The sequence below is a fragment of the Ruminobacter amylophilus genome (assembly GCF_900115655.1).
Taxonomy (GTDB): Bacteria; Pseudomonadota; Gammaproteobacteria; order Enterobacterales; family Succinivibrionaceae; genus Ruminobacter; species Ruminobacter amylophilus.
On sequence record NZ_FOXF01000015.1, the window covers coordinates 1 to 48107 of the forward strand.

Consider the following 48107-nt stretch of genomic DNA (forward strand, 5'->3'; position numbering starts at 1 on the left):
ACCAGCGGTAACGATGTTATCGAAGAATTCATGGGCTTTATCGAGCCTGAAGACGTTGATCTGATGCAGGACCTTCTGGACGGTAAATCAATAACCGCAGAAGTAAGAGCGGCGCTGTGCTACGGTGATTTGCAGAACCATGACATAAATGATTTCTGGACTCTGCTGCTTTATACCGGGTATTTAACTTTTGAACCCCAGTCCCATAATCCTGAAAGTGATGAGTACAGTGTTTATATTCCTAATGAAGAAATCAGAAAATGCTTTAAATCCAGAATTCTGAATTATTTTAAGAACAATTCAGTTATGAAATCCAGTACCGCTGAACTGGTAAAAGGTTTGTTTGAAGGTGATGCCGAAAAAGTTCAGGACAACCTTAACACGCTCCTTGGCAAATACGTTTCAATCAGAGATTTTGCAGCCAACGCTCCGAAGGAAAACTATTACCACGGTTTCATGAACGGATTACTGGTGAACGGCACATCTCTCATTGAAGAGCAGAAATCAAATTTTGAATCAGGAAACGGATACATAGATTTGATAATCAAATCTATCAGAAGCAGAGGAATTATCGTCATTCTGGAATTAAAACAGACTTCAGACGAAAACGAAGACAAAGTGCTTATTGCTCAGGATGCCGTTGAACAGATAATTCAAAAGAAATATGCCGATCCGTACATTAAACGCAACGACATCAAAGCTGTTCTTACCTATGGCATATGCTTCTGTAAAAAGGAATGTGTCGTTGTTGGAAGAAAGCTGAAATAAAATGTTCAAGCATGGCAACCGAGTCAAAGAATACTTGATCGGTAGAACCTGACTAAGTTACCGATCAAGTTAAGTCTTAATCTTTCTTGTAGTAGAGGGATGTATAGCCTGCCGCTTCCAGAATTAGCCCGTCAGCCCATGGTGGTGTGCGTCCCATCAGTTCACATACAGCATCGAGGCTCATTCGCGGATTGGCTTCAATAACCAGCTCATCGTGAATATGCATCACGATGCTGCAATGACGTAAGGTCTTCATGGCATAGCAGAGAATGTCTCTTGCGATTGCCTGTACGATGTTTTCAACAAACTTTGGCCCATAGCTTTCAATACGCTCCCATTTCTTGGTGGCACCAATGCCTTCATAGGTAACACTCTCGCCCCCGAACTGGTTCATGCCGATGCGGGGTTTTACGTAGGCGAGCTTTCGTAAGACAATATGAAACGACCTCCACGAAATATTGTCTTACGTTAATGGGGCTTATGAAAAGTTTCTATGGTAGCTGGATTCGCCTACCGTGTGAAAAAATAACCGGCGGGAACATTCAGTACTCACCGTTCATGCCCTGCCGTACCGGATAAATTTTTCACGGTAAGTTAATTAGTGTTCTTGGATGCGTAAAAATCTCCTATAATTGCACCGGGAAATTTTTGTGTTTTAGTAATGAATCAGCTTTTTTATAAGAAGACCTTCTGTTCAGAAAAATAAATCTGGTCTGAAACGCATCATCTGATTCAGCTTTTAACTGACTGCAGACATCAGAAACGCCGATGCGGAAAAAAGAGGTCTTAATAAAAACTGATATTGAATTTAGGATATCCGATGTTGAAACAGAAAGCGCCACCTCACGATCAGAGCTTCGATAACAGGGCTGAATTTTTTAAAAAGCAGATATACGGAACCAGCAAGGGTAAAATCCGCGGTGCCGTGGTCTGGCGTGACCTGGAGGAAATTCTTGCCCGTCCAGAGATGTCCCGTCATCTGAGAATTCTCGATGCCGGAGGCGGTTTCGGGTATATCGCCATGAAGCTCGCCGCCTTAGGCCATGACGTGACTCTGGTTGACATATCTCAGGATATGCTTGATCTCGGTAAAAGAGAACTGGAGGAGCATCCCGTTTCCGGAAGCATAACCTTCATCAGAGGCGAGGTTCAGAAGCTTAATGAAATCCTTCCCGATCAGAAATTCGATCTGGTGATATGTCATGCCGTGCTTGAATGGCTGGTGGATCCGAAACCGGTGATAGGAATCCTTAAATCCATGCTGGCCCCGGACGGCATGCTTTCCCTGATGTTCTACAATCGTACCGCGCTGCTGTTCCAGAGCCTTGTGGTGGGGAACTTCGACTACATAAGGCAGGGGCTTGTCAAAAAGCGCCGTCAGAAGCTTACGCCGATAACTCCCCTGTATATCAGCGAAGTCAGACGCTGGCTTGCCGAAAACGGCTTTACCGTTTCCGGAATGAGCGGGGTACGCATCATTCATGACTACATGAGAGACAAGACCGAGCAGGTAAGCAAGTTTGATGATCTGCTTTCCTTCGAGCTTGAATACAGCAGAAGCGAGGACTTTGCCCATCTGGGAAGATATATCCATATCTGGACCGAGCCGCTTGCAGAATCCGAAGTCGGAATTTCGGAAAACGGAAAAGAAGAAAACTGAAAGTCTTCATCCTGCTGCCGTAAAAATCCGGAGCCGTGACACGTTCCGGAGTCTCTGAGACCTTGTGACCGAAAGAAAAAGCTCACGTCTTCTGAATCATATCCGGCGTTTCCGGCATGTCAGAGACGTGAGCCCGCGTAATTTCAGAAACTCTGAAAATCATCAGTTGTTCTTAATCCATTCCCTGAAGGCTTTCCGGGTATCAGGATCGGCACTGCTGTAAATTGACTTGAGACCTTCAAGCATCTGGGTGTTTACGTTTGCTGATGATTTTCCGGAAGTGACTTCTGCAGCCTTTGCAGCTGAGGCACCGGCGTTTCCGGCGGCTGAAGCCGTCTTTTCAGAAACGGCAACCACGTTTTCAGAGCTTACCACCACTTCGGTAGGGCAGTCGGTAAAGGAGTCCCTGCACTTGGTGAGTTCCTGAACGGTGTCCTTCTTCTGTTCCCTGTTTTCCTCGGAAACATAGAGCAGATCAAGACTCTTGAGTTCTCCTATGAAATCACGGTCGAGCTGGAAGCCCTTGTCAGACTTTAAAATAATGTATGATGCTTCATCTTCGGTTGCTCTGGCACCGTTTCTTGTAATGGTGATGACCTGTCTGTCCGCATAATCAACGGCTTCATCATAGCCGCTGATGCGAGGGTAGGTGAATGTGAAGGCGTCATCCTTCTTTACGTCCGGCAGGTTGATTACCACCGGGTTCACGGCTGAAGCAATCAGCTTGTCATGGCCCTTCTTGAAGGAGCCTTTGAACATTACCACAATCTGGTGTCTGCCTTCTGACAGTTCCAGTTCCCTGGTGTCGGTGAAGAATCCGCTGGTTTTGGCACCGTCGGCAATAATAACGTTGTAGTTCTTCGGTGTTTTGAAGGTGGCAGCCTCAGTACCGACTGCCGCGGTAAGTGTTCCTGCCGCCAGAATTGCTGATAATATGAAATGCTTCTTCATTAACTGTTCCTTTTGTTAGTCTTGTGTTACCGGAGAATTCCGAATGCCGCCCGTCAGACACAGAACCGGGGGAGAGAATTTTCCGAAAGTATTTATTCTGAAAGTTTCTGCATTATAACCCGAGGTTTGAATTTTGGCCAATGCTAAAATTCCCTGTATGTTAGTATGATATAACGGAAATTATTTTATGTAAATTCCTATATGTTTATATGATTTTTTCAATGAAGTATATAAGAAACCCTGATAAACAGGCTGTTTAACAGCCGAAAATAATTTTTTTAAAATTTTTGATTGACATCAAAAAACCTATAGGATATAGTATGTTCTGTAAAACATACAAAACATATCACTTTGGTATGAAATCATGTTTGAGCTTGGAAGCTGTACAGATTTGCTATATCATTCGTAGGTTTTCGGTTTGGACTGATAAATATAATTAGAATTTTTAAAACAACTTTATGAAGGAACAGATATTATGACTACTATCAGAATAAAATTACTCACAGCATCAGTTGCAGTATTGGCATTCGGTTCAGCAAACGCTGCCTCAATTTACAAGACAGATGATTCTTCATTAATTCTCGGCGGCCGTGTTCAGGCAAACTATAACAGCGTTGAAGCCACCGCCAGTCACGACAAGGCTGCAGTGGAAACCAGCGCACGTTTACGTGTTGACGCCAATACCAAAATCGCTGACGGCGTTAAGGCTTTAGGCTTCGCTGAATGGCAGGTCGGTGCTGAAACCTCACAGAACGGCAAGTGGAACACCCGTTTCGCATACGCAGGTTTCAAGACTGACAACTACGGTACCTTAACCTTCGGTCAGGATCATACCGGTATCTACTATGTAATCGACAGAACCGACGTGTTCTCTGAATACGGTTCCCGCGGTAACACCTACTGGGAATTCGGCGGCCGTCAGGAAGGTCAGATCAAGTACAACTATACCAACAAGGGTTTTGTATTCAACGCAACCTATCAGTCAGCAGGTCTCAATGCCGTTAACAACGGTGCGGCCACTTCCGTAGGTTACACTTTCGATTTCTCCCTGCCTCTCGTTGCAACCGTAGGTTATGACTACTACGATATCCGCAACTCTACCGATGACAGAAATTCCGTTGCTGCCGGTTTATCTCTCGGTACTGAAGGTGACGGTTTCTACTCAGGTTTAATCTACCAGTTCACCGACTACGATGAATCAAAGAACAAGAACGGCTGGGAAGCTTTAGCATCTTACGGCTGGGAAAACGGCTGGGTTCTCTACCTGGGTTACCAGAACTTAAGACAGGGCAGTGCAATCCTCAGGAGCAACTTCATCGGCGAACTTCAGTACAACTTCAACTCTAACTTCCGTGTATTCCTCGATTCAGAACTCGGTGTTACCGATATCGATACCGTTGATGCATACGGCAGAAAGATTCAGTCTACCGGTAAGAGAAGTGACGACAAGGTTGCAATCGCAGCTCAGTACAACTTCTAATGCCTCATGCTGAAGTTATTTTCATATTGATTACTTAACATTATATTCTTTTGGTCGGTAAGTACGTTTGATTCAGGACTGCACTTACGGTCGGTTGCTACTGAAAATCTTACTGACCTTTTTTTCTGACTCACAGATGACGCCGTCCGTGGGTTTTCTTTTTGTCTCTCTGCCGTTACGGAATTGTTTTGTTTCCTTCTATTTCTTGTTTATGGTTCCGTATATGCGCAGGGAGACAATCCTTATCCGTTCTTATGCATTGTTTTGGTGCTTCAGACTGCCGGTCTGTTCAGTCCGGTTTTTACCTTCCCGGTAATTCCGGAAGAACCGTGACGGAAGAAAATATGTTTTCCGGAAAGAAAGACAGGTTCGCCGGGTTCTTTTCAGATGCCGGTTTCCTTTATCCGTAAAATATGAAGATACCGTTGTTTCCGCAGGTGCCGCCTGTAGAAAATGATATTTTTTTTCATTTGGGAATTTGAAGTTTTACGGGAACAGGGGGGCTGAAAATTCGCGAAAGTGTTTAAAATATGGTACTTATGGCCTGGAACATGCATCAGTCATAATTGAGAATACCTGATGGTATTCAGAGTGTAGTTACGGTATTTATGCAAAAATTGTTAGCAAAGTCTAACAAAAAATGTATAATTGTGACGTTCTTAAAAAAATAAAAGATAAAAGCCTCCGGGCTAGAATAAAATATGAAGGAATATAACATGTTAAAGAAATCATTACTGGCTCTCGCCGCAAGTCTTGTTTCAGTTTCTGCCGCAAATGCCGCAACCGTATATAACAATGAAGGCACCAGCCTCAGTCTCGGCGGCCGTTTACAGGGTAACGTAAACAGTGTTTTCGCTGACAAGTATTTTGATGAAACCGAAAGCCACAAGGTTAAGCTCCAGGGAACAGCCCGTCTCAATGTTGATGCCAAGACCAGAATCTACGACGGCGTTAATGCCGTTGCTTTCGGTGAATGGGAAGTTGCTTCAGAATCTTCTGAAAACGGCAAGTTTGATACCCGTTATGCAACCGTAGGTATTGAAACCGATCATTTCGGTTCTGTGAAGTTCGGTCAGACTGAAAGTGCCATCTACAACACTCTTTCCGTAACCGATATGTTTGAAGATGTTGGCTTCGCCGCCAACACCTTCGGTGATTACGCAGACGGCGGCCGTCAGGAAGGTCAGATCATTTATGCAATCGACGGTCTGAACGGCTTTAACTTCGCTACCTCTTTCCAGAGTGCAGGTCTCGACGGTGTTGAATCAGGTGCAGCGGTTTCTTTAGGCTATACTTTCAACGAAGAAGTTTTCCCTGTATATCTGTCAGCAGGTTACGATACCTATGATCTGGACTACGTTCACGGTATCGACCAGAACCCTGCAGAAGATGAAGCTTCTTTAACAAAGTACTTAAGCAAGGACTCTTTTGCATTCGGTCTTTCACTCGGTGATCTTGATGACGGTTTCTACGGTGCTGCCGCTTACCAGCTTTCCAAGTACGCAAGGCATGACAACTACAGACTCAGCAACACCAACAGCTATGAAGTTGTTGCAGGCTACGGTATTTCAGGCTGGCAGTTCCTCCTGGGATATGAAAACCGTCAGATTGGCGGCATGACCGTTGTTAACGATATTAATGCTGAAATCAAGTACAACTTCAACGAACAGTTCCTTGTTTACTCAGATGCATCATTCGCCACTTCAAAGCATACTGATAACAAGACCCTTCCTGAAAAGACCAGATTCAAGGACAACAACCACAACTGGTTCACCGCTGGTGTTCAGTACAACTTCTAATAATGTCTGAAGCTCTTTCCGGTTAGGAAAGTACAGACTGGCATAAACCGGATTCCCGCACGGGAGTCCGGTTTTTTTGTGAGTCCGGCAAGGCAACGTTTTCATCCGCAGAAAGAGAAAATACGCTGCCAATAAAATCGGAATTTTAGGTGTATTTGTGATAATATTGCTCAACACAATATTTTAACGGAGTGTTTATATGAGATTACCACTGGTTACGGCAGTGACTTTGGGACTGCTGTCAGGATCTGCCCAGGCCGTGAATGTATACAGCGACAACGGTACCGATCTGAGTATTTTCGGGCGTTTTGAAGGTGGTTTCTACAACAGAGCCGCAAATGAAACCAGAGACCACAATCAGAAGTCCGGTGCTTCCGTGGAAGGAGAGGCGAGAATCGGTGTTTCCGCTTCCACCACCCTGGTAACCAATATTAAAGGCATTGCCTTCGGTGAGTGGGAGGTCGCTTCCGAATCTTCCGAAAACGGTCATTTCAATACCCGTTATGCCTACACCGGTTTTGATCTGTGTCAGTACGGCACTCTTGTTTTCGGGCAGGGTGATACCGCAAAATACATTACCGTGGGCATGACCGATGTCTTTGAGCATTACGGCAACACTTCCAACAGCTACTGGGAACTCGGCGGTCGTCAGGAAGGGCAGATTATGTATGTAAACGCCGTAGGCGGTTACACTTTAGGTTTCAGCTATCAGACTCCGAGATCCGGAATGGCTGAACATCTCAATCATGATACCCGTGTTAAGCAGGATCTTGACGTGAACGCCGGTTATGCCGTGGCCCTGGCCTACAACTGGCAGGACGGTCCGGCTGAAAGTCTGGCTTTCTCTCTTGCCTATGACTGGTATGACTTCCATCAGAGTCCGGCAGGGGACAGACACAGCTTCAGTTCAGGCATAAGCTACGGTCATCTGAATGACGGTCTGTACACTGCATTCGTTTACAGCCGTGACAAGTATCAGAGAGAAGATCATCATATGTCAGGCTATGAGGGCGTGCTGGGCTATACCATGGAAAACGGTCTGGGCTTTACCGCGGGCTACGGCTACTACGGTTATGAAAACAACCGGAGAGAGGTTTCTGAAATCACCGGTCAGGTGGCCTATCATTTCACCCCGGCTTTCATGGCCTATGCCGAAGGCAGATTCGGACTCGGCAGAGTGGATTATCCCGCAGAGGAAAACCATCAGCACGAGGCCTACATGATCAACTTACAGTATAACTTCTAGTTGGCGGACTGCAGCATACTCCCGGTCTGCAGTTTATTTTAGAGATATTAAGACAAGTATAAGAAGGCATTGAAACGGTTCAGCCGGATGAAAAAACGGATATATCCAGTTACCGGAAATAGAGAGCCGAATGCAGGAGATAGAGCAATGTACATTCCTGATTTAACCAATCTCAGTTTACCAGAAATTCCTCAGCCTTTAAGCAGCAGGGAAATCGAAGAATATACCGACAGAATTGCAGCCAGGCTTAAGGAAAAGGATGCGGTGGTAATAGCTCACTACTATACCGGTAACGAGATTCAGCAGCTTGCCGAAAAGACCGGCGGTTTTATCGGTGACTCGCTGGAAATGGCTAAATGGGGACGTAACAACCCTGCAAGAACCATTATCGTGGCAGGTGTGCGTTTCATGGGTGAAACCGCCAAGATTCTGTCACCTGAAAAGACCATCCTCATGCCTGAGTTAAAGGCTGAATGTTCACTTGATCTGGGCTGTCCGGCAGATGAATTCGGAAAGTTCTGCGACGAGCATCCTGATCACTGCGTGGTTGTTTATGCCAATACCTCCGCTGCCGTAAAAGCCAGAGCCGACTATGTCGTTACCAGCTCCATTGCCCTGGAAATGATTGAATATCTTAAACTCTGCGACAAGAAGATTATCTGGGCTCCGGATCGTCATCTGGGTTCATACATCTGCAATCAGACCGGTGCTGAAATGCTGAGATGGCAGGCACACTGCATAGTGCATGATGATTTCAAGGCTGCCGCACTGAAGGCTCTCATGGCTGAACATCCTGATGCCAGGGTTCTGGTTCATCCTGAATCTCCCGCCGACGTTACCGCACTGGCGGACTTTGCTGGTTCAACCTCTCAGATCCTTAACAAGGTTAAGGAAATGGATGCGAAGGAATTCATCATTGCCACCGATATCGGTATTTTCTACAAGATTTCACAGGCTTGTCCTGACAAGGTGCTTATCCCTGCTCCTAACGGCGGTGCCGGCGCCACCTGTCAGAGCTGTGCCCACTGTCCATGGATGAGACAGAATACTCTTCCTCTCATTGAAAAGCTTCTGGACAATCCTGAAGGACATGAAATTCATGTCGATGAGGATATCAGACAGAAGGCACTGATTTCCCTTAACAGACTGCTGGACTTCTCTGCACGACTCAAGGAGGCGGGAAGCGTTCAGGCTTTATACGAATCAGGCGTACGCATCTGATCAGGTGACTGATTTCAGTCTTCATGCAGTCCTCTGTTTCGCCTCGGCATGACGGCGGTGCGGAGGATTTGCCGTTTGATGATTATGGAAAAAGGAAGGTCAGTCGGATTCCTGAGTGGTATTTAATATCTCGAAATCACTCCGGTTTCTTGGTCCCGGAATAGAGCCGGTACCGGGCCTTCCGGTGTATTCCTCCAGATTTTTTTCCGGATTGTCTTTGTTTTCGGCGAGCCGGTAGCCTTTTATGTCATTCTGTGCCTCAGTTTCTTCAACGACGGACAGATAGGCTCCTCCCACAAACAGTCCCGGCCTGAGAGCCTGATTAACGTAGTGGTTTTTCCCTTCAATGCATTGAATCTCCAGATCATTCTCACTGAATTCAGATTCGGTTTTCAGAATATGCATTCCGGGTTCAACAAGTCTGTAGAAAAATACTCCGCGTGCTGTTTCTCCTATGAACTGGCCGTCTACGTACAGACTTTTTTTAAGTGCAGATCCCATGATGTTTCTGGTGCGGTATATGTATAATCCGGACCAGCCTGACGGCGGCGGATTGAATTCCTTTGCGTAAGTGTCGGCCTGACGGCCCTGAACGGCTACTTTCGCGCAGCCGGCGCAGAAATTAATCAAAAGCAGACCTGCCAGTAAAATCAGTATTTTTATCATTGCGGTATCTCTCTGTATGTATGACATTACACATTTGATATTTCCGGCTGAAAAAGGAAGTATCTTTGAAGCGGTTAAAGATGTGGCGGCATAAACAGCCGTATCTGCAGCGGACGTGTTGTCAGGTCGATAATTTACAGATACATCTTCAAATTACAAGCGTAACACCGTTCAGGCTGTCAGACCGTATGTTTTTTGGTAATTATGAGATACATCAAAATATGTGAATATTCAGATGTTAACTGATGATTCGGCAGGTATCCGAAGCAGATGTCAGGCAACTGTATTATGTACTTAAAGATCATGGTATAATCTGCAGTCGATGATTATTCCCGTCACTTTATGTGGCGGGGTTGTTTTTTTATTTTGTTACTGGAGAACTGTCAGATACCTTTTTAATGAACGGTTATTTGCATTTAAAGTAGTCAAATCTTAAAAAAATATCTGAGTTTAGCTTTTATGAATGGTTTAATTCTACTGGTTATTGCTCTGCTGTATTTCGCTTTCGGGTACAGAATCTACGGAAGATTCATAGCCAGACTGTTTAAAGTCGATAACAGTATCGCAACTCCTGCCGTTGTAAACAATGACGGCGTGGATTATGTTCCAACTCATCCTGCAGTCCTGTTCGGACATCATTTCGCCTCCATTGCCGGTGCAGGTCCCATAATCGGACCTATCGTGGCATGCCGCTTCGGATGGATTCCGGCGCTGATGTGGATTTTCATTGGCTGCGTATTCATCGGCGCGGTGCATGATTTCGCGGCACTGTTCCTTTCCGTACGCAATAACGGACGTTCAATAGGTTACATTATTGAAAAGATAATGAGTATCTGGGGACGTCAGCTGTTTCTGTTCTTCTGCTGGGCATGTCTCATCCTGGTAGTGGCAGTGTTCGGCATGCTGGTAGCCAATACCTTTGTGGCAAGTCCTGCCGTGGCCACCGCCTCAATCATCTTCATTGTCATGGCGCCTGTTTTCGGCTTCTGCACCTCACGCGGAATGTCCCTGAGACTTGCCACCGTCATCTTTGTTCCGCTGGTATTCGCCTCTGTTTATCTGGCATACAGATGTCAGCTGGATTTAACCGTGCTGTTCGGTCTTGACAGGGAACAGGTTCGAAACGTATGGCTGGCATTTCTCGGTATTTATGCTCTGGTTGCTTCAGTATGTCCGGTACAGTGGCTTCTGCAGCCCAGAGATTACCTCAGCTCATACCTCCTTTATGCCATGATTATTTTCGGGGTTCTGGGTATCGTGGTTTACAATCCGTCAATCGAACTGACCGGCTTTGTTGATTATTCCGTCAAGGTAGGTTCCGGAGAAAGCAGTCTGTTCCCTGAGCTGTTCATTCTGATTGCCTGCGGTGCATGTTCCGGCTTCCATTCACTGGTATCTTCCGGTACCACCTCAAAGCAGATCCGTGCCGAAAAGGATATTCAGTTAATCGGTTACGGCGGAATGATTGTGGAAGGTGTTCTCGGCGTAATGAGTATAATTGCCGTTATCTGGCTGTCTGATGCGAACTTTGCTGAAGCCGCAAAGAATCCGGTTACAGCCTTCAGTTCAGGCATAGGTACCTTCGTGGGTGCTTTGGGTCTGCCTGTGGAAATCTGTACCGTATTCATCAGTCTGTCAATTTCCGCATTCATGCTGACATCACTTGATACCGCAACCAGACTCGGCCGTTTCGTATGGCAGGAACTTTTCTCTCCTTCATACGTTAAGGAACACAGGGATTCCGACAGGATTGAGTACGTCAGGGCTCCATGTGAATCTCCTGTGACAGACAGAGGTCTCAGAAAGTTGTTCGGTATGCTTAAGGCTACTTCATCAAATGCTTTTGTGGCTTCACTGCTGGTGCTTGTTCTGGCAGGCTTCATGGTATTTTCCGGAAGTGCCACCGCCATCTGGCCGGTATTCGGTGCATCCAACCAGCTGCTGGCTTCACTGACTCTTCTGGCCGTAACCATTTATCTGTTCGCCAAAAAGGCTAATTACATCATCGCCCTTATTCCTACAGTGCTGATGATTGTAATGAGTATCTGGGGTCTTGTGGAAATCGCCGTGAAGAATATCAGTACCAATACCGTTCTTACGGTTTCTTCAATCTTCCTGATTTTCATGGCGGCTCTGCTGGTTATTCTGTCTCTTACCATTGTTTACAGAACCGTTAAGCACAGAATCTGAAGCGGGGGAGTTTCCGTTACGGGAAAACATGGAAGACGGTGCGGATGATTTTTTCCCGCTGACTGTTCCATGATTTTCAGTACCTGAAAGGATCGGCTCTGAAAGGAGCCGATCCTTTTTTATGCTTCTGTAAGATAATTTCCGTTTTTATTCCCAGAAAGGAAACATGTTTCCGGGATCTCTTGATTTTTCTCGCAGATGTCAAATGACGCGGTTTATAATTACAGTAGCAGCATATATCATGGTATGTATGTTTGTATTGCCGCCGGCAGGGCCGTCATGATGAGTCACTTAAGAGAGACCGAATGAAGGAAAACGGCGGATTATGCTTTTGTTTTCCGGAAGAATTCATCATGCTGATAGAAGTAACATGTCCTAAGTGTCAGACAAAGAAAGATAATACCGTTGAGATATTCGGAGATAAAAATCCCTTGGGGAATCCCGTGGTTACCTGCAGCAAATGCGGTAACGTGTTTGCCGCTGATGGGGTTCGCGAGGCCGTGAACGGCGGGGTAAGGGAATACGACCGCATCAGACGCAAGACCGGATTAACCATCTGGGGCGTCGGTTTTACACTGGTGTTCATGTTCCTTATGGTCGTGTACATTGTGGTGAGATTTCACTCCTGTGACTTCAGAATTCTGGTGGCAATAGCGATTGTTGTGCCGGGGGGCGCGTATCTTGCGGGATGCCTCAGAAGGTACAGAAATTACTACGCGCTTCCCGGAAAAATGATTCTGGCGGAATCCGGCAGAAGAATGCACAACGTGGCGCATCTCAAGATTCTTGATAAATCCGGAGTGTTTATTCCCGAATACTACCGGGACATTCTGAACAGATGGAGTTCCTGTCTTTTCAGACAGGGACAGAGACCTGAAAAAGCGGGGGGCCGGGATTCCGCGGAAGCAGAGTCTGCTGAAAAGGAATCTCAGAACCCTAAAGTCATTGACAGATGTCATGAAGGAGTCTGCTGGTACTGCGGTAATGAAATCAATCCGGACAGAGAAATGCACATAGGACCCGCCATCCGTGAATGTCCGCAGTGTCATAAATACAATTATGATGAAAATGCCGTTGAACTGGCGTATAGAACAACCGGGAATCCGAAGGAAAAGTATGAACAGGTAATGACTGTCTTTAAAAACAGAGTCCGGCCGGTTGATGATACGGTGATGGGACTGGCGTTCATTACCGTACTCGACGCGGCAATGCTAATCCTGTTTGTGTGGGCGGACATCGGATTTTTCGCCGATGCAATAGGCTGGTTCTTTGCTGTGATGACCGTACCGCTTATCGCTACACTGGTTTACAAGATAAGGGAATCAAACGAAATGCATGCTGAGTATCCGCGGTTCAATACCTTCAGTAAGCTGATGGAGGCTTCCGAAAACAGACTGAGTAATCCGGAATATGTCAGACATCTTGATGAATTATCCGTGAATAAAGATGATGACATGCTGAATTCTCTTGAAGAGAGACTGAAACAGTACCTTTAGAAACAGGAAAAAACACCGGAAAAACCGACAGAGTGATTTTTACCACAAAAAACCTTGATAAATTAATGACCTAATGGTAAACTTCGCTCGCATAAATCGGTTGACCGGTTTTTTTTATGGATTGACGACGGTCGCATTGTCAGTCCGATTGTTTAAATTTACTATATAGAGAGAATTCAAAATGGCTTATAAGTTTGATGCCCAGATTCGTAACGACTTCGGGAAAGGTGCGAGCCGCCGCCTTCGTCGTAACAACCTTCTTCCAGTAATCGTATATGGTGGTGACAAGGAACCAGTTGCTTTATCTTTAGATAACGCAAAGCTCTTCACTGCTCAGCAGAACAAGTCTTTCTATGAAGACAGCATCGTTTTAGCTGTAGCCGGCGGTGAAGAAATCGCTGTTAAGCCTGTAGCTATTCAGCGTCACCCAGTAAACGGTACTTTAATTCACATCGATTTTATGCGTGTGTAATTCAGTTTACGACATAATCTGAAAAACAGCGTCCTGAAAGTAAATTATGTTTATTTCAGGGCGCTTTTTTATATGATTTGCTTGAGAATTTATTGAACGGAACAGCCTCTCGGCATGTAAACGTTAAGGTTGGGTAATTATGGAAGTTGAAATCGGAAAAATGAATGAACTCGCTCTGGTCAGAGTGGATGACAAGGGTGGCTTTTTGGATGCCGGAAAATACGGCGAGGTCTTTCTTCCCCTGTCTCAGCTTCCTGAAAATCCGACACCTGGGCTGCTGGTTGAGGTGTTCTGTTACATGGATGACGGCAGACTGACCGTCACCGCCCACCGTCCAAGGGTTCTGCTCGGAGAAGCAGGCAGACTGACTGTGAAGGACGTTACTCCGGGTGCCGCTTATCTTGACTGGGGCATCCGCAAGGATCTGATGATTCCGTTCAGGGAACAGCTCCGCCGTTTGAAGCCGGGAGATGAATGTCTGGTTTACGTGGCAAAGGACAGGGACGGACGCCTCTTCGGAACCCAGAAGTTTGACCGTTTCGTAAGTGATACCCTCCCGAGAGGCTGCAGTCTCAAGTCAGGAGACAGAGTCGATCTTACCGTAATCAGCCATACTCCGCTGGGCTACAAGATGCTGGTCAACAATCTGTTCTACGGTCTTCTTGCCGAAAAGGACGCTCTGGGTGTGGACCTTGTCAAAGGCAGGAGAATGAAGGGATACATTCATTCCATCCGTCGTGACTACAGGGTTAATCTCTCTCTTTCCGGAAGCGGAATGACCGGGGTTGCCAGCAGTACAGATTTTCTGCTGCGCGAGCTGGCTCTTGCGGACGGCTTCCTGCCGTTCGGGGACTTTTCAAGTCCGGAGGAAATCGAACAGCGTTTCCATATGAGCAAGGGCAAGTTCAAGAAGGTTATCGGCGGTCTCTACAGAATGCACCGCATCGAGCTTCTTGAAAACGGCATCAGAATCGTTGAAAGAGCCGAAGGTGCCGACGTGGGCGCCGAAGCAGACGAAGAATAATCACGTGCGTTATTCCGGCATGACGGGGATCTGAAATCATGCCGTAACATGTATGCATCCGTGCCTGAATCTGCAGTTGTTATTCCCGCAGGTTCCGCTGATGCGGATGCCTTTGAGGCCGAGACATGATTTCGGCAGGCAGGTTTGTATGATTAAGGAATATCTTAATAAAAGATTCTTTTCATTTCTGACATTAATATTCTGTTCCGGTTCTTCTCTGGCCATGACCTTGCCGATAATGAGCCTCTACCTGATGAACGAGGTTCATGCCGACGGCAGTCAGCTCGGTAACTTCTTCATCATCTCCGCCGTAAGCGGAATCATCGTAACCCAGATAATAGCGAAATTTTCGGATTCAAAGCTGTCCCGCCGCGATCTGATGATATTGGGCTATTCCGCAGGCGCTCTCACGACACTGACCTATATATTCTTTCCCGATTACGGCATTATCGTGACCGCGGGCGTGGCTTTTTCAAGCATTTCCATGGTGGCTACGCCGCAGGTGTTTGCACTGGCCCGCGAGTATGCGCTGCTTAAATACGGTGATGCGCTGATGTTTACCTCATATCTGCGTGCCGTGTTCTCTCTGTCATGGGTCATGACACCTCCGATAGCCTACGTTCTTTTCGTGGACTACGGCAGTCGGTTCACCTTTATGGTGGCAACCATGATTTTCCTGACCGGAGCGCTGGTGGCGTTCTTCATGATGCCGAAGGCTCTGTTCAAATCCGGTTCCGAGCATGATTTTGAAGATACGCCGTCTTCATCCATCGGTGATCTCATGGATACCGAAAATTCGAATGAAACCGGAAGGAACTCTCAGTCTGAGGCTCATGCGGAAGACGTGAAAGGTGACTCTTCCAGCGGCTTTAAAAATCTGCTGAAGTCGGGCAATGTCATGAGCATTGTCTTTCTGTTTCTGGCATTCATGCTGCTCTGGTGCTGCAATTCAGCCTATCTTATCAGCATGCCGGTTTTTGTTACCAGGGAGGCTTCCGTTGCCGGAACGCTGATTGACACGAACAGACTTCCGGGCGTCATGATGGGACTTGCTGCTCTCCTGGAAATTCCGGTAATGATTTACTGCGGCGGACTTGCCCGTAAAATCGGCCTGAAAACCCTGATTATCCTCTGCGGATGCTTCGGCTGTCTGTTCTATGTAAGTCTCTCCTTCGGACCTATAAGCTCCGTCTCTCTTCTTTTCATGCAGATTTTCAATGCCATCTTCATAGGTATACTCGCCAGCCTCGGCATGGTATACATGCAGGAACTGCTGCCGAAATTCCCCGGACAGGCCACGACGCTCTACAACAACAGCGTTCACACCGGAGGCATTATTTCCGGATATCTGGTGTCAAGAGCCATGTCGGCCGGGGGAACGGTGCTGGTTTTTGAGACGGGAATTGTTTTTACCGCCATAGCCGTGGTTCTGCTTTTTGCGGTTTCGGGTGTCGGAATCAGCAGAAAGGACTGATGTCCCGGATGATGTTCCGAAGCCTGACTGATAATTAATGAAAGGAAGGAATCTCTGGTTAAAAATCGCTCGTAAAATAGACAATATTTGTCAGAAAGATAAAAAATAATTCATAAATCTTGACAAAATACGTTTTATATCTGTAATTTACCAAATATTTTTGAGGCCCCGTACCTTATTATTGTGAAAAAACGCCGTTCCGGCGTCTTACCGGTACCCGGGGACTCACATGATGCGGGGAACAAGCCCCGTCTTGAAAAAGGAATATTCCTGTTATGTACGATTTCTGGTTAGAACTGTTACTTTTCGCCTCCAAGGTGGTTATTATTCTGGTTGTGCTGGCTGTCCTGGCTGTTGTCTGCGGTGCCGTCATCAAGTCTGTGGTGTCCGCGGTATCCGCCAAAAACAAAAAGAAGGATGATGACATCATCTTCACCATCGAGAACTACGGTGATCGTTTAAGCGAGGAAAAGGAAACGCTGGAAAAGAGCATGCTCAAGGCTCTTGATGACGATACCTATGAGGTTTTCAACAAAATCAAGGAAAAGGGCGACGAATTAAAGGAAGGCGAAGACAAGGACGCCAACAAGAAGCTTGTACAGCAGGGTTTTGAAGCCCTTATAAACTTCAGAAAGAAGGAACACGAGGCTGCCGAAGCGAAGGACAGCGCCTCTGAGGCCGGAAAGGCCGATAAAGCCGAAAAGCCGGCTGAAGCAAAGGCGGAAGCAAAAGCTGAAGACGCTGAGAAAGCCGCGAAGGCAGACAGTGATGAAACCGAAGAGGAAGTAATCGAATCAGTAAATCTCAAGGAATCCAACGGTTTCACTCTTTCAGTAAATTCGGACATGACCGTGTCCGTAACCGGCAGACTGATGTTCGTGATTGATTTCGACGGTTCAACCGACTGCAACGAGGTTGAATATCTGAGAAGAGCCGTAAACCTTCTTGCCGATGAACTGGCTGAAGGCGATGAAGTGGTAATCAGACTCACTTCACCCGGCGGTACCGTAAACGGCTACGGCCTTGCCGCTTCCCAGCTCGAACGTCTCAGGAGAACCGGAGCCAGACTTACGGTTGCGGTTGACGAGGTGGCGGCCAGCGGCGGTTATCTCATGGCCTGCGTGGCGGACAATCTCATCGCGGCTCCGTTCTCATACATCGGTTCAATCGGCGTGGTGATGGAACTTCCTAACTTCAACAGACTGATGAAGAAGTATGATGTGGATTATGAACAGATTACCGCCGGCGAATACAAGAGAACCCTCTCCGCCTTCGGTGAAAACACTGAGGAAGCCAGGGAAAAGTGCCGTGACGAGCTGCGTCAGATTCACCGTATTTTCAAGGCTCACGTTGCCCGTTTCAGAAAGAACGTGGATATTGAAAAGCTGGCCACCGGTGAAGTATGGCTCGCTTCCGAAGCGCTTGAACTCGGTCTTGTTGACAGCCTGATGACCTCAGACGAATACATTATCAGGAACATGGATAACTTCGCTGCGGTATTCAATGTCAGCTACACTGAAAAGAAAAAGAATTCATTCGTAAGCCGTTTCGTTTCGAAGGCTGCAGTGGCAGGTGTAATCACGGATGTGATACACCGTCTAGGTTTTAAGGGATACAGATAGACATTGTTTTCTGTATCATATACATTTATATTTGAATAACGGAATTCCGGCTCCCGCCTCCCGGCGCGGGCCCTGAAAAACATTGAGGTATATTGCGGTATGGGTAAGTCATTGGTTATAGTGGAATCCCCGGCAAAGGCGCATACTATAAACAAATATTTAGGCAGTAATTATGTGGTTAAGTCCAGCGTGGGTCACATCAGGGATCTCCCGTCAGGACAGGCAAAGGCCAAAGGAACATCGGCAGAGCCCGTTAAAAGAGCGCGTACCGCATCCGAAAAAGACGCCAAACTGTTTAACCGCATGGGTATCAACCCTGAGAAGAAGGGCTGGGCTCCACAGTATGAGATTCTTCCCGGCAAGGAAAAGGTAGTAGCCGAACTGGTGGCTGAAGCCAAGAAGAGTGACTACGTATATCTCGCAACCGATTTGGACCGCGAAGGGGAAGCAATCGCCTGGCATCTGCAGGAAGTAATCGGTTTACCGAAAGAAAAGTTCAAGCGCGTGGTTTTCAACGAAATCACCAAAAACGCCATTACCGAAGCATTCAAGCATCCTTCTGAAGTTGACCTGAACATGGTCAACGCCCAGCAGACCAGAAGATTTCTGGACCGTGTGGTGGGCTTCATGGTTTCACCTCTTCTCTGGGAGAAGGTGGGGCGCGGTCTGAGTGCCGGACGCGTGCAGTCAGTCGCCGTACGTCTCGTGGTGGAGAAGGAAGAGAAGATCCGTTCATTCATTCCTGAAGAATACTGGAATATCGACGCACTGCTCGGCAGAAACGGCGAGGAAGTGAAATTCGCGCTGACTCATTACAGGGACAAGCCTTTCCATTCAGGTTCACAGGAAGAAACCGACAGATATCTTGAAGAGCTCAGACAGCAGATCTTCAGGGTGACAAAGAATGAGGAAAAGGAAGTTCACACCGCTCCGTATCCTCCTCTCAATACGTCTTCAATGCAGCAGGCCTCATCAAACAAGCTGGGATTCGGCGTAAAGAAGACCATGATGCTGGCACAGGCTCTCTATGAAGCGGGTTTCATCACCTACATGAGAACCGACTCCCTGAATCTCAGCAGGGAAGCTCTGGCCGACATCAGAAAATACATTTCCGCAACCTACGGTGACGAATATGTTCCGGAGAAGGAACGTCACTACAGTTCATCAGACAATGCACAGAACGCGCACGAAGCCATCAGACCGACTGATATCACCCGTGAAAGCGCGGTTATCTCCAAGGCTCTCGGCAAGGATGCGGCCGAACTGTACACTCTGATCCGCAACAGTACTCTGGCCTGTCAGATGAGCAGCGCCGTACTCCTTAACCGTGAAATTCAGGCTGACGCCGGTAATTTCAGATTCAAGGTTTCAGGCAAGACCATCAAGTTCGACGGCTGGATGAAGATTGACCGCAGCCGCAAGGATGTTCTGCTCCCTGACATGAGCGTCGGTGATCAGCTTGACGTCAGCGACATTCTGGCGGATCGTCACTTTACCCGTCCTGAGGCAAGATATACCGAAGCGACTCTGGTTAAGGAACTGGAAAAGAGAGGTATCGGCAGACCGTCAACCTATGCAACCATTATTTCCACCATTCAGGAAAGAGGCTACGTTAAAATCGAACAGCGCCGCTTCTTTGCGGAAAAGATGGGCGAAATCGTTACAGACCGTCTCAAGAGCAGCTTTAATGATCTGATGGACTATGATTTCACCCGTGAAATGGAAAACAAGCTGGATGACATAGCTGAAAACCATCTTGACTGGCTGACCTGTCTGAACGACTTCTACAAGGGCTTCAAGGAAGAGCTGGATACCGCCCGCAAGTCTGAGGATGAAGGCGGCATGCACAGCAACATATCGGTGGTAACCTCCATCGCCTGTCCTGAATGTCACAGCAGCATGGTTATCAAGAATGCCACTACCGGCGTGTTCCTGGCCTGTTCAAATTACTCCGGCAAGTCAAAGAAGTCTGAAAACTCCTGCCGCAAGACCATCAATCTGGTTGCAGAGGATCAGCTGCCTATGTTCGTGAACGAGGATTCTGAAAGTGAATTCCTGAGAACCAAGCGCCGCTGTCCTATCTGTAATTCGGTAATGATCGGCTACGTGATAGATGAACACCGCAAGATTCATATCTGCTCGGCAAATCCTAACTGTCCGGGTTATGAAATAGAAGAGGGCAATTTCAAGCTCAAGGGAGCTGAAGGTCCTACCATTACCTGTGACCGCTGCGGTCAGCCGATGGAACTCAAGAACGGCCGTTTCGGAAGTTACATGGCTTGTACCAGCAAGGAATGCGGCAACACCCGCAAGATTTTAAAGAACGGTGAAATAGCACCTCCACGCGAAGATCCTGTTGATTTTGAGGATCTTATCTGCAAGGACGGCAAGTCTCACTTTGTGCTGCGTGACGGTGCGTCAGGCATCTTCCTGGCTTCAAACGCCTTCCCTAAGGTGCGTGAAACCAGAGCTCCAAAGGTAAGTGAACTCGTGGCTCATCAGGACAGCCTTCCTGAAAAGTTCAGATACTTTGTAACCGCTCCGGTTGCTGACGGTGACGGCAATCCTACCGTAATCCGTTTCTCACGCAAGACCAAGAAGCAGTACGTGATGGCTGAAAACGCCGAGGGCAAGTCAACAGGATTTACAGCCTTCTATAACGAGGAGAGCAGGACCTGGGAGGTTGCCTCGGTGGAAAAGGCTTCAAAAACAGCCAAAGCGACTAAAACCGCAAAGACGTCAAAGACCTCCAGGGCAAAGTAAAGGTCTCTGACACGGAGTCTGTAAGAAAACCGGTGCATCATGCGGATGCATCGGTTTTTTTGTGCGGATCCCGGACGGTTCATACTGCAGCGTAAAACAAAAAACACGCTATCAGCGAGGAAGTGCGGAAAAAGCTTCACCGTAATCACGGCAGTTTTCTGAGGTAAATTATTAACCTGTGTCAAAAGATTGCAAACAAACAGGCCTTTATTCGTGTTTTTCTGTTGCCTAAAGCCTGTCTGTTAACTAAAATTTCTGAAAAGTTCAGGAGAGTGGCTTCCGGATATTTCAGAAGATTATGGACAAAATCAATTTACCTGATTACTGCAAAACCGTAGAGGAACTCGCTCATGCGGGAATAGTTTTTCAGAAACCTGTTGTGGACACGTGCTGCAGAAGGGCGCTGGGAAAGACTTTTTTCATTTTTTCGGGAGTTACTCTGTTCTGTCTGGCCGTAGTATACGTGAATAAGGCCTTTATTCATTTCATCAGTACCGGAGCCGCCTGCATGCTGCTGATTATAGCCGCCGTATGCGCCTGTTACGTTGTCTATCTGCTTATATGCTATCTGTTCTGCACGTTTATGCGCGGTTATCTTAAAAGACGCGTATGCCCCGTCATGCTTGAACCTGTTGGGGTGGCGGTGGAGATTTACGGCGGACAAGCCGTAATGCAGCACGGAAAGCTGAAATGCCGCAGTTACATCATTTACCGCGAAGCCGGAGTCAGAAATACCGTGAACTACTATGCGTCTGCCCCGTATTACGGAATTCCGGAGAACAGACCGACGGGGACCGCCTTCCTCTTCAGGCATCCTGACAACAGAAAATTCTATACCGTGGACAACGACATGGAACAGAACGTCATCAGAGTAAAACGTACCGTCAGTGCCTGATAAAACAGTTTCCGTAAGCGGCATGAAAATCCTGATGTCTGCAGATACCGTCCTTTAAAAAAGTATTTTTTCTGAGGAATGCGGAAGATTATTACAGAAAATTTATTAATTTTTAGTCTCAAAACGAAAATTTTTTCAAAAAAACGTTTTTCAGTTAAAGAGAGTATTGTATATTTTTTGAACAATATGGTATAATTTTGCCACTTTAGCACGGATGACTGACAAAAAATAATCAAAATTAAGACATTAATCTTTCTAAAAACCAAAAAATAAATTATGATAGACATCATGAAAATGATTTCAGATTTGTGAGGTGCTATCGATATTTTATTCATTTATCTGAAATGATAAGTTTTTTCTGTTATCTTTAGAGATATACAAGAGATGGGTAATGATGCACTGATAATAAACAACTACAAAGAATCATTACATTTGTTTGACAGTTACCATAACTAAGCCTATTGGGAGTAAGCAGGTTTAGGTTAAACAATTAGAGAATGTGCTATGAAAGGAATAATTAGAATCGGCAGTGATCATGAAGAAAATGATCGCAATCTTCTGGAATTAAGTCTCCATAACGCTCTGGATTTTGAGACCGTATCTGAAAGACAGATGGAAGCTTTCCTGGTAATGATGGCTCAGATCAATGCAACCACATTAAAGAGCATGCAGTTTGCCAATGACTGCCCGTATGATTTGAACGAGGCCGAAAACTCATAGTAGGCGTCGCTGATTCGAACCCGGTTGCCTGGTGACATGTGACCCGATTCGTTCCGTCATGTAAATATCAGCCGGAGGGAGCCGGCTTTTATTTTTTTATCTCTGATTTTGCGGTAATCCACATGATTATGACGTGCATACAGTGAGTAAGCGTAAATACAGATTAAATGTCCTGTTACTGTAATGGTGACAGGACATTTTTACAGAATGGTGAATAAAAGGAAAATCCGAACATTGCTGCTGTCACTGCATCATAGAGTTTCCTGGTTTTTATTTCGTGTCAACGCAAAGACCATATTGGTGACTGTTTCGACGTTTACAACTTTCAAAAAGCAAGTGAAGGTCAAAAATAGCGGATCTGCATAATGCACTCGCTCTGAAATTACGTTAATATCTCTCAAAGACATACTCAGGCTGAATTGCATGCTTTCAGCTGTTTTGTTTTTGTTGAGGCGCATCTGGACATGAAAGTTTTTCAAATAGTCGGAGTTCGAAAATCCGGAAAAACCACTACAGTTGAATGTCTGATAAAAAAGCTGAAACAGAGAGGTTTCAGTGTTGGAACGGTTAAGTGTATTAACTGTCCCGTTTTTACGATTGACGCGGACAGACATTCAAATACGGCGCGTCATGCCAGAGCAGGGGCGGACGTGGTGGTAGCCTACGGCAGAAGAGAGGTGGATTTCATTTACCCTGCGCCGCAGGATATAAGCAGAACACTGTTAATTCTCAACGAGGCGTCCCTGGACTACTGCATTGTCGAGGGCGGTTATGAATTCGATCTTCCGCGCATCATATGCTTGAGAAATGAGGCTGAATTCCAGGATCGGTATACGGAAAAAACCTTTGCCGTAGCAGGGGTCATTGCCGGCTCCCTGAAAGGAAATTTGGGACTACCGGTATTTAATGCTCTGTCAGATGACGGGCTGGAGGCTCTTGCCAATCTGACGGAAATTTCCGTACCTGAATTAACACTTCCGGTACCAAAGCTTCAGCGACCAGAGTCATGCAGAAATTTCTGCAGGGATTGTTTGGAACACAATAAGATTAAATAAACGATAACAGGACGATAATGAACAGTAAATCCGGATTTGTCCGCAATATATGCATAAGCCCCAAAAGAGGCACTGCAAAAAAAGAAGTTCCCGAGGCTGTGCTTCTTGTTGACTGGGGAATTGATAATGATGCCCATGCCGGGCACTGGCACCGTCAGGTAAGTCTGCTTCCTCAGGATAAAATAAACATTTTCAATCAGAAGGGGGCCGGGGTTTCACCCGGAGACTTCGGGGAAAACCTAATTGTGGAAGGTCTCGATTTCGGCGGTATTTTCAAGGGGGACAGACTGTCAGTCGGCGAGTGCGTTCTGGAAATAACCCAGATTGGCAAAGAGTGTCATTCCCACTGTGCTATATTCCGAAAAATGGGGGAATGCATCATGCCAGGGAACGGAATTTTTGCGAAAGTTATAAAAGGTGGAACGCTAAGAAAGGGGGATATTGTTACGGTTATGGAAAATACTGAAAAAACAAAACTTACGGCAGCGGTAATAACCTTAAGCGACAAGGGAGCCATGGGGCTCCGTGAGGATGATAGCGGAAAGCGCGTACAGGAACGTCTGATGTTGGCAGGCTATAGGGTGACCGATTATGTCCTTCTTCCGGACAATGAGGAAAAACTCAGAAACGAATTAATCCGTCTGGCGGATGAAAAATCCGTAAATCTTATTATTACCACCGGAGGTACCGGATTTTCCCAAAGGGACGTGACTCCGGAGGCTACCATGTCCGTTGCTACCCGCAATGCTCCGGGAATTGCCGAGGCCATACGTGCCGAATCACTTAAGGTGACCGGGCGTGCCATGCTGTCGAGAGGCGTTTCGGTCATCAGAAACAGAACCCTTATAGTTAATATTCCCGGAAGCAGGAAGGCCGTGGATGAATGTCTTGATGCATGTCTGCCACAGCTTGAGCACGGTTTAAATATTCTACTTGGCAGGGACGGCGAATGCGGCAGTGTGTAATTTTGGGGATAATGAGTGTGATTAACAAAGGAAAATTTGGAAAAATTGCAGGATTTGTCGCTTCACTGGGATTGGTTGCTCTTATGTCCGCGGGGTGTGAAAGCGACGATGCTGATGGTGAAAAAGGTGATTCCCAAACGGCCGAGCGGACGAGAATTACTTTTTTTGCGGCTGCCTCAATGACGGAAACTCTTACGGCCATTGCGCAAAGGTATGAGGCGGAACATCCCGATACGGAAATCGTGTTCAGTTTCGATTCTTCCGGTACACTTAAAACTCTGATTATTGAGGGGGCCTACTGCGACATCTTCATGTCCGCTTCCCCGAGACAGATGAACCAGCTGGATTCGGGAAATGGAGAAAATGAAGGTTATCTTATGAGCGGGACCAGAACCGATCTGCTTGAGAACCAGGTCGTTCTTGTCGTGCCTGATGGTAATCCTAAGGGCATAAAGGGATTCGATGATCTGATAAAGAGACTCGGAGATGGCGGAATTCTTCTTGCGGTTGGCAATTCCGACGTTCCCGTTGGGCAGTATTCTGCAAAACTCTTCTCGGCTTACGGGCTGAATCCTGATGAACTTTACGGCAGCGGAACACTGACCATCGGAAACAATGTTAAGGAGATTACTTCTCAGGTTAAGGAGAGCGTGGCCGATGCCGGGATTATTTACGCAACTGATGCAAAATCCGCAGGACTTACTGTCGTTGACACTGCTCCGGAGAAAGCTGTAGGCAGGGTTATTTATCCTGTTGCCGTATTAAAAGGTTCAAAACATGCCGGGAAGGCCGAAGACATCATTGAATATCTGAAGAACGATGAGTCACGAAAGATTTTTGAAAGCGTGGGTTTTAAGAGTTTGATCCTTCAGCCGGCAGATGAGTCAAAGATCTTTACTGATTGAGGTTCGGAGTTTTTGGGCATGGATTTGTATCCCTTATACAATTCAGTGAGAATAGCCTTGATTTCCACGGCGGTCATCTTTCTGGCGGGAACTGCAGCTGCTTATTACATATCCAAACTTCCGAGAACACTGAAGGGAATTCTGGATGTCATTCTGACGGTTCCGCTGGTTCTGCCTCCCACTGTCATCGGTTATCTGCTGTTGCGCGTTTTGGGACCGAACAGACTGCTTGGAGGTTTTTTCATGGAGTATTTTGACCTCCGTCTTACCATGAACTGGTGGTCAACAGTGTTTGCCACCACAGTGGTCTGTTTCCCTCTGATGTACCGTACGTGCAGAGGGATTTTCGAGTCCTTTGACGAAAATATCATTCTTGCCGCCAAAACCCTGGGGCTCAGTAACATATTTATTTTCTGGCGTCTGATTCTTCCCGTGTGCAAATCCGGAATCATTGCCGGTCTGGTACTGTCCTTCACCAGGGCTCTGGGCGAATACGGAGCTACCAGCATGGTGTCCGGATACATTCCGAAGGAAACAGCCACTATTTCAACCACGGTGTATCAGCTGTGGCGTACGGAGAACGATGCGCTGGCGGTAAGATGGGTCGTCATCAATCTGCTGATTTCGTTTATGGTGCTGATGTTCATGAACATGTTTGAAAATCGCAGGAAGAAATTTTAATGTCCCTGATCGTAGATATTGAAAAAAAACTGGATAATTTCACCCTGAAGGTTTCATTTACCGCGGGGGACGGCATCACTGCGGTTCTGGGGGCTTCGGGATGCGGCAAATCCGTGACTCTTAAGTGCATAGCAGGTGTGGCAACACCGGACCGTGGCAGAATAGTGCTTAACGACAGGGTGCTTTTTGACTCAGAAAAGGGTATTAATCTTTCGCCGCAAAAACGCAACGTGGGGTATCTTTTTCAGAATTACGCTCTTTTCCCAAACATGACCGTTTTAGGCAATATTCTCTGTTCCGTAAGAAATGCGACTTCCTCTGCGGAAAAGAAAAAAAAGGCAGAGGACGTGATAACCCGTCTACATCTTGATGACGTGAAGCACTGTCCGGTAACGGCAATATCAGGGGGGCAGATGCAGCGTACGGCTCTTGCCAGAATTCTTGTGAACGATGCCGAAATAATCATGCTGGACGAACCTTTTTCTGCTCTGGACGAACATCTCCGCTTTGCCGTGGAAAATGAACTGGCCGGGGTCATGAAGTGTATCGGTAAAACCGTGTTGCTGGTCTCCCATAACAGAGATGAGGTCTACCGGCTGAGCTCTCGGGTGGCGGTGATGCATGATGGTGTAATCGAATATTCAGGGAGCAGGGAAGATGTTTTTAAAAATCCGCGTACCTTGAGCGGTGCCAGACTTACCGGAGTCAAAAACATAGCTCCTGCGGTCAAGGATGAAAATGGGGAAATACACGTCCCGGGATGGGGAATGAACTTCAGGGATTGGACAGCCTCTGATGCCGGGGAAATTACCGCTGCAGGTCTGCGAATGAATGAGCTCAAAACCGTGAAGGTCGAAGGAAGTTCCGGAAGATTTTATGATTTTGTCATCATGAGTGTGACAGAGAATCTGTTTAATTATGTTGTTGAGCTGCGCCGTAAGGATACGGCTGACGCTCTTATCCTGTACTGGCAGGTGTCTGTAGATGTCTGGCATTGGAACGGACAGCGTGAAATCAGTCTGTTTGTTGCCGATGACTCCCTTATGCCGCTACGGGGAAAATGTGAGTGGAGTTAAATGTCAGTGTTTAAAAAATTATCTTTCAGGGAAACAAGGGACAGGCTTCTGTCTGTTATCGGAACCATCGGTACGGAAAACGTGGAACTGTCTGAACTGTGCGGCAGGGTCATAGCAGGGAATATCACGGCTGCCATGATGATTCCTCATTATGACAGATCTCCATTTGACGGTTATGCCTTAAGGAGTGAGGATGTTGCCGGGGCATCAGAGGATAATCCGGTTACCCTTAAGATCATTTATGAAATTAAGGCCGGAGATACTGCGGGCCGTCCTGTAAAAAACGGCGAGGCCGTTAAAATCCTTACCGGAGCTCCGGTTCCTGATGGAGCGGACTGTGTGCAGAAATACGAGGACACGGTTTTTGATGAAGACAGTGTGACACTGAGTGCACCTCTTAAGTTTAATCAGAACGTGGTCAGGGCGGGAGAGGACGTGAAGTCAGGAATGCTTCTGGCGGAAAATGGAACCGTTGCTGATGCGGCGGTTATGGGAATGCTGGCATCTCAGGGGATTGGTGTTGTCCCTGTTTTCCGCAGGCCTCGCGTTGCCGTGATAAGCACTGGCAGTGAGCTTGTCGAGGTCGGGGAACAGCTTACGGGAAGCCGTATATACAATACCAACCGCTATATGCTTGAGGCAGAACTCAGAAGGTGTGGATGCATTCCGTTTTATGCCGGTCTTGCGGGTGACGATCCCGGTGTGATTGCAAAGCTTGTTTCCGAAAGCCTCGACACTCATGATGCCGTGGTGATTACCGGAGGTGTTTCTGCCGGTGATTATGATTTTGTGCCGGAAGCCATGGAAATGACAGGGGTGGAAATTCTGTGTCAGGGAGTAAAAATGAAACCTGGAATGGCATCCGTCTACGGTTTTCGTAACGGTAAACCGTGTTTCGGCCTGTCTGGAAATCCCGCTTCCGCCATGACGTCTTTTTATGCCGTCTGCCGCCCTGTTTTAAGAAAGTATGCAGGAGAAAGAAACTGGCTTCCTGAAATGATAAAGGTGAATATGACGGGAGACTTCGGCAAAAGTGCCGGCTGTGAACGTCTTCTGAGAGGCAGGATGAGTATTGAGAATGGAGTGATCTGCATGCGACCTTCATCAGAACAGGGGAATGCCGTCATCAGCAGTATGGCCGGTGCCAATCTCATGGTAATAATACCTGCAGGACACGGTCCGGTTCATGCGGGAGAAATTTTTGACGGTTTTATGATCTAGAAGAGGACATCATGAAAAAGATTGACGTACGCAATGCCGTGGGCATGAAACTCTGTCATGACATAACCGAAATGCGTGACGGTTTCAAGGGACCTGTCTTTAAGCGTAATACTGTTATCAGGGAGGAGGATATAGAACATCTTCTGAACATCGGTAAGCGTCACGTGTTTGTATGGGATGACGAAATTTCGGAAATACATGAGGACGACTGTGCCCGCAGAATGGCGGCAGCGGTTTCCTCAGAGGGAGTCCGTTTTGAAGGACCGTCCGAGGGTAAGATGCTGATGTTTGCCGAAACCGAAGGTCTGTTCCGTGCAGATACTGAACTTTTGAAAAAAATCAATCATGTTGAGGATGTCACGATATGCTCGGTTCCCGATCATTATCCCGTTAGACCCGGAATGAAGCTTGCGTCCATGAGAATTGTTCCACTTACCACAAAAGAGATAAACATTCTTAAGGTTGAAGAGCTGTGCAGACAGAAGGAACTGTTTAAAATTCTGCCGTACCGCCGGCTTAAGGTTGGAATCGTCATAACAGGTTCTGAGGTCTACCACGGCAGAATCAAGGATAAATTCGAGCTCGTTTTAAGAGGCAAACTGTCAAAGTATCCGGCGGACATACTGGGAGTGACCGTGTGTGATGATGTTCTGGAAATGATTACCGCCTCAGCCTCTGCTTATCTGAAAAAAGGCGCGGATCTTCTGATTTTTACGGGAGGTATGTCGGTGGATCCTGATGATCTTACCCCAACGGCCATTAAGTCTCTTGGGGCGGAAATCATAGCCTACGGCATGCCGGCACAGCCCGGAAACATGACTCTCGTGGCGTATCTGGGAGATGTGGCCGTCATGGGGGTTCCCGGAGCGGCCATAGCCCTTCCCGTTACCATGACCGACGTTCTCCTGCCTCAGGTGTTTACCGGAGTGAAGTTTACTCGCGACGACCTTATCGGACTCGGTAACGGGGGACTGTGTCAGGGCTGCTCCGTCTGTCATTTTCCTAACTGTACTTTCGGAAGGTATTAGCACCGTGCAGGATCTTTTTTCCCGAAAAATCAATTATCTCCGTCTTTCGGTTACCGGAAGGTGCAATTTCGGCTGTGCCTACTGCAGCGGCGGGCGCGGGGACTGTCCGCGTTCCGATGAACTGTCGGTGGACGAAATCCGGGGCATTGTCAGGGCTGCGGCATCTCTCGGATGTACCAAGGTCCGGCTCACCGGCGGGGAACCGCTCATACGTCATGACATTGCGGAAATATGCCGTACCGTCATGAACGTTCCCGGGGTTAAAAAACTCTGTCTGACAACCAACGGTTATTACCTGTCCCGCCATGCGGGAATTCTTAGGGATGCCGGGGTATCCTGCGTAAACATAAGTCTTGATACCGCGGACGATGAACGTTTTTATAAAATAACGGGGAGAAGGGCGCTTGGGGACGTGCTGTCGGGAATTGACGCGGCACTTGCCTCAGGGTTTGACAGGGTAAAAATCAATGCCGTGCTGCTTCACGGCGTCAACGATGACGTGAAGTCGGTACGGGATCTCGCGTCGCTTACCGAAAGGTATCCGGTTGATTTGAGATTCATCGAGCTGATGCCGTCACGTCTTATCGGAGAAAGTTACGGCAGAAGCTTTGTTTCCGCCGATCTGGTTTTTGAGTCACTGCCAGGGCTGGAACGTTCGGAGACACCTGAAGACGCGGAGGGCGTGGCCGAGATGTACCGCATCCCGGGAGCTCCCGGACGCGTGGGCATCATTTCTCCGATGTCGGCCTGTTTCTGTCACCGCTGTTCCCGTATCAGGGTTCTGTCTGACGGCAGGGTGCGTCCGTGTCTTCTCAGAAACACCGAATATGACCTAAGGGGACTTTCATATGAGGATACGGTGGCCGTTTTGAGAAAGGCCGTATTGATGAAGCCGCTTAATTACGGGGAGGAAATCGGTACCGGTGCGGCTCAGTGCGAAATGAAGAGAATTGGAGGCTGATTTATTCATGAGTGATTTTACTCATTTTGACGAATCCGGCAGATGCCGCATGGTTGACGTTTCCGAAAAGAATGACACCTCAAGGATTGCGGTTGCCGAAGGTTACGTATACGTTAACAGGGAAACGCTGGGGCTCATAAAAAGCGGCGGCATAAAGAAAGGTGACGTGCTGACGGTGGCTCAGATTGCGGGGATCATGGGAGCCAAAAGAACCCCCGACCTCATTCCCATGTGTCACACCCTGATTCTTAGTGGGGTTTCGCTGGAAATTACCGTTGATGACGACAGGTGCGCGGTCAGAATACAGTCCAGGGTTAAGAACCGCGGTGCCACAGGCGTTGAGATGGAAGCCCTTACGGCCGTGTCAGTGTCTGCTCTTACCGTGTATGACATGTGCAAGGCCGTGCAGAAGGACATGCGTATCGGCGACATCAGACTTCTGCATAAGGAAGGCGGTGTTCACGGGGTTTTTCATGCAGAGTCTTAGAATCGGAGTGGCCGTGATGGCCGGGGGAAAATCTTCCCGCATGGGGTGTGACAAGGCAGAGCTCATGCATGATTCGGGGGACTGTTTTCTGACAGCCCTGTGTAAGCGCTTGGATTTTTTTGCATACAGATACGTGTCGGTGAACGGCGGACGCGGTTACCTCGTTGACGGTTTTGATCCGGTAACGGACACCGTTGCGGACGCGGGCCCTGCCGGCGGAATTCTGTCCGTGCTGTCACTGACGGAGGCCGATGCGGTTCTGGTGCTCGCATGTGACATGCCGGATTTTACCGCGGACGAGGCCCGAAGGCTGCTGTCCCTTTATGCCGGTGAGGACGTGCTGGTTCCCGTGATTCGGGAAACATGGCAGCCTCTGGCGGCGATATATTCCAAAAATACGCTTCAGGTTTTCAGGGACAGCCTTGATTCCGGAAACTTCAGACTTAGGGACATAATCCGCCGTACCCGTTTCAGAACCGTTCAGGTTCCCCGTGAGTCCGAGTTTAATTACGTCAACATCAACACCCAGGATGAATATCGGTTATATGAATGTAATCATTCAATATTGTTTTAAGACAAAAGATTCATGGAAAAATTTAATAAATCTTCATAAGGACAGCTTCTATTGAGTTTCGTTTTTATTTGACTAATGACCAAGTGAACATTGGAATGTAAACGGTAATAGATGAATATTTGAGATGTAATATAAAACGAAACAAAAAATCACTTATTACAAGATTGTATAAGTTTTTTGTGTGATTTTATGTGATAAAAGTAAAATTGCATTGCTTTATGTGGAATAAAGACATATTATACAGGTATGTCTTATAAAGGGATTTGTTTATATGAAAATACAAGCAGTTGTAATAGATGGGTTTAAAAATTTATCAAATGTAAAAATTAGATTTGATAACATTACTGCCCTTGTTGCGCTTAATAATTTTGGAAAGTCCAATGTCCTGTCAGCAATCGATTTTGGTATGACCTTTATTAAATCGAGCGTGTCTGAAAAACAAATTATGATGGCTAATTCAAATCTTATTCCGATGAATAAAGCTATGTTGGGACGCAATTATAAGTACGAGATGGAGGTTTCTACAGAGATAAATTCTCAAGAGTATCTTGTTCAGTATGGATTTGAGTTTAATTGGAAAGATTCTGTTGGAAAGGCTCCCAAAATTGTTGGTGAATATTTAAAGGTTAAATTAAATATCAGGGGACAAAAATTTACGCAACTAATAGGTCGTTCAGAGAATAATGCGTTGTACAAAAGTTCTGAAACCGGCAGGTGCTCATCAAAAATCAATGTGGATTCAGCAGAGCTTGTTGTTAATAAGTTGAAAGCTTTTGATGATATATATTATTTCGAGATTATTAAAAAAATAAATAATATGAAAATTTATATGGAAAATAATCTTGATGCAAAGTTTTTTTATCAGCCAAATCCCATTATAAGAAAGGGGCTCGAGAATGAGATGATAAATGCTGATAATCTTCCGCGTATTATTTATAATCTAAAGACTCAATATTCAGGCAAATTTGATTTATTGAAAGATGTTTATACTAAATTGTTTCCGAATATTGAAGACGTAATTGTCAAGCAGATTCCCATAGGTGGAACGGAGGATAATCAAATTCCTGAAGATGCACCTTTTGTATTTTCTAAATATATTTATGTTTTATTGGTAAGGGATTGTAATTTATCAAATTCAATAGATTTTGCTTCTATGTCTGATGGTGCTAAAAGAGTATTTTTGATTCTCACAAAAATAATAGTTTCCAGCATAAGCAATGTGTCTCTGATTGCTATTGAGGAGCCGGAAAATTCTGTGCATCCTGGGCTTTTTCAAGCCTATATAAGAATTATTCACCAATTACTGGACGATTGTAAAGTTATTATTACCAGTCATTCCCCTTACATTGTCAGTTATCTGGATCCTGCATGGATTCATGTTGGTATGAATGTTAAGCCTGGGGTGGCTGAATTCTTTTCATTTAAGAACTCTGGTCAAAAACAACTTAAGAAAGATGCAACTCATTATCATATGAGCATGGGAGATTACTTGTTCTCGCTTCTTTCAGATGCCGACGACAGCATAAATGATTATTTGGAGTTTGGCAGTAATGAATAAATGCCTTGTATTATTTGTTGAAGGTGAAACTGAAATTGAATTTTATAAAGCGGTAATTTCTTTTGCCAGAGGAAAACTTAAAAACAAAAGATTTGACACATGTATAGAATGTGAGAACGTCAATGGAATCGGTGGATTTAAGAATATTGCTCTTAGAAGATTTGAAAAGAAAGTGAAGCCCAAGTACGATGAAGCATGTAAGTTTACGGTAGTATTATGCAGTGATACGGATGTATTCGAATTAGAGCAAAAGCCTCCCGTGAATTGGGATGAGGTTAGGAATGATTTGATTTCGGCTGGAGCCCATGATGTAATTTTAGTCAGAGCCAAAAAATCTATTGAGGATTGGTTTTTATATGATTCTGACAGTATTGTGTCATTTTTGAGGTTAAAAAAAGGAGAAAAAATTACTGGAAGTAATGGTTATGACAAATTAAAACGTTTATATAAAAAGGCAAATAAGATGTATTTTAAAGGCATGCAGAGTAATGGAATGGTTGAAAAACTTGATATTGAGAAAATATCACTTGCAGTAAAAGATCAGTTATCGCCTTTGTATAAACTTCTCGGTGTAGAGCTGTAGTAAAGGGATTTACAATATAAATAATTTCGATTTAGACGAGCAAATGCCGCCGAGACGGTAATAACAGATACCGGACTTGTTTTTTTTCCTGAATTTTTAAATGAACAAAAGGAAAGATTATGGACTATATCTATTTTATCAATTCGCGGGATATTCGCGAATATCTCTATAACATCAACTTCCATTTAAATGGTGAACAGAAATTATTTTTAATTGACAAATGCTATAGAATTACACTTGATGAAAAAATAGAAGCATTTAAATCTCTTTTGAAGGAGAACGATGAGAAAGTTATTATCAGAAATCCGTGTTACTGGATTCGAAAGGATACCAGTTGCTCTAAAAACAGATTGGAAGATGAAGTAATCAGTCTTCACGAATTTGTATTCAGTTTATTAAAACATTATCAGAACCTTACAGATCTTTTGAAAATTAAAGACAATAAGTCATATTACCGCATCAGTTATCTGGATCTGAACGACAGTGAAGAATATTTCGAAATTGAATTCAGTTTTACGGATTTTGACAGTGCCGTCTCCTATCTCAAGGAACAATACCTTAATGAACAGAAAATTACGGTCGTAAAAATACAAAAAATATTTTTTTTCGATGCCAACAGTCATCAGGGAAAAACTGACAATACCTGCCGACAGATTGTTGCTTATCTGAATGCGGATCTTAAAATATTAAATATTTACGGTTCCCGCATTACAGATGAACCATATGAAGATTACACTACTGACTCCTTGATGATTTATCTGCCAACGCCTTTCAGGTGCGGAGATATTCTTACCTGCAGTGCGGATGCCAGATATGCAGGATATACTCATGGTTTTGATCCATTTGTAATGATTAAAACATTTCCTGATGAAAAGCTCTGCAGAGGAGTTGACTGTTCTGATATATTTGTCGAAGCCTATTATCTGAGTGATGAAAAATTAACGAATTTTTTAGTTGATAACACACCTCACATATACGATCTTGAATATTGCAGACAACCTATAGAAAACAAATTCAGACTGCTCAAAGTATTAAGTGCACGGCTCCAGAAAGATGATCTTGTTGATGAAGAAGGACTGGTGCGCACTGCGATGTACTGCGAAGCGGAAGCAACATATAAAGAAGCATGGAATAATCTTTATACTTATCCTGCAGTCAAATATCTGCTGTCTACTTCGGAGGAACAGCAGATAAATACCAAAAGCAACGAATACAGATATATAAAACCTGAGCGTCTGCTGCGATTTTCCTGCAAAATAAAAATATGGCTGGACGATGAACGGGAGGCGCCTGAAGGTTACTGCCACTGTCACAGTGTTAATGAGACTATAAATAAAATCAGACAGTGTGAAAAATATGCCGTATTCATTGAAGAACTGAATCTTGATCATGACCTTGGAGACTACGCCGGTGACGGGGGGGATGCCATCAAACTTCTGGATTTTTTAGTTGAAAGAGAAACATATTATAAAATAAAAATACATACGGCTAATCCTGTGGGAAGAGCCAACATGCAGAGAATGATTGACAGATACTGGCGGGGACAAAATTAAAGCACTCCTCTCCGATGCCACTTAAAAAGAAAATCAGGCTCGATGTTAACCAGAAAGTATTTTTTAAATGTCGACTTGATGGTAATTCTACTGAAAACAGCAGTAAAAATTATACTTCGAATCATGAGAAGCAAAAGTTTAAAGAGGAAGTTATCTCCATTGTATAAGCTTCTCGGTGTAGAGCTGTAGTAAAGGGGTTTACAATATAAATAAATTTCGATTCAGACTGGCAAATGCCGCTGAGACGGCTTTTTTCACCGGTTTCCGCCCCGGTTTTCCGTCAGGTTCCGTCCTCTGGGGAAGCATGCGGAAAAGTCTTATAAAAACAGTGATACATGTAGGATTTATAAGACTCCGGTGTAGTTGTTTTCTCTTTTTTTAACTCTATCAAACAGTGTTCATCAGTCCCCACGTTTTATGATTAAATATCATACAGAACATGTTAAAATCCTTAAGTGTCCCTTTTCCCTTCCGCATTCATTTGCCTGCCTTGGTTTTCATACCGTAAGCCTCGGCATGAATTGCCGGACGGAACACGGGATTTAATGAACATTTAAAGTCCGGCATGTACCGGCAGCAGGGCACATGAACAGACTTAACGTCCCGCGGATAATAAATACGTAACCGGTTATGGGGAGCATTCAATGTATAAAAAACAGGAACTGAAAAACACCCAGAGAAGCAGGCTTCTCAACAGTTTTTTGTCAACTTTTCAAAAAAGGGTTTTGGCAAACCCTCCGGGGGTATGCTGCATATCAAGCCACATAGCTTACCTGCGTACCGCCCGCAGTCAGACCTGCGGTAAGTGCGTTCCATGCGCCAAGGGACTCGAACAGCTGGAAAAAATGATGCAGAAGGTTCTTGACGGTGGTGCCGACATGGATCTTTACGTTGATATGCTGTGGCTGGCTCAGAATATCAAGGAAACGGCGGACTGCGCCATCGGCTACGAAGCCGCCTACATGGTACTGACAAACATCAAGAACTTTAAGGATGAATATCTTTACCACATAGAGCATCACCGCTGTCAGTCCAATGTATCGGTAAAGGTTCCGTGCATGTACAACTGTCCCGCCTACGTGAACATTCCGGGATATATTTCTCTCATAGGTGCCGAACGCTACGCCGATGCCATCAATCTTATCCGTGAGGACAATCCTTTTCCCACCGCATGCGCTTTCGTCTGCGAAAGACCGTGCGAACTGCAGTGCCGCAGAACACTGATTGATTCGGCAATAAACATTCGCGGTCTTAAAAAATTTGCCGTAGACCAGATTCCGGTGGATGCCGTGGACACTCCTCCGAGAAACGTGCCCACCGGTAAGAGGATTGCCATCGTGGGCGGCGGACCTTCGGGGCTTACCTGCGCATATTTTCTGGCACGCATGGGGCATTCCGTGGTTATATACGAAGCCAAGGAGAAACTCGGCGGAATGCTGAGATACGGGATTCCGAATTACCGACTCCCCAAGGACAGACTGGATCAGGACATCGCAGCACTTCTGGCCGTGGGCGGCATAGAAGTGCGTCTTAATTCTCCGATAGGAAAGGATATAACTGCGGAACAGCTCGAAAAGGAATACGATGCCGTTTATCTGTCTATTGGTGCCCAGAGCGGCAAGGTGATTCCGATAAAGAATTACGACAATCCGAACGTGGCGTCCGCCGTGGAAATGCTTGACCGCATAGGTCACGGCGATCTTCCTGATTTCACCGGCAAAAACGTCGTGGTTATAGGCGGCGGCAACGTGGCCATGGATTGTGCCCGGTCCGCCATTCGCTGCGGAGCCGCTTCAGTAACGCTTGCCGTTCGTGAAAGACAGGTCGATATGACGGCCCTGCCTTCTGAAATTCAGGGGGCCATAGAGGAGGGGGTGGAACTTATGACCATGTACGCGCCTTCAGAGATTAAGGTTGATGAAAACGGCAATGTGGTGGCGCTTATCACCAAACCACAGATTACAGGTCATTATGACGAGCACACCGGACTTCCATCAGTGCGTGATGCCGCCAAGGAACCTTACGAGATTCCGTGCGACGTGATTTTCATGGCCATCGGTCAGGCCATTGTTTCGGAACCGTTTTCCGGATACGGGCTTACCAACAGGGGAACTTTCATTGTCGACAAAACCACGGCCATGAAGGATCATCCAGGTGTATTTGCGGGCGGGGACTGCGTCAGCGGCCCTGCAACCGCAATTATGGCCATCGGCGCAGGAAAGGTGGCCGCCATGAACATAGACGAATACCTCGGATTCCACCATGCCTATCGTCTTAATATAGAAATTCCTCATGTACAAAGCAACATGCGCAGTCACTACGGCAGGGTTAACCTGACAGAGAAGTCTGCAAGGGAAAGAAAGAAGAGCTTCTGTCCGGTTGAAAACAGCATGTCTCATGAAGAGGCAATGCAGGAGTGCAGCAAGTGTCTGAGATGTGATGTCTTTGGTAGCGGAACCATGAAGGGAGGACTCGTATAATGACTGAAAAGGTTAATCTGGTGATTAATGGCATCAACATTGAGACCGTTGCCGGCAGAACCATTCTTGAGGTTGCAAAAGAGCACGGAATATACATTCCGACACTCTGCTATCTCAAGGACGTAAATGAAATCGGTGCCTGCAGAATGTGTGTCGTTGAAGTTAAAGGACATTCCCATCTGTTTCCTGCATGCAACACCAAGGTTTGGCAGGGAATGTCGGTAGAAACCGATTCCGAAAAGGTAAAACTTTCCAGACAGTTCGTACTGCAGCTGATTCTCGCACACCACACTGTACGCTGTTTAAGCTGCTGCAAGAGCGGTGACTGTGACTTGCAGAAGCTTGCCACGGAATTTGAACTTCCGACAGTTAACCCTTATTCCAGCGATGATGCGAAACTTCCGTCAAAAACAGATAATCCTTTCCTGGCATATTATCCGGAACTGTGCATAGGCTGTCAGCGCTGCGTCAGTGTCTGCAGCAGAAGAGTCGGAAACGGGGTGCTCAATGCTTCAAAAATCGGAACCAGAACCTTTATTGACGCACCTTTTGGTCAGGACTGGAAGAATACCGAATGTGAACTGTGCGGCAACTGTGCCACAGTGTGTCCTACCGGAGCACTGGTGGCAAAGAACATGGGCAAGTATCAGACCGGTAATGTGAACAGAGTTCTTACCACCTGCCCGCACTGTGCCACGGGATGTCAGTTTTATCTCATGGTTAAGGACAACAAAATTGTGGACGTGCAACCGGCCGAAGGTCCGTCCAACAGAGGGCTTTTATGTGTTAAGGGACGTTTCGGTTCCTTCAATTTCGTAAATTCTCCAGACCGTCTGAAGCATCCGTTAATCAGAAACAGGGAAACAGGTGAATTCCGTGAGGCTTCATGGGATGAGGCTCTGGATCTCATAGCAATGAAATTCGGTGAGATTAAGGAACGGTACGGCGCTGATTCTCTGGCGGGCTTTGCATGTTCCCGTTCACCGAACGAGGACTGCTATATGCTCCAGAAAATGGTCCGCTGCGCTTTCGGAACCAACAACGTGGATAACTGTGCCAGAGTATGTCATTCCGCAACCGTGGCAGGGCTGGCCATGACACTGGGCTCGGGGGCCATGACCAATCCAATAGGCGACATTACCAATGATGTGGATCTCATAATGCTGGTAGGGTCAAATCCCGAAGAAGCCCATCCCGTGATCGGCATGCAGATAAGACAGGCTGTGGCAAGAGGAACCCATCTCATCGTGGTGGATCCCAGAAAGATCAGACTGGCAAAGGATGCGGACATTCACATCAGATTAAAGCCAGGAACCAATGTGGCCTTTGCCAACGGCATGATTAACATAATCATAAACGAAGGTCTTGCGGATGAAAAATTCATCAGGGAAAGAACTGAAGGTTTTGAGGAACTTAAGGAAATCGTAAAGGATTACACTCCCGAAAAGGTGGCTGAAATCTGCAACATAGACGTGGATCAGCTCTGTGAGGCGGCAAGAATGTATGCAAAAGCCAAAAAGGCTCCGATTATCTACTGTCTGGGGGTAACCGAGCACTCTTCCGGCACCGAGGGCGTAATGTCACTTTCCAATCTGGCAATGGTTGTGGGAAAGATCGGTAAAAGCGGTTGTGGGGTAAATCCTCTCCGTGGACAGAACAACGTTCAGGGGGCATGTGACATGGGAGCTCTTCCAGGGGATTTTCCAGGATACCAGAAGGTTACGAATGAAAGAGTGGTAGAGAAATTCGAGAAGGCCTGGAACGTAAAATTAAGCAGAAAGCCCGGACTTCACGCAACCGATGTTTTTCCTGCGGCTGTAAGAAAGGAAATAAGAGGACTCTTTATTTTTGGAGAGGATCCGGTGGTTTCCGATCCGGATCAGGGACATGTGATTAAGGCTTTGGAAAGTCTTGATTTTCTCGTGCTCTGCGATCTCTTTATGACGAAAACAGCGAAGTATGCCGACGTGATTCTGCCGGGAACAAGTTATGCCGAGAAGGAAGGTACCTTCAGCAATACCGAACGCCGTGTGCAGAGAGTCAGAAAAGCCGTTACCGTTGAAGGTGAAATGCGTCTCGATACCGACATCTTTACAGATATCATGAACCGCATGGGATATCCCCAGCCGTATCTCCGTGCTGACGAAATCATGGATGAAATTGCCTCCCTTACCCCGAGTTTCGGAGGTATCAGCCATAAACGTCTGGATGCCGGGGAATCACTGCAGTGGCCGTGCCCTGACAAGAATCATCCTGGAACCCCGATTCTCCATACCGAGAAATTCGCCAGAGGTCTTGGACTGTTTTATCCTGCTCCGTACCGGGAAAGTATGGAACTTCCGGATGACGATTATCCGTTCATCCTAATGACCGGTCGAGTTCTTTATCATTACAACGCCATGGCCATGACAGGAAGGACTCCGGGACTTGTTGAAAAGTCAGGTTCATCCTTTATTGAAATCAATACCGAGGATGCACTGAGACTTGGTATTTCCGATGGGGATTCTGTGAAACTCACTTCAAGGCGAGGAAGCGTTGTTTCCAAAGCGAGAGTGGGAGACAAAGTGTCCGTTGGTGAAACATGGATGCCGTTCCATTTTTCTGACGCCTTTGCCAATGTACTCACCAATGCGGTTCTTGATAAATTTGCCCGTATTCCGGAATACAAGGTATGTGCCATTAAGATAGAAAAGGCGGAAGAATAATATTTGCTTATTAACTCCGGTTTGTAATTGTTTTAATAAATCTGTAAATAGTTTGTAATATATTAAAAATATTTATAGGTATACCTGCAATGAGTAAAATTATTTCAATTGGTCAGGCAGCTGAATTACTTGGTGTACATGTACAAACCTTACGCAATTGGGAAAAATCAGGAAAATTAAAGCCTGACAGTATTTCTCCGGGGTGGGACAGGGAGGTACAGTCAGGAAACAATCCTGAGGATTAGCGGGAAAGAGCTTCCACAAACAGAAAAGGATGAAGGAATCACAGTCGCCTGCGCCAGAGTAAGTTCACATGATCAGAAAGAAGATCTCAAAAGACAGGCTCGGGTTCTGGAACGGTACTGTGCTGAACACGGATATAAGTATGAGCTTATGACCGCTCTCGGTTCAGGGATGAATTATTACAGGAAAGGACTGACATCCCTGATCAATAAGTTTCTTGATAATAATGTAAAAAGACTGGTTCTTACGCACAAGGACAGATTATTGATATTCGGAGCCGAACTGATTTTTTTCAATATGTGAAGCCAGAGGCGTGGAAGTGGTGATTATCAACCGGGGAGAAGACAGGGCTTCCTTTGAAGAAGATTTAGCAAAGGATGTATAGGAAATAATCAACGTATTTTCTGCCCGTCTGTATGGAAGTCGCAGCAGAAAGAACCAAAAAATTTTAGAGAAATTACAGGAAAGCGTGAAATAACGTCACAGGCGCTCAGCCATAGAATCAGAATTATTGCAAACAATAAGTTCAAGACTTATTGCTGCAAGGCTTCCGGCTGTTCACGAAAGGCATATAACCGGGGATTTGCGGAAGCTTTTAAAGTATTAAAATCATTGAATTTACCTATATGTACGAGGTCCCCAAATATGCCTCGCAGCGGCCGTTTATATTTTCTGGAAAGGCGTTATCCAGATACTATTATGCAAATGATCGAATCTACAGATGTGACTGCTGCGGAAATAAAATGGACCGGGATGTACAGGCTTCAGTAAATCTGATTAAAAAAGCGGTGCAGCTGGGGCTGTAAAGAGACAGGAGCTAAGATCAATACTGGCTGATTTAAATAAAATCAGCTGACAGATCCGGTATGAAGGCTTTATTTGATATAGGATTTTTTATAAATCCATAATAGCGTGAGGTTGGCCGAATACTAAAAAGGAAATACCGTGCTTCGTTGAAGTTCACTCAAAATTTAGTCTGTTCCTGAATCATGGTTTTGCCATGTTTACTTTTTTATTGCCTGTTGCAGGTGTTCAATATACAGTCGAAAAGCGGAGTAAATACCGTTATTAATCACAAATACGTCTGTCATGTTAAGGTACTTTCAGGTCTGTGTTGTAATATTGATGTAACAGGAAAGAGGATTTATCCGTATTGATATTTTTAGGTGAATAATGGAACAGGATTCCCAAAAGAACGTTGCTGATGAATATGAAGACTGTCGCAGAAAGCTTGCCGGCAGAAATGATTCCATTCTGAAAAAGCACATTAATGAACCTGATTTCGGGCTGGTACCCGAAAAGCCGGTATTTCTGGAAGGTATTGCCGAGACCAGCCGTTTTCTGGACAATCTTACAACCAGCGACGGAACCAAGGTTTACGGCATCCGCAAGGATGCGGCTCAGATTTCCGGAATTGCCGGACTGGTCGACTGCTATGTGATGTATTACAAGAAGAAGGGGATCTTTTTCAGAAGAAGCATCAGAATCGGCAGAATTTATGTCTGCGAATACTGTAATGAAACCACCTGGCTGGCGCCGAGAGGTTATTCCTTAAGCTGCAGAAGGGTAAGGGAAGAATAATTTCAGAACTGCGCGTAATCCGGCCGGCCGGTATTCTGTACGCGTGAGTTTTCAGGATGAATCCCGTGACTGATGACGGGGTTCTCTTTTTTTATTTTGGGTACAGAGTTTCAATTCAAATCAGCCAGAAACGCGCAATGATCTGCGTTGAAGACTGACAGGTGCGGAATATGCCGGCTTCAGTGTAAGGCACAGCCGAAGAACACGGCGGGAATGTGAACCTCAACCCGCCTTTAGGCAGGGGAGAATATCAGGGCTTTACGCGGTGAACCGTTTCGAAACGGTATTCCTGAGCAGCGTCAGGATATTTGCTGCGATCCACCGGACTGATGAACATTTCATACGGTCTGGCGCATACCTTGTATGGAGGATAAAGAGCTTCGTAGATTACGAGTTTTTCACCTGTTTCGGTGTGTGAGGCGAAAGCCACGATACGGTACAGGTATTCTGCGGTATCCTGATTGACGTATTCTCTCTTGAAATGACGGACAATGTCTCCGACTCTGAATTCGCGTAATTCCCCGTTTCTGCTTTCAGCGGTCATGGATTCTCTCCTTTGTCTGTGATTAAAATCTGATGGTCTGCCATTTTCTTTCTGCTGCTATATGCAGCAGCTTTTCACTGTGTACGCCGGGATTGGCCACAAAAGCGTGATCCACGGTTTCGAGCAGAGGTATGTCATTAATTGTATCACCATATCCGCTGCTGTCTTTGAGATTAAGTCCTTTTTCCTGACACAGAGCCTTTAATCTTGCTCTCTTGCCTTCCTGATGGCAGAAATCGGAATATACGTCCCTGATGCGTCCTTCCTCGTCGTATTTTACTCTGGTGGAGATGAAAAAGTCTGCTCCGACGAGTTCAGCCGTCTGCTTAACCAGAAGATCCATGGTTGCTGATGCCAGAATAATCACATGTCCCTCATTTCTGAATCTGCTGATAAGCTCCTGAGCTTTAGGGTAGACATGCGGTTTAAGGTAGTTTTCGCGATAGTCATCGAGCAGATCCTTTAGTTCAGCTTCGGTTTTTCCGGCTATGGGCTTTATGACATAACGGTAGTACTCCAGAATATCCAGGGTGCCGCTGTAGAATCTGGCTCCGGCTTCACGATTGAAATCCATATAGTCAGGAGTAATGATTTTATGGTCTATGAGGCATTTGAAAAACTGATCGTTGCTGTCCCCCCTCAGGATGGTGCCGTCGATATCAAAGATTTTAAGAGCCATGATGATTTCTCCTGCCGTGTTATGTGAACAAGCCGGCGGATGAAGAGACGACTGCAGACCGCCGGGATTCATATTGTACAGGATCCGGAACATGTATGCTTTATGTTTTTCACGGCGGAATTATTCCTCAGTCACTGCTTTTTCTGCCGATGCGGCGGAAAGACATGCTAAGAGGCGGTCTGTTTGCCGCGGTTTCTCAGTTTTTCAGCCATGGCAAGGATTTTCTGGTAGCATTCATTCATTTCATTGTTAACCATGTTTGACTGGTATCTGTATCTCTGGAAGCAGGATGAAACCTTGCTCAGAGTGATGGAGCTGAATGAATAGAAGCCCAGCTGCGACAGCAGGGAGAACATGTTGATGTTATACGGATCCAGATTGTCTGAGAAGGTGTATCCGCAGTCGTTCGGAGCCAGAAGTCTTTCATGGTTTCTGCCGTATTTGGCGATAAGCTTCGGCAGGAAACTGTAGAACCGTTCCACCGGGTAGAATGATCTCAGTGCGGTACTGCCGGCATTCTGACTGAAGTATGATTTTATGCTGTAGGGACGGGTTACGGGAATGTTGTGCGGAGTGAAACGGTATCTGCCGTACCAGTCGGTAATCTTGCCCAGGAATATGTTTACTGTTTCTTCGTTTGCGTCCGCTTCATCCTGCAGAAAGTCATCATAGTATTTGCGGATGTCCCCCTGGGAAAAACCGCAGATGCAGGTTCCCTGATCACTGTAGCTTACGTCGGAAATATATGGAAGTCCTTCGTGCTTTTCCGTGGAAAGCGCGAATTTGGTTTCACCGCAGAGCAGCAGCCAGTCAATGTATTCCACCTGGTCATAGAGAGCATGATAGAAATCAAGCATTTCATTATAGAGGGCAGGGAAGTTGACGACTCTGTCCTCCAGAAAACGCAGGAACGGCTGATCGTAGTTATCTATGAGGAACACAATCTGTCCGGTGGGACTGGTTCTGGCAACAGCACGTATGAAGTGCATGGTGAGCCAGTAGGTGTTCAGTTCGCTGTTAAGCTTGACCTGAATGTTCTGTTCGAACAGATAAGACTTGTAGTAGGAGTAGATGAAGCTGCGGAAACCTTCGGCTGACTGAATCTTGCGGTCGGAAAAATCGAGCTTGAGAACTGTCTGCTTCGGAATTTCCATGTCCATGGTGGCGATATTCAGGTTTCTGATGAAGGAATGCTCCACTCCGTTGGTGAAAATGAATTTGATGGTATCAAGAAGCAGGGTTTTACCGAAACCCCAGGGCCTGATGAGTATTTCGAACTTGTTGTGCTTTTTATACAGGTTGGCTATCTGAGAGGTTTTGTCGATATAGATGTTTTCTCCCAGAATAAGATCGGAAAAGCTCTGATGAGAGGTGTTTTCGAAAAAGTTCATACCCTTAACCCGTATAAGTTTAACCTGCATGCGCTGCTGAATAAACACGGTATAAGGACACGGTTTACCGGCAGCCGACGATACAGATTAATTTTAAAGACTTTTAGTGCTTTTGAGTAGTGCTTTTGTTAAATTTGAATGACTGGCTCTCAGTTGCTCACGTCAGGTTCCGTAAGATTGCCGATAGATTACGGTTTTCAGCTTTTTTTCATGTTGAATGTTTCCGGCTTTGAATCTGTGAAAATCTTAAAATGAAAACAGATCCGACGAATCGGTATAACAATGAATATAAACTGATTTGACTGATTGAGAGATAAAAGGAATCTGTTTAGGTGGGGCCTAGCTGCATCTCGGTACTTCCAAAATTCCACGCTGGTTGCTTCCTTCCGGACCTGGCCGGGTACGCAGACATGGAATACGAGAGAACCAAACCCCATTACGGAGATTGTCTGTCGCTTCAGACATTGACTATCTTATGCCAATTCCGGAAAAGTGCAAGAGTTTTTTGCATTAAAAACCGAAAAAAAGGTCTGTTTGATTGTTTTTTGTTAAGTGTATCGTAAAAAACAGGGTGCAGGCATTGGTAACAGGTCATTTTGTGTACAGACCTGTTACCGTAAGGACTACCAGTTGAACAGGGTGTCCAGAAAATTCAGCAGCATGAAGATAGGTGTCGCCAGAAATGTGGTCATTACACCGCAGACGATAAGACTCAGTGATGAGTATGCTCCCTGAGTTTCTCCCTGCTCGTTGGCGGCTGAGGTGCCTACGGCATGGGCGCAGGCTCCGATTGCAAGCCCCTGGGCTTTCGGATTGCGTACGTGAAAAAGCTTCATCAGCGGAAAGCCTATTACGGCTCCGAGAATGCCGACACCGCATACAATGCAGGCGGTGATGGAGCTGATTCCTCCTAGACGGTCTGACACGTCCATGGCCAGGGGAGTGGTAATGGATCTTGCCCCGAGGGTAGGAATCATATTCTGATTCACGCCCATGAGATGGCAGCTTACATAGGCAATCACAAAGCTTATGAGGATGGAAACCGTGCAGCAGATGAGAATCGGTACCGCCTGTGACTTTATCAGCTTGAACTTGAGGTAGAGCGGAATTGCCAGTGCCACTATGCATGGTTCAAGCAGCCAGGTGATGACGGAGGTTCCGTCCTGATATTCCTTCGGATCCGCTCCCGTAAGCAGAATCAGGGACACGATGATGATGACAGGAATCAGCAGCGGATTGAGAATCGACCATCTGGTTTTCATCTGGATGGCGCGGACAAGAAAGAACAGTCCTACGGATAACGGCAGGGCGACATAGTACATCCACTGATGTCCGGTAAAAAATGACGTAATGTAATCCATTGTTATCTGGCCACTCCTGAATCTGACTCTGCCACAGCTGGGACGCTCAGAGTTGAAAGCTTCCGTTTCGCCAGCTTTTTGAATCTCAGAGCCCGTTTATACATAAGCTTGCGCTTTCTTCTTTCCTCCGGGGTTTCGCTCATGTGCTGGAACATTCTGCCCACCACCAGAAGAATCAGGGCTATACCCGATACCATGTTGAAGATAATCAGCACCATGGAGGAGTAAACCTCATTGAGATAGGTGATGATGCCTATGGCTGAAGGCATGAACAGCAGGGCCATGTATTTGAGGAAAAGCGAGCCTGACGGCATGATCCAGTCAAGTCTGATGATTCGAAACTCCAGGCAGAGGAACAGAATCAGCAGTCCGACAATGCTTCCCGGAAAAACAAAGGGAAGGAGTGACGAGATCTGTTTTCCGACAAACAGACAGGCGTATATAAGAAGAAAACTTATGGCAAGCCATAATGTCTTTTTAAGAAAAGCGGTCATGAAGCGTACCGTCCTGTTTCTGAATATTTTGATATGTATCACATTATACTCCGGTGATCTCATTATGCAACATAATGAACGGAGTACCTGATTTTTTAGGCGTGAGAGACTGTATTCAGGTTAAAAAATTGTATACCGGTGTTAACTTTATGTGTCGAATAGGATAAAATGACCGCCGTGAATATGGCGGTGAACGGAAATGTTCTGCCGCATCGGTTTTGAAACAAGCAGGTATAAGCCGAAAAATAGCGGATTTTTCGGTGTATAATATCGGTTATCTGAAAGTGATTACCCGGATAATCCGATAAAGCCTCCTGTTTTCGTGCAGCATGCCCGGGGCTGAAAATCCGGGACGGTGCTGATTTGATTCGGAATCCGGTTTTTTAAAAAACGGATGTCTGTTATTTGTTTTTGTATTTTTTGGAATTTTGGGTATGCAGTGGATTGATTACGCCATCATCGGTATTATTGCGGTAAGCGCTCTCATCAGCTTAATCAGAGGATTCATCAAGGAAATCCTGTCTCTTGTGGCCTGGGGTGCGGCTTTTTTCGTGACCGCCAACTTCTATGACGCTTTTTCAAAGCTGATTACCTTTACCGATGATACTGCCGTAAGATATGCGGTTTCTTTGTTCGTGCTGTTTATCGGCACTCTGATGATTATCGGTTTCGTTAATTACATCATCACTCTTGTTTTAAAGAAGACCGGACTTTCCGGAACGGATCGCATGCTCGGTACCGTGTTCGGAGCGATAAGAGGCTGTCTCATTGTTCTGATTGCGGCCTGCGGTCTTTCCCTTGCTTTCAATTACGGTTTCTTCACCAAGTTAAAGAGCGAACCGTGGTTTAACGATGCCAAGATTCTGCCTGAGGTTCTGCACCTTGCGGATTCAACCCTGAAGTCTTTCGGTCTTGAGAATCTCGGCAAGTCAATGGTTACCGGCTATGCCGCAAAAAATGAGACCGTGGAACAGAAGGCTGAAGAAGCTCCTGTTGCAGAAAAGGCTGAAGTAGCTCCTGCCGCCGATGCCGGCGTAACCGTTGAAGAGGAAAAGCTCGACTGACGTATTTTCTGAACCGTATGCATGCGGTTCGGTATTTTTATTGAAAAAATCCCTGCTTTCATGCCATGCCTAGTATGGCCCCAGAAATTGATCACTTAAGTTTCTAGGTCATACTAACATAATTTAAGGCTTGTTTCCTGAAATTAATTGGAGACAGGCCTTTTAACTTTTTACAAACTCTGTCAGTGTTGTACCAATTTATATAATCTTTAATAGCTGTTATGAAACGACCTTTGTCAAGCAGAAATTTAGGTAAGACATTTTCCTCAGTGTAAGCACGGCATTGGCCACTATGTTATACGTGGATTGGATACCTCAGGTCAATGGTTCGCCGCGAATTCTATTTGTCTTTCGTCGAGGATCACTGTTCATAGTGCCATCATAGCTATATCGTAGATAATTCAAACCTTCTTGATGAAAAACGTCTTATCTAAATCACTGTCAGTTTCAGATGTTAAATAATCACATCCG

Annotated in this window: 42 protein-coding genes, 1 other RNA gene and 1 pseudogene; 34 read left to right on the top strand and 10 right to left on the bottom strand. The window is 45.9% G+C overall.

Going from position 1 to position 48107, the window contains the following annotated elements; all coding sequences use genetic code 11:
- A partial coding sequence (locus BMY80_RS05340; RefSeq protein ID WP_177178497.1) for a PD-(D/E)XK nuclease domain-containing protein occupies positions 1-768 on the top strand: 768 nt, incomplete at its 5' end.
- 76 nt (positions 769-844) lie between these two features.
- Here BMY80_RS05340 and BMY80_RS12550 read toward each other — a convergent pair.
- Positions 845-1162: a DNA polymerase family A protein gene (locus BMY80_RS12550; RefSeq protein ID WP_245730058.1), complete on the bottom strand. Its 318-nt coding sequence runs from the start codon at positions 1160-1162 to the stop codon at positions 845-847.
- A gap of 426 nt (positions 1163-1588) precedes the next feature.
- Between BMY80_RS12550 and BMY80_RS05350 the strand changes: the two genes are divergently transcribed.
- The gene (locus tag BMY80_RS05350; protein WP_093141636.1) at positions 1589-2428 is read left to right on the top strand and encodes a methyltransferase domain-containing protein; all 840 of its coding nucleotides are present in this window, start codon (positions 1589-1591) and stop codon (positions 2426-2428) included.
- Positions 2429-2590: 162 nt separating this feature from the next.
- Here BMY80_RS05350 and BMY80_RS05355 read toward each other — a convergent pair whose 3' ends face one another.
- Complete coding sequence (locus BMY80_RS05355; protein ID WP_093141639.1) at positions 2591-3379, bottom strand: DUF2057 family protein; 789 nt, start codon at positions 3377-3379, stop codon at positions 2591-2593.
- A gap of 475 nt (positions 3380-3854) precedes the next feature.
- Between BMY80_RS05355 and BMY80_RS05360 the strand changes: the two genes are divergently transcribed.
- The 4 genes from BMY80_RS05360 to nadA all read left to right on the top strand — a co-directional run bounded on the left by BMY80_RS05360 (position 3855) and on the right by nadA (position 9125).
- Positions 3855-4859 (top strand): porin, encoded by a 1005-nt coding sequence (locus BMY80_RS05360; RefSeq protein WP_093141641.1) that lies wholly within the window; start codon positions 3855-3857, stop codon positions 4857-4859.
- A gap of 716 nt (positions 4860-5575) precedes the next feature.
- Complete coding sequence (locus BMY80_RS05365) at positions 5576-6658, top strand: porin (protein WP_093141644.1); 1083 nt, start codon at positions 5576-5578, stop codon at positions 6656-6658.
- A 199-nt stretch (positions 6659-6857) separates the two neighbouring features.
- A complete protein-coding gene (locus BMY80_RS05370) occupies positions 6858-7904 on the top strand; it encodes a porin (protein ID WP_093141647.1) in 1047 nt (348 codons plus the stop codon).
- A 147-nt stretch (positions 7905-8051) separates the two neighbouring features.
- Entirely contained in the window at positions 8052-9125 is a 1074-nt protein-coding gene (gene nadA, locus BMY80_RS05375) for a quinolinate synthase NadA (RefSeq protein ID WP_093141650.1), read from the top strand.
- A gap of 99 nt (positions 9126-9224) precedes the next feature.
- Here the strand turns inward: nadA and BMY80_RS05380 are convergent, their stop codons facing one another.
- Positions 9225-9818 (bottom strand): DUF2846 domain-containing protein, encoded by a 594-nt coding sequence (locus tag BMY80_RS05380; protein ID WP_093141652.1) that lies wholly within the window; start codon positions 9816-9818, stop codon positions 9225-9227.
- Positions 9819-10250: 432 nt separating this feature from the next.
- Here BMY80_RS05380 and BMY80_RS05385 point away from each other — a divergent pair, with 432 nt between their 5' ends.
- The 27 genes and pseudogenes from BMY80_RS05385 (at position 10251) to BMY80_RS05510 (ending at position 42103) form a co-directional block, all read left to right on the top strand.
- The gene (locus tag BMY80_RS05385; protein WP_093141655.1) at positions 10251-11981 is read left to right on the top strand and encodes a carbon starvation CstA family protein; all 1731 of its coding nucleotides are present in this window, start codon (positions 10251-10253) and stop codon (positions 11979-11981) included.
- A gap of 353 nt (positions 11982-12334) precedes the next feature.
- Positions 12335-13477 (top strand): hypothetical protein, encoded by a 1143-nt coding sequence (locus BMY80_RS05390; RefSeq protein WP_143066458.1) that lies wholly within the window; start codon positions 12335-12337, stop codon positions 13475-13477.
- Between the two features lie 181 nt (positions 13478-13658).
- Positions 13659-13949, top strand: coding sequence for a 50S ribosomal protein L25 (rplY, locus tag BMY80_RS05395; protein ID WP_031579367.1), 291 nt, complete (start codon positions 13659-13661; stop codon positions 13947-13949).
- A gap of 139 nt (positions 13950-14088) precedes the next feature.
- Positions 14089-14973 (top strand): CvfB family protein, encoded by an 885-nt coding sequence (locus BMY80_RS05400; protein WP_093141660.1) that lies wholly within the window; start codon positions 14089-14091, stop codon positions 14971-14973.
- A 148-nt stretch (positions 14974-15121) separates the two neighbouring features.
- Positions 15122-16447: an MFS transporter gene (locus tag BMY80_RS05405; protein ID WP_177178498.1), complete on the top strand. Its 1326-nt coding sequence runs from the start codon at positions 15122-15124 to the stop codon at positions 16445-16447.
- 275 nt (positions 16448-16722) lie between these two features.
- Positions 16723-18069, top strand: a complete 1347-nt coding sequence (gene sohB, locus BMY80_RS05410; protein WP_143066459.1) for a protease SohB — start codon at positions 16723-16725, stop codon at positions 18067-18069.
- A gap of 99 nt (positions 18070-18168) precedes the next feature.
- A complete protein-coding gene (gene topA / locus BMY80_RS05415; RefSeq protein WP_093141668.1) occupies positions 18169-20832 on the top strand; it encodes a type I DNA topoisomerase in 2664 nt (887 codons plus the stop codon).
- Between the two features lie 298 nt (positions 20833-21130).
- The gene (locus BMY80_RS05420) at positions 21131-21727 is read left to right on the top strand and encodes a hypothetical protein (protein ID WP_093141670.1); all 597 of its coding nucleotides are present in this window, start codon (positions 21131-21133) and stop codon (positions 21725-21727) included.
- A gap of 504 nt (positions 21728-22231) precedes the next feature.
- Positions 22232-22447: a hypothetical protein gene (locus BMY80_RS05425; protein ID WP_031579360.1), complete on the top strand. Its 216-nt coding sequence runs from the start codon at positions 22232-22234 to the stop codon at positions 22445-22447.
- A gap of 464 nt (positions 22448-22911) precedes the next feature.
- Positions 22912-23502, top strand: coding sequence for a molybdopterin-guanine dinucleotide biosynthesis protein B (gene mobB / locus BMY80_RS05430; protein ID WP_143066460.1), 591 nt, complete (start codon positions 22912-22914; stop codon positions 23500-23502).
- 17 nt (positions 23503-23519) lie between these two features.
- Positions 23520-24467 (top strand): MOSC domain-containing protein, encoded by a 948-nt coding sequence (locus tag BMY80_RS05435; RefSeq protein WP_093141677.1) that lies wholly within the window; start codon positions 23520-23522, stop codon positions 24465-24467.
- A 17-nt stretch (positions 24468-24484) separates the two neighbouring features.
- Positions 24485-25372 (top strand): molybdate ABC transporter substrate-binding protein, encoded by an 888-nt coding sequence (gene modA / locus BMY80_RS05440; RefSeq protein WP_177178499.1) that lies wholly within the window; start codon positions 24485-24487, stop codon positions 25370-25372.
- Between the two features lie 18 nt (positions 25373-25390).
- On the top strand, positions 25391-26053 hold the full coding sequence (modB, locus tag BMY80_RS05445) for a molybdate ABC transporter permease subunit (protein WP_093141682.1): 663 nt from the start codon (positions 25391-25393) through the stop codon (positions 26051-26053).
- The gene (locus BMY80_RS05450) at positions 26053-27129 is read left to right on the top strand and encodes a sulfate/molybdate ABC transporter ATP-binding protein (RefSeq protein WP_093141685.1); all 1077 of its coding nucleotides are present in this window, start codon (positions 26053-26055) and stop codon (positions 27127-27129) included. The genes modB and BMY80_RS05450 overlap by 1 nt, the downstream gene beginning before the upstream one ends.
- A complete protein-coding gene (locus BMY80_RS05455; RefSeq protein WP_093141688.1) occupies positions 27130-28350 on the top strand; it encodes a molybdopterin molybdotransferase MoeA in 1221 nt (406 codons plus the stop codon).
- 11 nt (positions 28351-28361) lie between these two features.
- Positions 28362-29378, top strand: coding sequence for a molybdopterin-binding protein (locus tag BMY80_RS05460; protein WP_093141690.1), 1017 nt, complete (start codon positions 28362-28364; stop codon positions 29376-29378).
- Between the two features lie 4 nt (positions 29379-29382).
- Positions 29383-30339 carry a GTP 3',8-cyclase MoaA gene (moaA, locus tag BMY80_RS05465; protein ID WP_177178500.1) on the top strand — a complete coding sequence of 319 codons (957 nt, stop codon included), beginning with the start codon at positions 29383-29385 and terminating at the stop codon, positions 30337-30339.
- Positions 30340-30346: 7 nt separating this feature from the next.
- On the top strand, positions 30347-30826 hold the full coding sequence (gene moaC, locus BMY80_RS05470; RefSeq protein ID WP_093141695.1) for a cyclic pyranopterin monophosphate synthase MoaC: 480 nt from the start codon (positions 30347-30349) through the stop codon (positions 30824-30826).
- On the top strand, positions 30813-31400 hold the full coding sequence (gene mobA, locus BMY80_RS05475; RefSeq protein ID WP_177178501.1) for a molybdenum cofactor guanylyltransferase: 588 nt from the start codon (positions 30813-30815) through the stop codon (positions 31398-31400). Before moaC ends, mobA begins: the two co-directional genes overlap by 14 nt.
- A gap of 271 nt (positions 31401-31671) precedes the next feature.
- Positions 31672-32958: an AAA family ATPase gene (locus BMY80_RS05480; protein ID WP_093141699.1), complete on the top strand. Its 1287-nt coding sequence runs from the start codon at positions 31672-31674 to the stop codon at positions 32956-32958.
- Entirely contained in the window at positions 32951-33541 is a 591-nt protein-coding gene (locus tag BMY80_RS05485; RefSeq protein WP_093141702.1) for a hypothetical protein, read from the top strand. The genes BMY80_RS05480 and BMY80_RS05485 overlap by 8 nt, the downstream gene beginning before the upstream one ends.
- Positions 33542-33660: 119 nt before the next feature.
- Positions 33661-35094 (top strand): cyclic-phosphate processing receiver domain-containing protein, encoded by a 1434-nt coding sequence (locus tag BMY80_RS05490; protein WP_093141704.1) that lies wholly within the window; start codon positions 33661-33663, stop codon positions 35092-35094.
- A gap of 644 nt (positions 35095-35738) precedes the next feature.
- Positions 35739-37574, top strand: coding sequence for an NAD(P)-binding protein (locus tag BMY80_RS05495; RefSeq protein WP_093141707.1), 1836 nt, complete (start codon positions 35739-35741; stop codon positions 37572-37574).
- A complete protein-coding gene (fdhF, locus tag BMY80_RS05500) occupies positions 37574-40279 on the top strand; it encodes a formate dehydrogenase subunit alpha (protein ID WP_093141710.1) in 2706 nt (901 codons plus the stop codon). Before BMY80_RS05495 ends, fdhF begins: the two co-directional genes overlap by 1 nt.
- 89 nt (positions 40280-40368) lie before the next feature.
- Positions 40369-41000 (top strand): annotated as a pseudogene (locus BMY80_RS05505) (IS607 family transposase).
- Between the two features lie 148 nt (positions 41001-41148).
- Entirely contained in the window at positions 41149-41328 is a 180-nt protein-coding gene (locus tag BMY80_RS12785) for a zinc ribbon domain-containing protein (protein ID WP_143066461.1), read from the top strand.
- Positions 41329-41695: 367 nt separating this feature from the next.
- Positions 41696-42103 carry a hypothetical protein gene (locus tag BMY80_RS05510; protein ID WP_093141713.1) on the top strand — a complete coding sequence of 136 codons (408 nt, stop codon included), beginning with the start codon at positions 41696-41698 and terminating at the stop codon, positions 42101-42103.
- A gap of 250 nt (positions 42104-42353) precedes the next feature.
- On the opposite strand, the gene BMY80_RS05515 is transcribed toward BMY80_RS05510, so the two are convergent.
- From BMY80_RS05515 to BMY80_RS05540, 6 genes are all read right to left on the bottom strand, one after another.
- On the bottom strand, positions 42354-42647 hold the full coding sequence (locus BMY80_RS05515; protein WP_051622084.1) for a DUF1653 domain-containing protein: 294 nt from the start codon (positions 42645-42647) through the stop codon (positions 42354-42356).
- 22 nt (positions 42648-42669) lie between these two features.
- Positions 42670-43326 (bottom strand): HAD family hydrolase, encoded by a 657-nt coding sequence (locus BMY80_RS05520; RefSeq protein WP_177178502.1) that lies wholly within the window; start codon positions 43324-43326, stop codon positions 42670-42672.
- A 167-nt stretch (positions 43327-43493) separates the two neighbouring features.
- Positions 43494-44717 carry an AAA family ATPase gene (locus BMY80_RS05525; RefSeq protein WP_177178503.1) on the bottom strand — a complete coding sequence of 408 codons (1224 nt, stop codon included), beginning with the start codon at positions 44715-44717 and terminating at the stop codon, positions 43494-43496.
- Between the two features lie 334 nt (positions 44718-45051).
- Positions 45052-45149: signal recognition particle sRNA small type (gene ffs / locus BMY80_RS05530), an RNA gene on the bottom strand.
- A gap of 191 nt (positions 45150-45340) precedes the next feature.
- Positions 45341-46078, bottom strand: coding sequence for an LrgB family protein (locus tag BMY80_RS05535; protein ID WP_245730059.1), 738 nt, complete (start codon positions 46076-46078; stop codon positions 45341-45343).
- Positions 46079-46080: 2 nt separating this feature from the next.
- Positions 46081-46614 carry a CidA/LrgA family protein gene (locus tag BMY80_RS05540; RefSeq protein ID WP_051622082.1) on the bottom strand — a complete coding sequence of 178 codons (534 nt, stop codon included), beginning with the start codon at positions 46612-46614 and terminating at the stop codon, positions 46081-46083.
- A gap of 392 nt (positions 46615-47006) precedes the next feature.
- Here BMY80_RS05540 and BMY80_RS05545 point away from each other — a divergent pair, with 392 nt between their 5' ends.
- A complete protein-coding gene (locus tag BMY80_RS05545) occupies positions 47007-47636 on the top strand; it encodes a CvpA family protein (protein ID WP_093141722.1) in 630 nt (209 codons plus the stop codon).
- Between the two features lie 103 nt (positions 47637-47739).
- Here BMY80_RS05545 and BMY80_RS12790 read toward each other — a convergent pair whose 3' ends face one another.
- Positions 47740-47880, bottom strand: coding sequence for an IS3 family transposase (locus BMY80_RS12790; protein WP_093141734.1), 141 nt, complete (start codon positions 47878-47880; stop codon positions 47740-47742).
- Between the last annotated feature and the right edge of the window lie 227 nt (positions 47881-48107).

Coding starts and splice junctions, on each gene's coding strand:
- BMY80_RS12550 (WP_245730058.1), bottom strand. CDS start 1,162: ATGAACCAGTTCGGGGGCGAGAGTGTTACCTATGAAGGCATTGGTGCC.
- BMY80_RS05350 (WP_093141636.1), top strand. CDS start 1,589: ATGTTGAAACAGAAAGCGCCACCTCACGATCAGAGCTTCGATAACAGG.
- BMY80_RS05355 (WP_093141639.1), bottom strand. CDS start 3,379: ATGAAGAAGCATTTCATATTATCAGCAATTCTGGCGGCAGGAACACTT.
- BMY80_RS05360 (WP_093141641.1), top strand. CDS start 3,855: ATGACTACTATCAGAATAAAATTACTCACAGCATCAGTTGCAGTATTG.
- BMY80_RS05365 (WP_093141644.1), top strand. CDS start 5,576: ATGTTAAAGAAATCATTACTGGCTCTCGCCGCAAGTCTTGTTTCAGTT.
- BMY80_RS05370 (WP_093141647.1), top strand. CDS start 6,858: ATGAGATTACCACTGGTTACGGCAGTGACTTTGGGACTGCTGTCAGGA.
- nadA (WP_093141650.1), top strand. CDS start 8,052: ATGTACATTCCTGATTTAACCAATCTCAGTTTACCAGAAATTCCTCAG.
- BMY80_RS05380 (WP_093141652.1), bottom strand. CDS start 9,818: ATGTCATACATACAGAGAGATACCGCAATGATAAAAATACTGATTTTA.
- BMY80_RS05385 (WP_093141655.1), top strand. CDS start 10,251: ATGAATGGTTTAATTCTACTGGTTATTGCTCTGCTGTATTTCGCTTTC.
- BMY80_RS05390 (WP_143066458.1), top strand. CDS start 12,335: ATGCTGATAGAAGTAACATGTCCTAAGTGTCAGACAAAGAAAGATAAT.
- rplY (WP_031579367.1), top strand. CDS start 13,659: ATGGCTTATAAGTTTGATGCCCAGATTCGTAACGACTTCGGGAAAGGT.
- BMY80_RS05400 (WP_093141660.1), top strand. CDS start 14,089: ATGGAAGTTGAAATCGGAAAAATGAATGAACTCGCTCTGGTCAGAGTG.
- BMY80_RS05405 (WP_177178498.1), top strand. CDS start 15,122: ATGATTAAGGAATATCTTAATAAAAGATTCTTTTCATTTCTGACATTA.
- sohB (WP_143066459.1), top strand. CDS start 16,723: ATGTACGATTTCTGGTTAGAACTGTTACTTTTCGCCTCCAAGGTGGTT.
- topA (WP_093141668.1), top strand. CDS start 18,169: ATGGGTAAGTCATTGGTTATAGTGGAATCCCCGGCAAAGGCGCATACT.
- BMY80_RS05420 (WP_093141670.1), top strand. CDS start 21,131: ATGGACAAAATCAATTTACCTGATTACTGCAAAACCGTAGAGGAACTC.
- BMY80_RS05425 (WP_031579360.1), top strand. CDS start 22,232: ATGAAAGGAATAATTAGAATCGGCAGTGATCATGAAGAAAATGATCGC.
- mobB (WP_143066460.1), top strand. CDS start 22,912: ATGAAAGTTTTTCAAATAGTCGGAGTTCGAAAATCCGGAAAAACCACT.
- BMY80_RS05435 (WP_093141677.1), top strand. CDS start 23,520: ATGAACAGTAAATCCGGATTTGTCCGCAATATATGCATAAGCCCCAAA.
- modB (WP_093141682.1), top strand. CDS start 25,391: ATGGATTTGTATCCCTTATACAATTCAGTGAGAATAGCCTTGATTTCC.
- BMY80_RS05450 (WP_093141685.1), top strand. CDS start 26,053: ATGTCCCTGATCGTAGATATTGAAAAAAAACTGGATAATTTCACCCTG.
- BMY80_RS05455 (WP_093141688.1), top strand. CDS start 27,130: ATGTCAGTGTTTAAAAAATTATCTTTCAGGGAAACAAGGGACAGGCTT.
- BMY80_RS05460 (WP_093141690.1), top strand. CDS start 28,362: ATGAAAAAGATTGACGTACGCAATGCCGTGGGCATGAAACTCTGTCAT.
- moaC (WP_093141695.1), top strand. CDS start 30,347: ATGAGTGATTTTACTCATTTTGACGAATCCGGCAGATGCCGCATGGTT.
- mobA (WP_177178501.1), top strand. CDS start 30,813: ATGCAGAGTCTTAGAATCGGAGTGGCCGTGATGGCCGGGGGAAAATCT.
- BMY80_RS05480 (WP_093141699.1), top strand. CDS start 31,672: ATGAAAATACAAGCAGTTGTAATAGATGGGTTTAAAAATTTATCAAAT.
- BMY80_RS05485 (WP_093141702.1), top strand. CDS start 32,951: ATGAATAAATGCCTTGTATTATTTGTTGAAGGTGAAACTGAAATTGAA.
- BMY80_RS05490 (WP_093141704.1), top strand. CDS start 33,661: ATGGACTATATCTATTTTATCAATTCGCGGGATATTCGCGAATATCTC.
- BMY80_RS05495 (WP_093141707.1), top strand. CDS start 35,739: ATGTATAAAAAACAGGAACTGAAAAACACCCAGAGAAGCAGGCTTCTC.
- fdhF (WP_093141710.1), top strand. CDS start 37,574: ATGACTGAAAAGGTTAATCTGGTGATTAATGGCATCAACATTGAGACC.
- BMY80_RS12785 (WP_143066461.1), top strand. CDS start 41,149: ATGTACGAGGTCCCCAAATATGCCTCGCAGCGGCCGTTTATATTTTCT.
- BMY80_RS05510 (WP_093141713.1), top strand. CDS start 41,696: ATGGAACAGGATTCCCAAAAGAACGTTGCTGATGAATATGAAGACTGT.
- BMY80_RS05515 (WP_051622084.1), bottom strand. CDS start 42,647: ATGACCGCTGAAAGCAGAAACGGGGAATTACGCGAATTCAGAGTCGGA.
- BMY80_RS05520 (WP_177178502.1), bottom strand. CDS start 43,326: ATGGCTCTTAAAATCTTTGATATCGACGGCACCATCCTGAGGGGGGAC.
- BMY80_RS05525 (WP_177178503.1), bottom strand. CDS start 44,717: ATGAACTTTTTCGAAAACACCTCTCATCAGAGCTTTTCCGATCTTATT.
- BMY80_RS05535 (WP_245730059.1), bottom strand. CDS start 46,078: ATGGATTACATTACGTCATTTTTTACCGGACATCAGTGGATGTACTAT.
- BMY80_RS05545 (WP_093141722.1), top strand. CDS start 47,007: ATGCAGTGGATTGATTACGCCATCATCGGTATTATTGCGGTAAGCGCT.